This is a genomic window from Microbacterium sp. NPDC056234 (assembly GCF_042267585.1).
Taxonomy (GTDB): Bacteria; Actinomycetota; Actinomycetes; order Actinomycetales; family Microbacteriaceae; genus Microbacterium.
The window spans coordinates 280284-336119 of record NZ_JBHJTE010000002.1 but is presented as its reverse complement, the minus strand read 5'-3'; the positions used below and the strand labels follow the sequence as shown (position 1 = coordinate 336119).

Here is a 55836-nt window from a genome sequence, read left to right as displayed (position 1 = left end):
TCGTACCTCGGCCGCCGTCGTGACGCAGCGTGCGTCGTACTCGCGCAGAAGGCGATGACACCCGGCCGACGCCGCGGATGTGACCGGTCCAGGCACGGCTCCGAGTGGGCGTCCGAGGGAGGCTGCGTGCCCTGCGGTGTTCAGCGAACCGCTGCGCCACCCCGCCTCGACCACGACGGTCGCGTCGCCGAGGGCCGCGATCATCCGATTCCGGGCGCGTAAACCTAAGTCATGACAGTCAAATCCTGCGGAGATACAGCGCGGTCGGCTCCGCTCGATATTAAGAGGCATGAATCTTAGAGAAGCCGTCGCCGTGGTCCGTTCCCTCTCCTCCCTCCCGGAGCCGCGCCGGGTCCAGATGGTCAAGGAACTTCAGCACGCGCCGAGTACCGGACAGTGGAAGCGGATCGCAGAGGCCGCACAGGCCGAAGCCGAGCTAGTGCGAACCACAACGGAAGAACGTGCCGAAGCTGAGTACCAGGCACGATGGCTGGAAGCTCGACGCCGAGAAGCACAGGATGCCTCTAGGGAGCGACAGGAAGCCCGTAGAGCCGCTGTTGAGCGCACTCAGTCGCTACCACCGGCAAGGCCGGTAACAGTCTCCTGGACGACGCCACGGAAGCCGGAGATAGTTCGCGCTCCTAGTCGCCCTGAATTGCTCGAATCCACCATGAAGCCAAGAGGCGGACAGCCGAAGGATACGCATAACGTGGCGCGATGGAACAAAAAACAATGCAGGTGCGAGCTATGCCACTCCGATTACCTGGAATCCAGTCGCCGGAAGCGTATCCGAGCGCGCGAACGCCGACTACAGCAACAAGTTCCCGACCTTGAGACGGTAGCCCCAAAATCACGCGCTGACATTGGAAAAGTCGCGCCAAAGGTATGCCCAGACGATCACGCGCACCGAGCGGCCTGTTATGTGAGCCACAAGTGCCGATGTGAGAAGTGCCGCGCATGGAACAGCGCCAGGCAACGCAAGCGTACGGATTCGAAACAAAGCACCCCGAACCTATGCCCCACGAACCACGCGCACAACAGCACGTGTTACATAAAGCACGCGTGCAGGTGCGACACCTGTCGCGCGGGCAACACTGTACGAGTGCGCCGGTATCGCGGCATGGAACCCGAGAAGTAGAAATACTTTGGCCGAACTTTGTACGACTGTAGATCTTGGACGTATAAGTCCATAGCGGATGTCGGAAACCGTTCACGAGAGTGAGCCTGCCGGTTGCGTTTTCCATCTTCTTCCGCGCGGCAGGCTCACACTCCCTCCAACAAGGGAGAGCAGAGAAGATGGTGTTTGCGATGAGAGTAGAACTTGTAGGTTCACTGGATAACCTTGCTATGCAAGAACCTATTGACCAATCCACTATGCAACAACCTATTCATACCCCGTATGAATACAAGAAGAGTAAGACGTACAAGCTGAAGGTGCGAACACCTCTCGTGTCAGGTGGAAGGACGGGCAAGGATTCGAAGCTGAGTCCGGATAAGTCTGGGAGGGACAGAACCAGGCGAGAGAAGACGAAGGAATATCAGTCAAGACTGTTGTATCAACTCCTCTGCAAGGAAGGATTGGATTTCATGAACAGTCAAGTTCACCGCCGTCATCTGCCACGACCAACCTGGGATGAACTCTATGAGCATTTGGATGAGTGGACTGCCTCGGGAGGATTCAACGAGTGGACCGATGAAATCGGAATCTCGTGTGACTACGAGATAGCTACCGGCAACGTCGATGGCAGGGGCACCTTGTCATTTTCTAAAATCGATCGGTCTGTGCTCGCGGCTACAGATTTTGTCCTGGATGTCTGGGATGAGAGCTACCTGCCTAGGAAGCGGGAGCAGGGCAGGAAGGGCGGCATGGCATTCAGGAAGTGGGATTTGGCGGAGTACTTGGACACCTACGAGATGACAGCTAAGCAAGCCGCAGCGGCTCTGAACGTGTCCGTGCGTACTGTCTTCAACATGAGGAAGTACTTCCGCGACGTCTTCGACATGAATACGGGAGAAGTTTTCCATGACCTGAGTTTCTTGAAATAGCGCATGGTTGAATTCATCTCAAAAAGATTCACTTTAGGGGCCATAGTGAGAATGAATGTGTCACTATTGTTATAGAGAACGTGGACGCAAACTCATCTAGGTCGCGTTTTCTACCTCCGGGTAGGAGGTCAGTTTCATCTAAGTCCCTGACCTCCTACTCCCTTGAATTTACTGGGGAACAACATGGGTAGACACAGCACATGTGCAACGCATCCACAGCGTGCGCGTATCGACACAATGCTCGACGATGGCGTTCCATACGCTGTCATTGCTCGCACGGTGGGTAACACGAGTTTGGCGAGTGTGGGAAGATACGCCATTTCACGGAAATCGGAAGCGGCGAAGATCGTAGACGATGAACCCGGCATGACGGACGTTCTATCCCCCACGCGCGAGTATCCGTCGACTGTAGTCACGAGTACGGGCCACGATGCGTTCGCGGACATGGCGGTCCAAGGGACTGCCTTACTTGATCGAGTCATTGATAGTCACAGCCGAGCCGGACGGCGAAACGGCGCCGTTTTCGATACTTCGCACGTTCGTGAACGTGCCTTCGACCTCGCGGCGTCAGTGGCTCCCCTGCGTATCGCGAACGAGAACCATGACTACGGACTCAACCTTCGCGGGTTCCCCTTCGGGAGGATACCGAGCCTTCCGGCGACCGAAGAGATGCTAGCCAACCTGGCTATTCAGCGTTCTGGGACGCCGCTAACAGCGGAAGCTTTGGCCGAAGATATCAAGGAAGAAGCTGCGCGGCTTGAGGTGGGCCCGGGGCTGCTGATCGGCGATCATGATTTGTTCGGTGCTCTGTCGCGGGTGCTCCGTGATTATGGGGTGACAGCCGGTGCGGAGACGATGTCCGCGTCGTTTATCGCGGGGCTACTATGCGCTCATCTCGGAGTGACCGACTGGTATCAGGATCTCGATGAGTGGGGGCGCCGCAATTCTCGATTGACGTTCAGCTGTCCTTGCGCCGCGTAAAGCGGCAGCAGGCATCCCGGTTTCAGGCCGGTGCTAATGCAACTGCCGCTAATGACGGCGAGCATCGTAGGCCGACCGATCACCACCGGACCGCCGAGAACATCAAGAGGATTCGGCCACACAAGGTGAGAGTTCGGACCGTGGCCGTGATCGTGAAGTTGACAGGGTCGGCCGCCCCGAGCGAGCGCCGCTCTCTCGTGTGAGTCAGTGGTACCAGAAGCGCGTCATCTCGGCGTCAACGATCTCAGTGCAGGCGGCGTAGTACTGCTCCGCTCGTTCGACCATGGCTAAGACCTCCTTATAAGTGAAGGGTGGATTATCGATCACTTTCTGTACGATGGGGCTGTCGTACTGAATGTCCCTGAACTGACCGCTTGCCCATGGAAACGAAGGATCGGCGAAGAGGGCCCCGATGGCAAAGGGCTGAATCAGCGCAGCATCCTGATCAGCCCTTCTCCAGTCCGTCACGCTGGCTGTGATCTGATCTTCCACGAGGTGGTCAGAAATGGCGCCCAGCAGAAATCCGTCGAATTTCGGCGCAGCGCCATGCAATTCGGTCGCCGCCTTCACAAGCTCGTGCAAGTTCCGTAACTCGTCGCTGTCCAAGATCTCGGCCCAGCTACCGAGTGGTACGTCTTGGACCAACTCCCGCAATGCATCCGTTCGGCTCGCGAACTCTACGAGGGTCGGCCCCATGACTCGACGGTCCCAGGGGTCGAGAAGTTGAGCACCTACCCGCGGGCGCAGCGCTTCCCAACGCAATTCGATCTCGCGCCGTTCGCGCCGTCGCGCGGTGCGGGATTGCAAGTACGCGAGGATCACGCCAACCACAAGGCCAGTAAACAAACCGACGATGAGGTCCGGTATGAACGTGTCCCAGATGATCGTGAGACCGGACGCGGGAACAATGCTTGGGGTCGGTGAAGGCGACATGCGCGTAGCCTACTGGCGCGTCGGGAACGGCATCTCGGCTCGGGTTGGCAATCAACATCGCACCCGTCCCTCCGGATCGTCATTACTCCTCAGATCGGAATCGTCCGGTTTCGATAACGGCGAAGGTTTGGCCGACCTGCCAGTCGATCAACTGGAGCAGTTCGAACACGTCGAGTGCTTTCCCGCGGTGGCGGACAAGCAGTCTGAGGGGCAGCTCCGTGACCTCTGCCTCTTCGACCGGCGCAGGAAACGTCCACCTCACGATGGGGTCCCCATTCTCGACTGGGCGATCTGGCGCGAGCCACTCGGGTTCCATAACACCGGCGTCATCCCATCCCTCCTGATCTGCCGGACGATACCTGATGCTGTAACTCGTCATGTCAGCGGCAACAGCCTGAGCTTCTAGCGCGGCCTTGTGCTTATCTTCGATGTCGAGGTCGTGAAGTATCAGAGCGATACCGTCTTCGACAGCCTCGCCAGGCTTTACGTGAAAGGGCTGGACCATCGCCATTCGTTCGAGGATGAACCTTGGCGCACTCGACAGCTTGGTTCGAGCTTCCTTGTCGAACGCTTCGAGCGTCCGTTTCATCGGGAAGTAGATCTGCTTCTCATACTGCGGCTGCGGCGAGTTATCGTCGAGGTTCACCATGGCCCATGCGAGTGCGTCGAGGGCAGACCGATAGTTGTGGAGAATGTCACCGAACCGCAGCGACCATTCATGAACCGGGGGTGACGTCGCCAGCGAGGCATAGAACGTCACCACTCGCCGGTTGTTCGAATATTCCGCGCGGGTCTCCATCCCCAAGCCGATTCGCCACAGTTGGTAGTCCTGGACGAAACCGCTCGCGAGACGTGTCGCGTGGCCCCACTTCAACACTGGCCACAGCGAGTAATCGCGTCCGGCCCGAAGATTCCGATCTTCAGTCACTTCTACATCTTGGCGGCTGTGCACCACTCCAGGCATCCAACGCACGTTCTATTTTGGAAGTCTCGGTCCACGCGAGGTTGAGGTGCGGGATGGGTGCGCGTGACAAGCCAACGCGGCGAACGACCTGCGCGGCGCGAGAGCGGCCGCCTCGCAGTAGTCAAGCGAAGGCCTGTGACGGACGCCCTACGCTACGACGCGCCCACAGAATTGCCCACTTGACGCCATGCTAAAATTGATGTATAAGCACCCATTTATCGAAAGGCATCAACAATGGCCGTCATCCTTAAGTGCGTCCCCGCCGGTCACGTCTTCCGTGCTCGCTTGAGTTTCGGGGAGTCAACGTCCCTGACACACTGCCCCGACTGCGGAAAGGTCGTACCAACACGCAAGCCTTAGCCGTCCTAGCGCTCAGATTTGACGCCTGAGTGCCCAGATTTGGTTGCTCAGTGCCCAGATTTGACACCATAGGCATACGGCATGCCGTAAACTGCTGTAAAGGTTCCCCAGGAGCCGCCCAGAGTTACAGCTCTAGGCGACCCCCGCTCGGAGAGCCATCGCACTTCATCATGCGAACAGTTCAGGCCCCTTGTTACGAGTTGTTAGCCTCGGGGGCCTTTTCTGTGCAATTCACAGTCTACTTGCGCCGCCGGACCTCAATTCGGGTTGTGCGCGTGGCTAACGGGTTCAAGCACCGTTGCTGAATGGGCACAGTCGTCTTTATTGGTCGATTTGGATAGGAAGCCTGTCGTTTTGGCCGGGATTCCGGGCATCCGCTTCACAGTGAACTCTCAGCGTTTGATCCGCGTCGAACTGTGGATAACTGGGTGCAGGGCGGACCAGTGCCTAGCATGTCGTCATGATCCTTCCGCCTCTGCCCGATGATCTACCCTTCTCCGAAGGTGACGACATCGACGGCATGAGGCCAAGGTGCCCTGACTGTCTCGCGACGATGGAACCTCGACAGACGGCTCGCGGCGCGCGCTGGACCTGTCCGGAGTGTGGCGCGGTCAGGCTCAGCTGAGAAATAGGAAGTAGACGACCGCGAAAGCCACAGCCGCGAAAGCAAGGAAAGCGAGACTGCCCAACAGGCCGCGCATCTGGTTATCCCGCCGCACGATCACCGGGCACCGCGTACCAGGGCGATGCTTGGTTGTCGGGCACCTATCGCTGTACTGACACACGCCGTCCTCTTCCTCTTGGCTCACCTCAGGCTATCTGTCGCTTGAGAGTAATCTTCACGCGGTCGGTTCCACGTCCGGGGTGGATCACGATAGAGAACAGACCCTCAATCAGTTCTCTCTTCGCGCTCAAGGGCAGGTCGGCGTACGCGAGACTCGCGAGCATCCTCTGAGTGCGAGCCCCCGGTGGCTTGGCCGACCAGACCTCAGCGGCGCTCCTCATCGATGAGGCGATGTCGTTGAGTACCCGAGCTTGCACGCTACCGGCGGAATAGGCCTCTAGTTCGGCCTGTAGAGCCGTCTGACGCTCTTGTAGCGGCTTCAGGTGCGGGAGCAGCTGAGCCATCTTCAGGCCGTTAGAAAGGCCGCTGAGAACATCTTGAATGTCGGCCTCTGTCTGGACAAGATCAGCATTAATCGGTGTCGCGCTACGGCTTCCCGGCTCAATGTCAACGCTGAAGTCCGGGTCCAACAGTGTCTCGACGGCCTGAGTCATGATCAGCTTGTCAAATGTCGCTTCCTTGATGCTGATGTGCCGCGTAGGCACCTTCTGACAGACGTATGTGTTGCGGAACATCACTTTGGCACCGCAGACACCGCAGAGGGCGATGCCTGAGGCAACATGCTTGACCTGTCCGCCCTGATGATTGAAGCCACGGTAGATGGCGCTCTGTGATGTCAGGCGAGCTTGGACGGTCGTAAAGGTGTCCTCATCCACTAGTCGTGCAACGTGCTCGGCCGCAGGGTAAGTAGTGTCACCGCTCTTGAGGATGCCCATGTAGGCCGGGTTGGCAAGAGTCTCGCGGACCCGAGCGTTACGCCATCCAAGCTCGTTCGCTAGTGCGTTGACCGACTCCCCGCCGATGTAGCGGGCAAAGAGCATCCGGACGACTTCTGCCTCTTCTGGATGCTCCACAGTGTTGACTACGCGGCCTACAGACTTGTCGGCATCGAGATAGCCGAACCGGCGCTTCCCCAGGATCGGAAGACCGGCCTCACGGAGAGCCTGATTCTTGCTGTTGATCCGCAGAGCCGTGTTCTTGGATTCCCCGCGAGCTTGCTCGGAAAACAGGATGAGGCTCAGCCGGTGATTCTCTTGTGCCGTGTCCAGTCCGTCCTTCAGGAACCGGATGCGACCGCCGACCTTCTCAAGGTCGTCAAGGATCGTCCCGATGTGACCCGCTCCCCGGCGCGAGAGGCGGTCCAGCTTCCAGACCAAGAGAGTAGCTACTTCCTTGGCCTTGAGGGCAACTAGAGCCTGCTCGAAGTCTTTCCTGGCCTTGTTCTTGTAGGCGGATACGCCAGGATCGCGCCAGACCTTCCGGACCGTCATGCCCTCGGACTCAGCCCACGCGCGCAAGTCCTTCTCCTGCCGCTCCATGCCGTCCGTAGTGTGGTCAAAGATGCTCAGGCGCGTGTACAGGTCCACGGTTTCCATGCCCGCCATCATGGCAGAAGATTACGCGCGAGAAAGCGCCACTTGGTCGGCGATGTTCCGCATGGCACCTCGGCCACGACCGCGCCGGAGCGCACGATGTGCTCGAAGAGCTGATGGTGCCCCATCGGATACGCGCGGTCGATCCCGCCGGCGAGGAAGGCGACGGTCTTGCCGCCGACGCCCAGCGCAGCGCGATGCGCGGCTCCGTCGATCCCGTACGCCCCACCGGAGACGATGAGCGCGCCGCCGGTCGCGAGATCGCCGGCCAGATCGGCAGTGACCGATTCGCCGTACGAGCTGGCTGCGCGGGCTCCGACGAGGGCGACACTCGGCCGAGTGGCCAGGCAGTCGGGGTCGCCGCGAAGCCACAGCAGCACAGGCGCGTGCGCGCCGAGATCGTCGAGAGCCGTCGGCCAGCCCGGCGCGCCCGGCAGCATCAGACGAGCACCGATTTCGGAGGCAGCACCCAATGCATCTCGGATGTCGTCGATCCGCGCGCGGGGACGCCAGCGTGCCCTGGCCTGGCGGAGCAGCTTCGAGCCCCCTGCGCCGCCGAGCGCATCGATCGCTGCAGCCTCCGCACGAGGTCGCCGCACCTCATCCAGTGCCGCTGCGAGCGCATCAGGCGCGCCGAGCGCCGCGATGAGTGCGCCGGCCGTGCCGTCTCCCGGCTCGGCGATCACCGACCAGGTCGCGCGCGCGAGCACCTCGTCCGCGTCGGTGTCCGGCCGCAGGCGACCGACGCGTTCCCGCAGTTCGGTCTCTCTGCACAGCTTGTCCATCATGTGATCAGTCCTCTCTTCAGGAACAGGGCGCGTCCGATCTCCTCGCGACCGGGGCGATTCCGACCGGCGAGGTCGGCGATGGTCCAGGCGAGACGCAGCACCCGGTCGTATCCGCGCAAGGTGAGGACACCGCGTTCGAGCGCACGGTCCAACGACGCGCGATCCTCGGACGGCAGCCGATGCTTGCCCTGACGCAGCCAGGCACCGGAGATGTCGGCGTTCACGCGCCACGGGGTGCCCTGCCAGCGATGTGCTGCGCCGGCTCGAGCTTCGGCGACGCGCGCGCGAGCGATGTCCGACGTCAGTGCGGCGCGCTCGCCGGCCGTGGCTCGGGACGCGGCGACTCTGGCCACCTGCAGGTCGATGTCGATCCGGTCCCTGAGCGGGCCGGAGAGCCGACCGGCGTAGCGCCTGATCGCGATCGGAGGGCACGTGCACTCCGCCCCGCGGACGCCGTAGTTGCCACAGGGACAAGGGTTCATCGCGAGGATGAGCTGGAAGCGGGCGGGAAAACGGACGGTGAACCCGGCGCGCTGGATGTCGATCGTCCCGGATTCGAGCGGCTGTCGCAGCGAGTCCAGCGCCTGCCTGCTGAATTCCGCCGCCTCGTCGAGAAAGAGCAGACCACGGTGCGCACGCACGATCGCGCCGGGACGCGCGACCCGGGAGCCACCGCTCACCAGCGCGGTGGGAGACGCGCTGTGGTGCGGTGCCTCCAGCGGTGGCAGCCGGTTCAGCGCTGCAACGGGCAGTCCTGCCAAGGATCGGATCGATGCGACCTCAAGAGCCTCTTCGTCGTTGAGCTCGGGCAGAATGCCCGGCATTCGACGCGCCAGCATGGTCTTTCCCGCACCCGGTGGTCCGCTCAGCAGCAGGTGATGTCCTCCGGCGGCGGCGGTCAGCAGCGCGTCGACAGCGTCCTCCTGGCCGATCACGTCAGCGAGATCGACCGCGTCCGATTCTTCCTCCGCCACGGCCGACGCCCTGATCGGCTCGACGTCCGGCACTTCGACGTCGGCGCCATGCCACGCGGCGACCTCGGCGAGCGTGGTCGCCGCGCGCACCTCGATGTCCGCCACCAGACGCGCCTCCTCGGCGTTCGCATGCGGAACGACGACGTGCTCGAATCCCGCCCGTTGGGCGGCGAACACGGATGGCAGGACACCGGGAACGGGGCGCAGACGGCCGTCAAGGCCGAGTTCCCCGATGTGCACGGTGCGGGCGATCGAGGCCGCGTCGAGCGAACCGCTCGTCGCCAGCGCCGACACCGCGACGCCGAGATCGAACGCCGACCCCTGCTTCGGCAGGCTCGCCGGAGAAAGATTCACGGTCAGTCGCCGCGACGAGAGCTCGAGCCCGGCGTTCTTGCAGGCGTTGTGCACGCGCTGCGTCGCCTCCCCCAGTGATCGATCGGCGAGGCCGATGATGCGGAAGTCCGGCCGCTGATTCGACAGGTCCGCCTCGACCTCGACCATGTGACCATCGACGCCGGTGAGTGCGACCGCCCAGGTGCGCACCGCGCTCATCGCAGGTCCACCAGGTGCTCCAGCATCCCGCTGCGGGGGTCGGGGCCCACGATCCCGATCGCCTCGAGCCGAACGCGCGAGTGAACGGCTGCACCAGGGTGCGCCTCGATCCAGGCGTGCGCCAGGCGCCAGAGGCGGCGCACCTTGCGATCATCGAGCGCTTCGAACGGGTGGCCGAAGCGCAACGACGTGCGCGTCTTGACCTCGACGACGCACAGCAGACCGGTCGTCGCCGCGACGATGTCGACTTCACCGTCGGGACACCGCCAATTGCGGTCGAGCACCTCGTAGCCGCGCTCACTCAGGTACGCGGCCGCCCGCTGCTCCCCGACCCTGCCGAGCTCATCCTTCGCTGCCATGCCGACAGCGTGCCCGCTCGCGATGCCCTGCGTCCCCGCTGCCGCCCGCGAGATCTACGGAATCAGTGGACAGACCAGCTCAGCACCTGTGCTGTGCAGAGCGGGTCACTTGCCGTCGAGCGAGAGCTCTTCCGGCAGTTCGAACTCGCGGCGCTGGAGCTCCTCGACGTTGACGTCCTTGAACGTCAGCACTCGCACAGCCTTCACGAAGCGGTCGGCACGATAGATGTCCCAGACCCAGACGTCGGTCATCGAGATCTCGAAGTAGAAGTCGTGCTCGGTGTCGCGACGCACGACATTGACCTCGTTCGCGAGGTAGAAGCGGCGCTCGGTCTCGACGACGTACTGGAACTGGGAGACGACGTCCCGATACTCGCGGAACAGCGCGAGCTCGAGTTCGCGGTCGTAATCGTCGAAGGCTTCCTCATCCATGATGTGTCCATCCTACGAGGCCGCGCGCATCGGCGGCGCCGCCCCTCTGCGGGGAACGCGGTCGGAGGTTAGAACAGCGTCGGGGCATCGGCGATGGCCCAGGACGACCGATGCAGTGGCGACAGCCCGCGGTCCCGGATCGCGGCACGATGCTCCGCGCTGGCGTACCCCTTGTTACGGTCCCACTGATACGCCGGGTGCTCGTCGTGCAGCTCTGTCATCAGCGCATCGCGGGCGACCTTGGCGATCACCGAGGCCACCGAGACCGACGCGCAGTCCCGATCAGCCTTGATCACCGGCCGCACCTGAACCCGCGAGGGGTGCACGCGTGACACGTAGTCGTGATTGCCGTCCAGGATCACCAGCGCGCTCTCGGTGTCGACGCCCTGCTCGGCCACTGCCAGCAGCGCACGCGAGGCCGCAAGACCCAGCGCACGCATGATGCCGACTTCGTCGATCTCGGCCGCACTCGCCCACCCCAAGGCGGATGCCGGCACCCATGACGAGGCGCGCAACGCGACCTCAGGACGTCGCCGCTCCGTGATCAGCTTCGAATCCCGCAGTCCGTCCGGGACGCGTCGACGTGCACCCGCAGCATCCATCACCGCCGCGCCGACCGCGACGGGGCCCGCCAGCGCACCACGACCGACCTCGTCGAGCGCGATGATCAGCTCGTGCTCCTTGAGAAGCGAGCGCTCGAGCCGAAGAGTCGGGGCGACGATCGTCATCATTGCGGATCCGGCACTCCGTTGAAGACCTCGTGATGGCCGTCGATGGCACCGATCCGGTCCAACGGCCAGGTGGTCAGGAACGCCTTGCCCACGACGTTGTCCAGTGGGACGAAACCGCCGCTGGGCAGATCCTGATGCGCTCTGGCGTCCTGAGAACGGTCTCGGTTGTCGCCGAGCAGCCACAGCTGCCCCTCGGGCACGGTGACGTCGAAAGGCTCGTCGGACGCGAGGGTGTCTCCCTCCGGGAGGTTCAGGTAGGAGAGCTCATCGATCGGAGCATCGTTCACCGACACCTGTCCGAGCGAATTGCAGCACACCACGTGGTCGCCAGGCAGCCCGATGAGCCGCTTTACCAGGTGATCCTGCGAGTCCGATGCCGAAATGCCGATGAAGGTCAGCACACCGTCGACGAATCCGGCCAGGGGCGGCTGCGCCGGCTCCTGGATCGCCGGCGGAAGCCATCCGCCCGGATCCTTGAAGACGACGACGTCACCGCGCTCATAACCGGTCCAGCGAGGAGTGAGCTCGTCGACCAGGATGCGGTCGTTCACGAGAAGCGTCTGCTCCATCGATCCGGACGGGATGTAGAACGATCGGACGACGAACGTCTTCACCAGGAACGAGACCAGCGCCGCGATCACGACGATGATGAGCACGTCCCGGAGGAAGATCAGGAAGCCACGCCGCCGCTTCGGTTCCGGTGCCGGGGTGGACTCAGTCGTCATCGCATTCCTTCACGAGCTTCACGCCGGACGTCGGTACGGCTTTACAAGCGTTGCATATCCTGACCGAAAGAAAGCACCCCGGGACACGAGTGTCCCGGGGTGCTTTCGAAGAGGCGACGGATCAGTTGTCGCGCTTCTCCTTGATCTTGGCCTTCTTGCCACGCAGGTTGCGCAGGTAGTACAGCTTCGCGCGTCGCACGTCACCGCGGGTGACGACCTCGACGTGGTCGATCACCGGGGAGTGCACGGGGAAGGTGCGCTCGACGCCCACCTGGAAGCTGATCTTGCGGACCGTGAAGGTCTCGCGCACGCCATCGCCCTGGCGGCCGATGACGACGCCCTTGAAGATCTGGACGCGCGAGCGGTTGCCCTCGGTGATGTTCACGTGCACGTTGACCGTGTCACCGGGGCCGAAGTCGGGAATGTCCGAACGGAGCGAAGCCGCATCGACGGCGTCGAGGATCTGCATGATCGTCTACTCTCTGCAACCGCCACAGGTCGGGTGCATGCTGGAAGGAATACGTAAAGTGTGTGCAGAACGGAACGCTAAGCGTCCGCGGGCTCCCCTGAGGCAGAGCCGATCACGGCACAAGGACCTATTCTGCCATGAATGGCCGGTACTGCCAAAACGCGCTCAGCGCTCGGAATCCGGCTTCTCGCGGATCACGAACACCCCGGAGTCCCCCGTCTGCGGGTCGGTCGGTTCGTCGACGCCGCGCTTCTGCCACGACGTGGTGACGACCCGGATGCCTCCGGCCGTCCCGGCTTCTCTCCACAGCTGCCACAGCGACGACCAGATCAGGCCGATGCCCGCGATGATCGCGACGGTGAGCGCCGGCGCGAACCAGGACGGATAGAACCCGACGGCGATCGTCAGAGCATGCCAGAGACCGAACCCCGCCACGTCCCACCACGACACCGCCCGGCTGATGCGCACGGACGGTCGCGCCCGCACGAGCAGTGTCAGGATCAGCTGACCGACGAACACCGAGGGGATGCCGACGAAGAGGAACAGGAACGCCCAGCCTCCGCCGGAGAACACTCCCCAGCCGATCAGCAGCCACAGCGGCAACACGAAAGCGGCCGGAATCAGCCACCGGAAGAACGCCTCTCGCAACCACATACTGCGATGGTACGTGGCGGGCAGGGACCTCGGCGTGGTGTTCGCTGAGAGCGGGTGCAGCCGCGAGGTCGATCGATCCGGGAGAATGGACAGGACGAGAGGAACACCATGATCGAATTGCGCACTCCGGCCGAGATCGACGAGATGCGAGCCGCAGGGCGATTCGTCGCCGAGACCCTCGCCACCCTGCGCGCCGACACGAAGATCGGCACCAATCTGCTGGATATCGACCGCCGCGCGCACGACATGATCCGCACGTCGGGGGCAGAGTCCTGCTACATCGACTACGCGCCGTCGTTCGGCCGCGGTCCGTTCGGCAAGGTCATCTGCGCCTCCGTCAACGACGCCGTCCTGCATGGACTCCCCCACGACTACGTCCTCCGTGACGGCGATCTGGTGACGCTCGACTTCGCCGTCGCGGTCGACGGATGGGTGGCGGACTCCGCCGTGTCCTTCGTGGTCGGCACCGCACGGGATGAGGATCTCCGCCTGATCGACACGACCGAGCGTGCGCTGGACGCCGCGATCGCCGCAGCGACCGTCGGTAACCGCATCGGCGACATCTCGGCATCGATCGCCGAGATCGCATACGGCGAGGGCTACAGCATCAACACGGATTTCGGCGGCCACGGCGTCGGGCGCACCATGCACGGGGACCCGCACGTGGCCAACGACGGCCGGGCCGGTCGCGGCTTCCCGCTGCGTGCGGGTCTCGTCCTCGCGCTCGAGCCGTGGTTCCTCGCCACGACGGACGAACTGGTCACGGATGCCGACGGATGGACGCTGCGCAGCGCCGACGGCTCACGCGGCGCGCACTCCGAGCACACGATCGCCATCACGGAGGACGGACCGATCATCCTCACCGACCGTTCGTTCCTCGGCGTCGACTGACCGACGATTCGCGCTCGCACCGGCTGAGCGCCTTCCCCCTGCGCCGCTCGGCCCGCCGGTCGCAATGACGCAGGTGCAGCGACCACATCCTCACTCGGCGATTCCATCGGTCCGCAGGTCTCCCCTCGTCGGACGTGCTGTGCCATCCTGAGGGCATGATTCCGCGTGATCGTCATGTGCCGCAGCGGGCATATCTCGCCCGCTGCGGTCAGACTGCCTGGAATCTCGAGGGACGCCTGCAGGGTCGACGCGACTCGCCGCTCACCCCCGACGGCATCCGCCAAGCGGCATCCGCCGCCCGACGACTGGCGGGTTGCGGAATCCGCACGGTCTGCACCAGCCCGTTGGGCCGGGCCATGGCGACGGCTCTGATCATCGCGGAGGAGCTCGGCGCCGACGTCATCGAGGTGGCGGATCTCGCCGAGGTCGATCACGGTGAGATGGCCGGGATGACGTGGGCAGAGATCGAGACGGCCTTTCCCGGTGCTCGCGCCGAGCGTGCGGAGAACCGCTATGGCTGGGCCTTTCCCGGCGGGGAGAGTTATGCCCAGGCGCGGCTGCGCGCCCGACGGGCGTTGAGCGAATGCGGCTGGGGATCGGACGGCGCGCCTCTGCTCGTCTCGCACGAGATGATCGGACGCATGCTGCGCGCGGAGCTGCGGGGACTCGACGCGGCCAGGGCACTGTCCTTGCGGCATCCGCACGGCCTGGTGTTCGAGATCGAGGATGGCGTCGAGCGGGTCCTCTGAGCCTCAGCCGAGCAGATCGGGGCGGCGGGTCCGCGTGCGCTCCAACTGCTGATCGCGGCGCCAGCTCGCGATCGCGCCATGGTTCCCGCTCAGCAGCACAGGCGGAACCTCACGATCCCGCCACGAGGCGGGCTTCGTGTAAGACGGGTACTCGAGCAGACCGTCCTCGTGCGATTCCTCCACGAGACTCTCCGGGTTGCCGACGACGCCGGGGATGAGACGCCCGATCGCCTCGATCATCGCCATGACCGCGACCTCTCCCCCGTTGAGCACATAGTCGCCGAGGCTCACCAGACGCACCTCGCCGAGGTCCGCGGCATACTCGAACACCCGCTCGTCGATGCCCTCGTAGCGCCCACATCCGAAGATGAGGTGATCGCGGGTCGCCAGTTCCCGCGCGGTCGCCTGCGTGAACACCTCTCCCGCCGGCGACGGGAAGATGATCGTGGGTCGACTGTCCGGTCGAGAGCCGGCGAGTTCGTCGAGCGCGAGCGCCCACGGCTCCGGCTTCATGACCATCCCCGCGCCGCCGCCGTACGGGGTGTCGTCGACCGTGCGGTGCCGATCGCTCGTCCAATCGCGCAGATCGCGCACGTTCAGATCGATGATTCCGGCATCCTGCGCCTTGCCGAGCAGGGAGAGCGTCAGTCCGTCGAAGTACGACGGGAAGATCGAGACGACGTCGAAGCGCACGGGATCAGGATAGGCGGATCAGGATGCGTCGGCAGCAGGCTGCTCGTCGGGAGCCGCATCCGGAAGCTCCTCGAAGAGCCCGGCCGGAGGGGTGACGATGACTCGGCCCGCTTCGATGTCCACGGTGGGAACGATGGCTTCGACGAAGGGGACCATGATCTCCTCCGAGTCGGACCCGATCGGACGGACGATGAGCAGGTCCTGTGCCGGCATGTGGTCGATGCGCACGACGCGCCCGACGACCTGCTCGTCGCGCACGACGTCGAGTCCGGTGAGCTGGTGGTCGTACCAGGCGTTGTCCTCCGGCTCGACATCATCCTGGTCGATCCACAGGATGGCGCGCACGATGCCGTCGGCCGCGTCGCGATCGTCGATGTCATCGAAGAAGACGACGGGGTTGCCGTTCATCACCCGGTATTCGCGGACGGTGATCGTCTTGCCGTGCCACGGAGATGCCTCAGGCACCTGCAACGTGAACTCTGCCCCGGTGATGAACCGTGCTTCGGGGTTGTCGGTGTACAGCTCGAGCTTGAGTCCGCCCTTGAGCCCGTGCGCCTTGACCAGACGGCCGACGCGCAGTTGATTGCGCCCCTGGCCTTTGTCGCCCGCTGCCACGTCAGTCGTCCGCGACGTCGACGCGGACTCGACGTCCGTCGGCGAGGGCAGAGATCAGCGTACGCAGCGCTTTCGCGGTGCGACCGCCGCGCCCGATCACGCGTCCACGGTCATCGGGGTGCACGCGCACCTCGAGGAGATCGCCTCGCGGCGACGTGGATTCGGTGATGCGGACGTCGTCCGGGTGATCCACGATCCCCTTGACGACGTGTTCGAGCGCGGCGGCCAGCACGACGGATTACTCGGCGTCGGCGGCGGATGCCTCAGCGGCCTCCGCGTCGGCAGCGGCGGGAGCCTCCTCAGCGGGGGCCTCCTTCTTCTCCGCCTTCGGCTTGACGACCGACTTCTTGGACGCGTCGATCTCGAACGCGGCCTTGGGCTCGCGGACCTTGAGCGTGGACTTCGCGTCCTTGTCGCCCTTGAACTTGCCCCAGTCGCCCGTGATCTTCAGCAGGGCGGTGACCTGCTCGGTCGGCTGCGCGCCGACGGAGAGCCAGTACTGTGCACGCTCGGAGTCGACCTCGATGAACGAGGGCTCCTCGGTCGGGTGGTACTTGCCGATCTCCTCGATCACACGACCGTCGCGCTTGGTGCGCGAGTCGGCGACGACGATGCGGTAGTAAGGCGCGCGGATCTTGCCCAGGCGCTTGAGACGAATCTTGACAGCCACGATTCTCCTGAATTGTGTGGAAGGAAGTTTGAACCGATCGCCTGGAGAGTGGGGTGCACACCCGGCGGAAGCTCTGCGGGAGGACGTTCTCGCTGGATAGAGGGTCGAGCGAGTCGTCCGACCTTCTATTCTGCCAGATCAGTCCGCCACGCGCGAAACGTGTCGTGACTCCGCGCGTCGGTTCGCACGGGCGGCCGTGTCAGACTGTGCTCGTGACCGTCGCTTTCGCCGAATCCGCTCGCTCCACCGTGGGCTTGGAGTGGGAGATCATGCTCGCCGATCCGGATACCGGAGACCTGGTGGGGCGCGCTCCGGAGCTGCTCGGAGCGCTCGAGCAGGAGAGCGAGAGCGAGCGTCACACCGTGACCGGGGAACTGCTCACCAACACGATCGAGGTGACCAGTGGCGTGGGGAGCTCGGTCGCGCACGCGGTCGACGACATCGCTTCCGCGATCGCCGCGGTGCGCGCCGCGACAGATCCCGCCGGCATCGAGCTGCTCTCCGCCGGCAGTCACCCGTTCGCGCAGTGGTACGACCAGCGGGTCACCGACAAGACGCGCTACCACACGCTCATCGAGCGCACCCAGTGGTGGGGCCGCAACATGATGATCTGGGGCATCCACGTCCACGTGGGCGTCGAAGACCGCGACAAGGTGTTCCCCATCATCGGCGCTCTCTCCGGATATCTGCCGCACCTGCAGGCTCTGGCCGCATCGAGCCCGTTCTGGGCGGGCGAGCGCACCGGATACGCGTCGAACAGGGCACTGGTGTTCCAGCAGCTTCCCACTGCCGGTCTCCCGTGGCCGCTGCAGGACTGGGGCGAGTACGAGCACTACCTGGACGACATGGTCACGACCGGGGTCATGGCGGACGCGACCGAAGTCCGCTGGGACATCCGCCCGGCACCGCGCTGGGGAACCATCGAGGTGCGCGCCTGCGACGGCTTGTCCACGCTCGCCGAGCTCGCCTCGGTGGCCGCGCTCGTGCAGGTGCTCGTGGAGCATTTCTCCCGCCTGCTGGATGCCGGAGAGCGACTGCCGGTCATGCCGACGTGGTTCCACCGCGAGAACAAGTGGCGATCCGCGCGTTACGGGCTCGACGCGCGGCTGATCACCGACGCGCAGGGCACGCAGGTGCCGGTGCGCGAGCACATCTCCGCGCTCCTCGCCGATCTCGCCCCCGTCGCCGTGGATCTCGGGTGCGCGGCGGAGTTCGCCCGCACCGGATCGATCATCACGGGCGGCGCGAGCTATGAGCGCCAGCTCGCGGTCGCCGAGGCGTCCGGTGGGGATCTTCGCGAGGTCGTTCAGCACCTCATCCGCGAATTCCGCTCCGGCCCTGAGGGCTCGATCGCCTGAAGCGGTCGGCGGCGGGCGTCAGTCCTCGACCCAGTCGAAGGTGCGGGTGACCGCCTTGCGCCAGCGAGCCACACGACGCTCGCGCTCGGCTTCGTCGGCGCTCGGCTCGAATCGCGCATCCTCACGCCACATCCCTCGCAGCTCGTCGAGGTCCTTCCAGACGCCGACGGCGAGACCCGCGGCATAGGCCGCGCCGAGCGCGGTGGTCTCGATGATCGCCGGCCGGATGACCGGCACGCCGAGCACGTCCGCCTGCAGCTGCAGCAGCGTGGCGTTGGCGACCATCCCGCCATCCACGCGCAGCTCCGTCAGCGCCATTCCGGTGTCGGCGGCCACGGCATCCAGCACCTCCCGGGTCTGGAAGGCGACGGCCTCCAGCGCGGCCCTCGCGATGTGCCCCTTGTTCGCGAAGCGGGTCAGCCCCAGGATCGCACCGCGGGCATCCGGCCTCCAGTACGGCGCGAACAGGCCCGAGAACGCCGGAACGATGTACACCCCGCCGTTGTCCTCCACGGTGAGCGCGAGCTCTTCGACCTCGGGGGCGCGCGAGATGATGCCGAGGTTGTCACGGAGCCACTGCACGAGCGACCCGGTGACGGCGATCGATCCCTCCAGCGCATATCTCGGTGCGGCATCCCCGATCCGGTAGGCGACCGTGGTGATCAGTCCGTTGTCGCTGGCGACGATCTCCTCCCCCGTGCCGACGATCAGGAAGTTGCCCGTGCCGTAGGTGTTCTTCGACTCCCCCGCTTCGAAGGCGACCTGGCCGAACGTCGCCGCCTGCTGGTCGCCCAGGATCGCCGCGATCGGCACTCCGTCCAGGGCAGTGCCGACGGTCGTCCCGTAGGTCTCGGAAGACGAACGGATCTCGGGAAGCATCGAACGAGGGATGTCGAACGCGCCGAGCAGTTCGTCATCCCAATCGAGCGTGCGCAGGTCCATCAGCAGCGTGCGGCTCGCGTTCGTGACATCCGTCGCGTGCACCCCGCCGTCCGCGCCGCCCGTCAGATTCCACAGCAGCCACGAGTCCGGCGTGCCGAACAGCAGATCACCGGCCTCAGCACGTTCGCGCGCGCCCTCGACATTGCCGAGGATCCAGTGGAGCTTGGATGCCGAGAAGTACGTCGCCAGCGGCAACCCCGACGTCTCCGCGAAGCGGCGCACGCCACCGTCGGCGGCGAGAGCGTCGATGAGTGGCTGCGTACGGGTGTCCTGCCACACGATGGCGTTGTGCACCGGCTCGCCGGTGCGCCGATCCCACACGATCGCGGTCTCCCGCTGGTTGGTGATCCCGATGCCGGCGACATCGTCGGCCGACACCTTGGCCTGCTCGAGCGCGGTCCGGATCACGGACTGCGTGTTGCGCCAGATCTCCATCGCGTCGTGCTCCACCCAGCCCGCCTCCGGGAGGATCTGCTCGTGCTCGAGCTGTCCGCTCGCGACGATCCCCCCGCGCGCGTCGAAGACGATGGCGCGGGTGCTCGTGGTGCCCTGATCGATGGCGACGATATGCATGACGTTGTGCTCTCCCGCGTCGTGACGGCGATGTCCGTATCGACGACAGCCTAGGAGATGCGCGCGCGTGGCCGGGTGCACCGTGCACGAACGTGCATCACTCGTCCACCAGCCGCTCGGCCAGATGCTCGTCCAGGACCAGGTCGGTCACCAGCCGGGTCGCGATGGCGCCGCGCAGGCTCGGGAGTTTCTGGACACCGGAGACGACGCAGATCCTTCTGGCGACCCGGCCCAGGACGCCGAATCCCGGCCCTGTCGCGCGCGCGTTCAGCTCGATGTTCTGCCAGGTGCCGTCCTGCCGATAGAACACGGTCGCGATGTCACCGACCACGCCGTCCTCTCGAAGGCTGCGATAGTCATCGCGGCTCAGGTACCCCCCGATGTACACGCGGCTCGGCACCTCGGCGAACGGCGAGCCGAGCCCGAACAGGATGACGTCGGCGCGCGCCTGCAGATCGAGAACGCGGCGCATGCTGCGTTCTCGCCACATCGCCTCCTTCGTCCGAGGATCGTCGAAGAACGCCGGAACGGGGAACTGCTGGATGCCGGACCCGAACGCCTGCCCGAAGCGCTGCAGGATCTCGCTGGCGTAGTCGACGCCCGTGGTGAACGTGTTTCCTGCACCGTTGAGCTGCACCACCGTTGTGTTGTGCGTCTCCTTGCGGGGAAGGTGACGACTGATCGCATCCAGCGTCGATCCCCAGCCGATCCCGAGCGTCATGTTCGAGTCGAAGTACAGCGGCAGCAGCCGAGCAGCGCTCATCGCCACCCGTTCGAACCGCTCCACATCGGACAGGTTCTTCGGCGTGGGGACGACATGCGCAGCGATGCCGAACCGGGCGCGGATCGCCTCCTCCAGTCGCAGCTCCTGCCCCTGCGGCTGATGGATCTGGATCTCCACCAGGCCGGTCTCCCTCGCGTGACCGAGCAGGCGCGAGACGGAGGAACGCGAGGTGCCGAGCTCCCGTGCGATGGCATCCATCGTCATGTCCTGCAGGTAGTACATCTGTGCCGCCCGCAGCGCCGACGCCGCCCGCGGGTCGTTGAGTCCCTGCGTCGTCATCGCACCTCCTTGCACGTATGTGCACACCGCTTGCGCAGGTGTGCCGGTGCGCCAAGGATATAGCGAGAAGGCTCTGGGAGGAGACACGATGAGCGTCACACCACGCGAACGCGAAGACGTCACTGCTGCGCGCGAATCCGGCCGAGCGAGCGTCGTCGTCATCGGCGCAGGCATCAACGGCATCGCGACGTTCCGGGACCTGGCGATGCAGGGCGTCGATGTCCTTCTCGTCGAGCGCGCCGACTTCGCGAGCGGCGCCACCGCCGCATCCAGCCACATGATCCACGGCGGAATCCGGTACCTCGAGAACGGGGAGTTCCGGCTCGTCAAGGAGTCCGTGCAGGAACGCAACGGACTGCTCAAGATCGCTCCGCACTACGTCAAGCCGCTCGAGACGACGATCCCGATCTACTCGACGTTTTCGGGCATCCTTTCGGCTCCTCTGCGCTTTCTGTCGCACAGGCAGGGCAAGCCGACCGAGCGCGGCGCCTTCCTCATCAAGGCCGGCCTCACGCTCTACGACACGTTCTCCCGCGACGGCGGTACGGTTCCCCGACACCGCTTCCACGGGCGGAAGAAGTCGCTCGCGGCCCTGCCGAAGCTCGACCCCGAGATCAAGTACACCGCGACGTACTACGACGCGTCCGTGCACGACCCGGAACGGCTCGCGCTGGATGTCCTCCGCGACGGCGAGGACGCGCATGCGGGCGCCAGGGCCCTGAACTACGTGGAGGCTGTCGGTCTCGACACCGCCGGCGTTCTGCTGCGCGACCGCGAGACCGGCGACGAGTTCCGCGTCGCCGCCGATGTCGTCGTCAATGCCTCAGGCCCGTGGACGGACCTGACCAACGAGGCTCTCGGCACGACCACCGCGTTCATGGGCGGCACGAAGGGTTCGCACATCGTCCTCGACCATCCGGAACTGCTGGACGCCACCGGCGGCCGCGAGATCTTCTTCGAGCACTCCGACGGACGCATCGTGCTGATCTACCCGTTGAAGGATCGGGTCCTCGTCGGCACGACCGATCTCGAAGCCGATCCGCGCGAACCCGCACGCTGCACGGAAGAGGAAGTCGACTACTTCTTCGCTCTCATCGCGCATGTGTTCCCGACGATCTCCGTCGATCGATCGCAGATCGTCTACCGCTACTCCGGCATCCGTCCTCTTCCGCACCATGACGACACCGCGCCCGGATTCGTCTCGCGCGACTATCGGATCGAGCGCCGACAGGATGCCGGGATGCCGACGGTCCTCAGCCTGGTGGGCGGGAAGTGGACGACGTTCCGGGCGCTCGGCGAGACGCTCGGCGACCGTGTCCTGGCCGAGCTGGGGCTCGATCGCGTCACCAGTACGGTGGGCGTGCGGATCGGGGGCGGCATCGGCTACCCGAGAACTCCGCGACGCCGCATCGAGTGGCTGCGGCAGAACGTCGGCGACACCGAACGAGGGCGTGTGCTCTTCACCCGATATGGGACGAGGGCTGCCGCCGTCGCCGACTTCCTCGCGCTCGAGCAGGACGAGCCGCTGCTCGGCGACGCCCTGTCGACCCGCGAGCTCGCCTGGATGGTCGAGAACGAGAAGGTCCGCAACGTGGGCGACGTGGTGTTCCGCCGCACGAGTCTCGCATTCACCGGGGACGCCGATGCCGAAGCGATCCGAGTGATCGCCACTGCTCTGGCCCCGCTGCTGGACTGGGACACCGTGCGGACGGATGCCGAGATCGACGAGACGGTCGCCACCCTGCGCGAGGCGCACGGCGTGGATGTCGAAGCGGTCTCCGCGCGCTGAGCGCCGGGCTCAGCCCTTGCCGAACAGCTTCTGGATCTCGGCGAGGTCGGCCTCGCTGGGTGCGGCCTGACCGGCACCGCCCAGTCCGAAGCCGGAACCCGTCGCCGGGCCGACAGGTGCACCCGCGTTCTCGGCTGCGCGCTTGGCCGGGTTCCCCGAACGCGACGGGCCCTTGGACTTGCCCTTCTTGCCGCGCTTCGCCGAAGCGCCGGTGCGGCCCATGCCTGGAACCGGGCCCATACCGGGGATCTGCGGGGTGCCGCCTCGGGCGACCGTCTTCATCATCTTGGCGGCCTGTTCGAACCGCTGGACGAGCTGATTGACGTCGGTGACGGTCATGCCGGATCCACGGGCGATGCGCAACCGGCGCGAGCCGTTGAGGACTTTCGGGTTGCGGCGCTCCCCCGGTGTCATCGAGCGGATGATGGCCTCGGTGCGATCGATCTCGCGCTCGTCGAAGTCATCCAGCTGCTGCTTCATCTGACCCATACCCGGGAGCATCCCGAGCATCTTCTTCATCGAGCCCATCTTCTTCATCTGCTGAAGCTGGTCGAGGAAATCCTCGAGGGTGAAGGCCTCGTTCGCGAGCTTCTCGGCGACCTTCATCGCCTCTTCCTCGTCGAACGCCTGCTGCGCCTGCTCGATGAGGGTGAGGACGTCACCGAGATCGAGGATGCGGCTCGCCATGCGGTCGGGGTGGAACGCCTCGAGGTCGTCGAGCCCTTCACCGGTCGACGCGAAGATGATCGGACGTCCGGTCACGGATGCCACGGACAGCGCGGCGCCGCCTCGCGCGTCGCCGTCGAGCTTCGACAGCACCACTCCGGTGAAGTCGACGCCTTCCTGGAAGGCCTTGGCCGTGTTCACGGCGTCCTGACCGATCATCGCGTCGATGACGAACAGGACCTCGTCCGGGTTGGTCGCCTTGCGGATGTCGGCGGCCTGCTTCATCAGCTCGGTATCCACACCCAGGCGACCGGCGGTGTCGATGATGACGACGTCGTGAAGCTGGCGGCGTGCGTGCTCGACGCCGTCGCGGGCGACCTTGACCGGGTCGCCGATGCCGTTGCCCGGCTCGGGGGCGTATACGGTCGCGCCGGCCTGCTGAGCGACGACCTGAAGCTGGTTCACCGCATTCGGTCGCTGAAGGTCGGCCGCGACCAGGAGCGGGGTGTGCCCGTCCTTCTCGAGCATCTTCGCGAGCTTTCCGGCGAAGGTCGTCTTACCCGAACCCTGCAGACCGGCCAGCATGATGACCGTGGGCGGGGTCTTGGCGAACTCCAGGCGACGCTGCTCGCCCCCGAGGATGCCGACGAGTTCCTCGTTGACGATCTGCACGACCTGCTGCGCAGGGTTCAGCGCCTTATTGACCTCATCGCCGAGCGCGCGCTCGCGGACACGAGCGGTGAATTCCTTGACGACGACGAGTGCGACATCGGCGTCCAGCAGGGCGCGACGGATCTCGCGGACGGTGCCGTCGACGTCAGCGGCGGTGAGCTTTCCCTTCGTGCGCAGGTTGCGGAAGGTCTCGGTGAGCCGATCGGAGAGCGTGCCAAAGGTAGCCATGGTGCTCTCGATTCTACGCGAGCGGAACCTCCATGCTCAGCGCGGCCCGCAGGTGCTCTTTGGCACGCTGGTAGCGGCCTCGAGCAGTGGATGCCGGGATGCCGAGCATCTCAGCCGCATCCGTGAGGCTCATGCGATCCCAGTGCACCAGCCGGACGAGCTCTGCGAGATCGGGCTCGAGGCGGTCGATCGCGTCGCGGACCTCGGCTCCGGCGTCTGCGGCGGGCGACGTCGCATCCTCGCGGAGTTGCCCGCGGATGCGGTCGGCCAGCGTCCAGCGGCGCCGCTCCCCTCTGGCATGGTTCTGCAGCGTGCCGCGCGCGATGCCGAACAGCCACATCCTCGCCCGCTCAGGGTCGTCAGGCAGCTTGCGCACCTGGCGCCATGCGACCACCATCGTCTCGCCGAGCAGGTCAGGCGCATCATCCGGACCGACGCGGCGCGACAGGTAGCCGAGCAGGTCGGGTGCGGATGCTTCGAATGCGGCGATGAGTGCGGCGTCGGTGCTCACTGGACTGCGCACTTGACACCGCCGTCCGTGCTGAACTCCCATACGTTGTCGTCGAAGCCGGCCCTCGTGAGATGAGCGGTGAGCGCGGAGCCCACAGCCCGGCTCACGGCGAAGGCTTCGAGGTCGTCGGCGTCCGGTGCCCGGTCGGAGAATCGGGCATCGGTCAGCCATCCGTCTGCGCCGATCACGATCGTCATTCCCGACTCGCGCTGGTCTGCGAGGATCCGTTGCGCCTCGCTTCGCGCGGCACCGAGATCGAGACGCGCTCGGAGGTCGTCAGAGCGCAGCCATTGCGCCACCTCGTCGCGCACGGCGGCGGCGGCGTCCCGATCGGGGCTCGGGTCGTCGGGTTGTGCCGCGACGGGATCGACGACCAGCCGCACCTCGCACGCCCGTCCGCTCGGCACCTCGAAGGCGAAGGATGTATCGGGGTTCTGCAAGTGCTCCGGCCACGAGATGAGTCCTGCCGCGACGGCGGCTCCGCCGCCACCGAGGACGAGCGCGAGGACCGAGGCGGTCGCCGCGCCGGCCCTGACTCTGCGCCGGGGTCGGTCCGGTCGCTCCTGCGCCCTCGCATCGAGCACCATCGCCCGCACATCGCTCGACGCGATCGTCCGTACGGCCGGTGCCGAAGCATCCAGCAGGTCATCCAGCTTGTCCCTGGTCATGAGCTCCTCCTCGAAGCGGTGTCACTCATGACGTGTCCGGCAACGCGCGTTTCGTCCGCGCCGAGTTCAGATCGCCCAGGGAAGGTCGTGGATCGTGCCGAGCGCGTCCAGCAGCACGGTCTCCACAGAGACCTGCCCGGCGCCCTGTTCGGCCCACACCCGCAGCGAGGACAGCACGGCTGCGGCATGCGCGGCGCCGAGGATGTCCGCCCGGATCACATCGATGCCGGATGCGCGCGCCGCATCCGCGACAGCGGACGACAGTCGAGCGTGACGCAGGCCCGTCTCGCCGATCAGCTCATCGTCCAGACCCATCGCCTTCGCGTTGCGCAGCGCGAGTGCGAGCGGATCGGGTGCGAAGTCCCGCACGATCAGGAGCAGGATGCCGCGCACGGCGTCGCCGTCGGCATCCGGCCCGAGCGACCGGAGCCCGACGATCGCCTGATCGATGCGTTCGTCGATACCCGACCACAGCACGTCGCTCTTCGACGAGAAGTAGTTGAAGAAGCTCGAGCGGCTGACCCCGGCGCGCCGGGTGATGTCGGCGACGGAAGTCGCGTCGTACCCCTGCTCGAGGAAAAGCTCGCAGGCCGCCTCGGAGAGGGTCTCCCGAGACGAGGCGCGGGGGCGCCCTGCACGGCTGTCAGTGGTCACCTCTTCACCGTATCGCGTGCCGACTCGTGCCATCCTGCCCAATCGGGCGTATTGTTGGACCGCATCCAACAACTGATGAAGGACGAGCATGCTCGATATCCAGATCGCCGGACTCGACCCTGAGTTCATCCCCTATCTCGACGGCTGGGACCTGCAGCGGCGCATCCATGCCGATGTCGTCTCAGGATCGCGACCCGACACCCTGATCCTGCTGGAGCACGAAGCGGTCTACACCGCCGGCAAACGCACCGAACCGCAGGAGCGACCGCAGGACGGCACGCCCGTGGTCGACGTCGACCGGGGCGGCAAGATCACCTGGCACGGCCCGGGGCAGCTGGTCGGCTACCCGATCGTGCGTCTTCCGGAGCCGATGGATGTCGTGGCGCACGTGCGTCGGCTCGAGCGTCTGCTCATCGAGATCCTGCGCCCGCTCGGCGTCGACGGCTACCAGGTCGAGGGCCGCAGCGGGGTGTGGGTCAGGAGGCCCCTCAGCGAGGACAAGGTCGCCGCGATCGGAGTCCGAGTGCAGCAGGGCGTCACGATGCACGGCTTCGCCATCAACTGCGACAACACCCTGTCGGGATTCCGCGGCATCATCCCCTGCGGCATCACGGATGCCGGGGTCACGACGGTCAGCGAGGTGGTGGGGCGCGACGTCTCCCCCGGCGACATCGTCGAGCAGGTCGCGGCCGCATTCGACGCCGAGTACGCGGCGGTGCCCGCATGAGCGCCGCCGCACCGGACGGTCGCAAGCTCCTGCGTCTGGAGATCCGCAACGCCGAGACGCCGATCGAGCGCAAGCCGGAGTGGATCAAGACCAAGGCGAAGCTGGGGCCGGAATACCAGGCACTGCACGCGCTCGTGAAGGACGAGGGTCTGCACACGGTGTGCCAGGAGGCCGGTTGCCCCAACATCTTCGAGTGCTGGGAGGACAAGGAGGCGACGTTCCTCATCGGCGGCTCCCAGTGCACCCGGCGCTGCGACTTCTGCCAGATCGACACCGGCAAGCCGGACGCCTACGACACCGATGAGCCGCGTCGCGTCGCGGAGAGCGTGCGCCAGATGGGCCTTCGGTACGCCACGGTCACGAGTGTCGCCCGCGACGACCTGCCGGACACCGGGGCGTGGCTGAACGCCGAGACGGTGCGCAGGATCCACGAGCTGAACCCGAACACGGGCGTCGAGCTGCTCGCGAACGAGCACAATGCCGACCCGGCGTTCCTCGGCCAGATCTTCGACGCCCGCCCTGAGGTGTTCGCGCACAACGTCGAGACGGTGCCGCGGATCTTCAAGCGCATCCGCCCCGCGTTCCAGTACGAGCGCTCACTGAACGTGCTCACCCAGGGCCGGGATGCCGGACTCATCACGAAGTCCAACCTCATCCTCGGGATGGGCGAGGAGCCGGAGGAGGTCATCCAGGCGCTTCAGGACCTGCACGATGCAGGGTGCGACATCATCACGATCACGCAGTACCTGCGGCCGACGCCGCGGCACCTGCCGGTGGCTCGCTGGGTGAAGCCGGCGGAGTTCGTGGAGTTCAAGCAGGAGGCCGAGCGGATCGGGTTCCTCGGCGTGCTCGCCGGTCCACTGGTGCGCTCGTCGTACCGCGCGGGCCGGCTGTGGGCGCAGTCGATGGTGTCGAAGGGGCGCGAGATCCCCTCGCACCTCGCCCACATCGCCGAGAGTGCGGACCTGGGCTTCGCGCAGGCGGTGTGATCGCCGTTCCGAGATCAGGAAACCAGCCCGAGATCAGGAGGATTCGTCAGGATCCTCCTGATCTCGGTCAGCTCTGCTGATCTGGGGGCTAATCCGCGCTCATCACGGACTGCACGGTACCGTCGGAGGCCAGGTTCACCAGGAGCACGTCATCGGTGTCCTCCGCATCCAGCGCGTACTCGAGCACGGCGAACGGCTCAGAACCGCCGTGCTCGTCCGCGAGGATCGTCATGCTCATCAGCCGCAACGATCGGATGATGTCGACCGCGGCGTCGCCGGAGACGTCGACCAGGACCTCTTCGAGTTCATCGCCGTAGGCCTCCTGCTGCTGCAGGATGTACTCGGTCACCTCACTGGTGCGATCGTCGACCTCTGCGAGCATGCCGCGTCGTGCGGTGGCGTCGACATCCTCCAGTCCGGAGATGAGCGCGGCGGCGATGTCCAGCGCGTCGGGTGAGACGTCATCCTGGTCCGGCGCCGTGAGGTCGACGGTGACGGACTGGTCGCCGAACTCGACCGTCTCCGACCAGAAGATCGATCCGTCCGGCCCCGACGACAGGAGTCCGAAGTAGTCGTGTTCGATCGCCATACCGCTATGAAACCAGTCCCCGCGCGCTCGCGGTAGTCCCCATCACTGCCCCACCATCGCCTGGACGAAGGCGTGCGGTGTGAAGCCCGTCAGATCATCGATCCCCTCGCCCTGACCGAGCAGTTTCACGGGAATGCCGGTGCGCTCCTGGACCGCCAGGACGAACCCGGCCTTGGCCGATCCGTCGAGCTTCGTGATGACGAGTCCGGTGACGCCGGCGTGCTGCAGGAACGATTCCGCCTGCATGACGCCGTTCTGCCCCGTGGTCGCGTCGAGCACGAGCAGGACCTCGCTGATCGGCGCCTGCTTCTCGACGACGCGGCGGATCTTGCCGAGCTCGTCCATCAGGCCGCCCTTGGTGTGCAGACGCCCCGCGGTGTCGATGATCGCGATCTCGACGCCCTGGTTCTTGGCGTACTCCACCGTCTGGAAGGCGACGGAGGCCGGGTCCTGGCCTTCGTGCTGCGGGCGTACGATCGCGGCGCCTGCGCGCTGCGCCCACGTCGCGAGCTGATCGACCGCTGCCGCACGGAAGGTGTCGGCGGCCCCCACCACGACGCTGCGCTCGTACCGGCGCAGGAACTTCGTGAACTTGCCGATCGTGGTCGTCTTGCCGACGCCGTTGACTCCGACGACGAGCACGACCGCGGGGCGCTCGGTGAGCTTGAGCGTCGTGTCGAACTTCGCGAAATGCTCCTCGAGGGTCTCGCGCAGCATCCGCTGCAGGTCCTTGGGGTCGGTCGTGCGGTACTTCTCGACCTTCGCCTGCAGCTCCTCGACGACGCGCTCGGTGATCTCGGGGCCGAAGTCGGCGGTGATCAGCGCGGTCTCGAGGTCCTCCCACGTGGTCTCGTCGATCGTGGGTTTGACGAACATGCCGCGCAGTGCGCGACCGAGGGACCAGGACTTCTCCGCCATGCCTCCAGCCTACGGCCACGCTAAGATCACGGGATGCAGACACCGCTCGGCCGGCTCTACATCCATGGCGGTGGACGCCGAGGCGCGTCGGCCTGGCCGTCGCACGCGGATGCCGGGGGCGAGTTCGTGAGTTTCGACGAGAGGTCGTCGGTCCCCGCACAGGTCGAGCTGCTCGCCCGGCGACCGCGCGATTCGCTCGTCTTCGCCCATTCCATCGGCGCCGTGCCTGCCGTGCTCGCCGCACGTGTCATGCGACCGAAGGGTCTCGTACTCGTCGAGCCCGCGCTGTACGACATCGCCCGAGGAAGGCCGACGATCGAACGGCACGTCGGAATCGTCACGGAAGCACGCGCGCAGGCGGATGCCGGGAATCTGCGCGGATTCTGGGCGATCCTCCGCCCGCTCATGTTCGGCGGAGAATTCGACGCGGCCCGCTGGAACGACGAGCGTCCCCTTGCCGAGAGGTGGGCCGAGACGAATCTGCCGTGGGGCCACGGCGTGCGTGAGGACGTGCTCGACGGCATCCCGACCCTCGTCGTGACCGGCGGCTGGAACGACGAGTACGAGGTGATCGCCGGGCTGCTCGAGGAGCGCGGCGCACGGCACGTCGTCCTGCCTGGGGCCCAGCATCGCCCCCAGGACGTCGCGGGATTCGCGGCTCTCGTGGCCGAGTTCCAGACGACGCTGCACTGACCGCGTACCGAACCCCGGACGCCGCTCGCCGTCCGCGGCGTGTCGCAACCCGATGCCCCAGCGACTCGCCTGTGCCGCGCTGACCCGCCGGGGGTTCGGCACGGCAGAGCAGCGAGCGGGAGTCAGCTCGCGGCGGCTGCGCGGTCTCCGACGCGCTGCCCGACGACGGCCGAGACGCCGTCCTGGCGCATCGAGACGCCGTAGAGCGCGTCGGCGATCTCCATGGTGCGCTTCTGGTGCGTGATGACCAGCAGCTGCGAGCTCTCCCGCAACTGCTCGAACACCGTCAGCAGGCGACCGAGATTCGCGTCATCCAGCGCGGCCTCGACCTCGTCGAGGATGTAGAACGGGCTCGGACGCGCCTTGAAGATCGCGACGAGAAGGGCGACCGCCGCCAGCGATCGCTCGCCTCCCGACAGCAGCGACAGCCGCTCGATCTTCTTGCCGACCGGACGCACTGCGACCTCGATGCCGGTCGTGAGCATGTCGTCCGGATTCGTGAGCGAGATGCTCCCGGCTCCGCCGGGGAACAGCAGCGGGAACACCTCGGTGAACGCCTGCCTGGTGTCCTCGAACGCGCTCGCGAAGATCGTCTGCATGCGCTCGTCGAGATCCGCGATGATCGTCATGAGGTCCTGCCGCGTCCTGGTGAGATCAGCGAGCTGCTCGGTCAGGAAGGCGTGGCGCTGCTCGAGCGCGGCGAACTCCTCGAGCGCGAGCGGATTGACACGTCCGAGCTGCCCGAGCTTCCGCTCGGCCTCGCGAAGCCGTCGCTCCTGCACGCGCCGGTCGTATGGCACGCCGCTTCCCTCGCTCGCGTCCTCGGCATCCTCGGCGAGCGTCCCCGGCTCAGCACGCTCCGCAGGATCGCGAGGAACGAGCTGATCGGGACCATATTCCGCAACGAGAATATCTTCGTCGAGGGCGAGCTCACTGGCCACCCGATCCAGCAGGCTCGACAGGTGGAGCTTCTTCTCGTGGATCTGCAGCTCGAGGCCGTGCACGCTCTCCGTGAGGCCCGCGAGACGGTCGCGCAGGGTGTTCTCCTGGGCGCGCAGAGCCGTCAGTTCCTCGTTCTGCGCTGACCGCGCAGCCTCGGCCTCGGCGAGGGCCAGCCGCGCCTCGGCGACCGAGCGGTCCAGCGAATCGAGAATCCGCGGCAGTTCGGCCGCGACTCCGGAGGCCGCTTCGCGCTGCGCCCGTCGGATGACGGCACGACGTGCCGCCTCGGCCGCGGCATCGCGCTCCTGCTCGCGCTGACGTTCCAACGACGCGACGCGGGACTGCGCGGCGCGCACCCGCTCTCGCAGAGTCTCGATCTCGAGTCGCGCGGTGACCTCGCCCTCTCGGGCGGCCTCGAGCGCTTCGAGAAGTCCATCGCGCGCCGACGCATCCAGAACGGGCCGAGGTGCCGATTCGGCGGATTCGACCTCCGCCTTCGCCGAAGCCGCCTTCGTCTCGGCATCCGCGACCGCCGCCTGCGCCTGCGCGAGGCCTGCTTCAAGGCGCTCGCACTCGGCGATGGCCGACTCATGCTGCACGGTGACGCGGTTGATCTGCTCGGCGTACGTCGCGAGTGCGGCATCGTGCTCTCGGAGTGCCCGCAGCGTCTCCTTGGCGTGTCGACGGGTGCTCTCGACACGCTCGGTCGCGTCCTCGCGCGCGTCGCGCAGCGAGTCGACGATCACGCGGACCTCGTCCAGTCGTTCGGCCGCGGCATCCCGCTCGGCGGTCAGCTCCAGCCGTGATCGCTCGGAGCCGGAGCCTGCGCGCAATGTGTGGGCGGTGAGCACCTCGCCGGCGGAGGTCACGATGGTGGTCGTGGTGTCCGACATCGCATCCAGCGCCGCGCGAGCGGCCTTGGCCGCTGCAAGATCGTCGGCGATCACCACGTGCGCGAGGATGCCGAGCACGCCGGCGGGCGCTGTGACGACGTCGACGGCCGGAATGACGCCTGCGACACCGATCGTCGGGGAGCTCGGTCCCGTTGCTTCGGCGAGAACGAAATCGACCACGCCGCGGTCCGCGTCCTCGATCAGTACGGTGGCATGGTCGAGAGTGTCTACGAGCACGCCTTCGGCCAGCGGACCGAGCACTGCGGCGATCGCCGCTTCGAAGCCTGCCCGCACCTGCACGGCGTCTCCGACGAGGCCTCGAACGCCGAGCGCGCCGCTCTTCACGATCTCAGCCGCACCGCCTGAGAGCGACAATGCGCTCGTCAGCGCGGAGGTCTTGGCAGTGAGCGCATCGACCTCGCGCTCGGCCGCGTGCAGACGCTCGCGGAGCCCGTCTCGCTCGGTCTCCGCCGCGGTCGCTGCCGCTTGCGCCGACTCGTATGCAGCGGCGTGCTCGGCGGCAGTGCCCTCCGGCGCCTCGCCCTCTTCGAACGCCTCCAGCGCCTCGGCCGCCTCGCGTCGACGCGTGTGCGCGGCCTCCAACGCGTTCTCCTGACGCAGGACCGCGCCGCGCACGGCGGCCAGTGCTGATGCAGCGGCCTCGGCGTTTCCGCGGAGCCCGCTCACGCGCATGTCGTATTCGGACACCAGTGCGCTCTGCTCGGCGATGTCGACGTCGAGCGTGTCCAGCTCTGCGCGCGCCTGCATGACCTCGCGGCTCGCCACCGCGGCGGCATCCTGAGCATCGCCCAGGCCTTCGGAGATCCGCGTGATCTCATCCTTCGCGTCGTCGATCGTCGCCTGAGTGACCGTCACCGCGGTCACTGCGGCGTCGTCCTCTTCGGAACCGAGCAGCGCGAGACGCTGATTCGCGAGCGTGTACAGGCCGCGCATGCGTTCCTGCACCTGCTCCAGCCCGAAGGCCACACCGCGGGCCGCATCGACCGCCGCGGAGTTCTGGTCCGCCTCCAGGCGCGCGATCTCGGCTCTGACCTGATCGGCCTGATCGGTCAGCACGAGCCGCTCGGTGTGCCGTTCCTGCTCGGTCCGGGTGTGATCGGCCAGCGCTGTGCGCAGCGCCACGACGTCGTCGGCGAAGATCCGCGCCTTCGCGTCCCTGACCACAGCGGCGATGGTCTGCGCTTCGCGGGCGATCTCGGCCTGGCGGCCCAGTGGCTTGAGCTGCCTCCGGATCTCGCCCGCGAGGTCGCTCAGTCTGGTGAGATTCGCCTCCATGGCGTCGAGCTTGCGGAGCGTCTTCTCCTTGCGCCGCCGATGCTTGAGGATGCCGGCGGCTTCTTCGATGAACCCTCGGCGGTCCTCCGGCGATGCCTGCAGGACGGTGTCCAGGCGGCCCTGCCCGACGATCACGTGCATCTCGCGCCCGAGGCCGGAGTCGCTCAGGAGTTCCTGCACGTCCAGGAGTCGGCAGTTGGAGCCGTTGATCGCGTACTCGCTCGAACCGTTGCGGAACAGGGTGCGGCTGATGGTCACCTCGGCGTACTCGATCGGCAGCGCGCCATCGCTGTTGTCGATCGTGAGTTGAACCTCGGCGCGTCCGAGCGGGCCGCGCGTCGAAGTGCCGGCGAAGATGACATCCTCCATCTTGCCGCCACGCAGGGTCTTCGCCCCCTGCTCCCCCATCACCCACGCGAGCGCGTCGACGACGTTCGACTTGCCCGAACCGTTCGGTCCGACGATGCAGGTGACGCCCGGTTCGAACACGAAGGTCGTCGGCTGCGCGAACGATTTGAAGCCCTTGAGCGTCAGGCTCTTCAGATGCATGCGGGCACCAGTCGTCCGGGGAGAATCACGGCGGCTACGCTACCGGAATTCCGCGGCAGAACCGGCATCCCACACGGCAGAACCGCGTTTCGGCGAACGAGCGACACGCCGTCTTCCTGGGAAAATGCTTGACGCGTTTCAGGCTGTTCGCTAGCGTGTCTCTCCGGAACGCCATACGAAAGGAGGTTACCGATCATGATTCAGCTCATCGCACAGGCCACAGGCCTCGATACGCGCGCCTTCGGGGCGCCGCGTCCTGCGCATTCGGTAACCGTCTCCTTCGGCCTCCGCATCGCGCTCTCGTAGAACTGCAGCCTGAGATCTCCGGCCCCCACTGGGCCGTTCTCCGCCGCATTCCGCGCGCCACGGCCCTCTGACCTTTCGCGTCACGGCCGACTTCCTCCGCCGCAGCCGGGCATCTGCTTTCGCAGGTCTCCGGCTCACCGGCTTCCTCCGCCCTCCGTGCTCCGCCGGTTCGCCCCGGCGACTCCGGCGCCGCACTCGGGCATCTTCCATCACCATCACAACCATCACTGGAGTTCGAAGTGACCATCGCACAGCTGCACCGCAGCACCGCACACCCGCCCTGTACCGAGGATCGCGAGATCCTCCAGATTCCCGTCCCGATCGACCGCTCAGAGCTCGCTCTGGCCGACCGGCTGTCCCTGCGGATCGGTCTCTGGCTGCTCCTGCGGACCCAACGCCGCCGGGTTGTTCCGGCGGAGGTGGATGTGGCGTCGTTCTTCCCCGGCGCGCCCCACTTCACGCAGCGCGAAGCCCTGACCCTGCTCGCATTCGACCTGCAGCGCCAGCTGCGCTGATCGTAGGAGAACCGCAATGAGCATTCCGCTCACCGACACCGCGACGCTGCACCCGCTCGTGCTTCCGGCACGGGCGGGCGCAGCCCCCACCCCGGTGCTGCGCGAGTATGCCGCTGTGCGCAATGCCTCGATCCTCGAGAGCACCGGCAGGGATGACGACGCGCTCGAACCGGAAGCGCTGCTTCCGGTTCTCGCCAGCACTCCCGATCGCGTGCGCCGGCAGTGGTACATCGAGTCGGATGGGCGGATGGTCGGGTGCGCCGTCCTCGACATCTCCCAGGACGGCGAGAAGGACACCGCGCTGGTCACCGTCGCCGTGCTGCGCAAGGCTGCGGGCCGCGGCATCGGCCGCGCCGTGTATGCGCACCTCGAGACCGTCGCCCGTGAGGCCGGCGTCCGCCGGATGCTGCACTGGGCAGAGCATCATGAGGACGGATCGGATGCCGAACCACTGGCGTCTCCGACCGGCTTCGGTTCGGTCCCGGCCGACCGCTCGGCGCGTTTCCTCCTGCGAAACGGCTTCCGCCTCGAGCAGGTCGAGCGCGCGAGCGAGTTCCGCTGGACCGACGACAGTCTCCCCCACGTGACCGCGCTGCGCGATGAGGCGGCCCGCCATGCGCACGACTATCGAGTCGTGCGCTGGATGCTGCCGACGCCTGCAGAACATGTGGACGGCTACGCCTGGATGAAGTCCCGCATGTCCACCGACGTGCCTGAAGGCGAACTCGACATGCCGGAGGAGACGTGGGATGCCGCTCGTGTCGCCCAGCAGGACAGCCGGATCATCCGCAGAGGCTGGGCGCTGCAGGTCACCGCGGCGCAGCACATCCGCACCGGTGAGCTCTGCGCCTTCAACGAACTCGCGATCGGGTCGGACGCGGGAGCGACGACGCATCAGTACGACACGCTCGTCCTCGCCGAGCACCGCGGCCATCGTCTCGGAATGCTCGTGAAGACCGCCGGCCTGCTGGCCTGGCGCACGCAGTATCCGTCATCCGCACGGATCGTCACCTACAACGCGGAAGAGAACCGTCCGATGCTCTCGATCAACGAGGACATCGGCTTCACCGGCTTCGCCTACGAGGGCGCTTGGAAGAAGGAACTGACATGAACGACACCCTCCAGCTCGAACAGCTCGCCCTCCCGGCGACGCCGGACTCCGACGACGCGTCCGACTTCCGCGCTCTCGTCGAGCTGAACAACACCGTCTGCCGCAACGATGCCGGCACCGACGATCTCGCGCAGACTCCGGCCGAGCTCCTGGCGGGCCTGCGCGACACCGCCGATGCAGTGCAGCGCATCTTCATCATCCGCGAGGCAGGGGCTCTGGTCGGCGCCATCACCGTCGGCCACGCGACGGCCGAGCCCACGAGCAGCCAGATCGACCTCATGGTGCTCCCGGAGAACTGGGGCCGAGGGATCGAGGACGCTCTGCTCGCGCGCGCGGAGGAGGAGACCAGGATTCTGGGGCGCAAAGTCATGCAGACCTGGACGCTTCACCCCGGGCATGCCGAGGGGCCGACGATCACGCCGGCAACAGGATGGGGCGTCGTGGCCGACACTGCGCTCTCGCGGCTGCTGTCGAATTCCGGTTTCACCCTCGAGCAGGTCGAGCGCAACAGCGCGTTCGATCTGCAGGGGTCGATGAACGGTGTTCGTACCGCCTTCGAGGCGTCGCGCGTCGCTGCCGGATCCGACTACCGGCTCGTGGAGTGGACCATCCCCACTCCGCCTGAGCTGAAGGAAGGCTACGCCTGGGCGCTGTCGCGCATGTCTACGGACGTCCCGGCCGGTGCGTTGGAGATCGATGAGGAGATCTGGGACGCCGCACGCGTCGAGCGCCGCGAAGCGCGCCTGATCGAGGGCGGTCAGACGATGTCCGTCGCCGCGGCCCTGCATGTGCCCACGGGTCGACTTGCTGCGTTCAACGAGCTCGTGATCGATGCCGACCGCACCGCTGTCACGCATCAGTACTGCACGCTGGTGCTGCAGGAGCACCGTGGTCACAGCCTGGGCATGCTGGTGAAGTGCGCGAACCTGCTGCGCTGGCGCGATGTCGCCCCTGATTCGCCGCGGGTATCGACCTTCAACGCCGAGGAGAACCGACGAATGCTCGACATCAACGAACAGATCGGATTCACCCCGGTGTCGTACGCCGGAGCATGGCAGAAGAAGCTGGTCTGAGTGGGCTCGCCGACTGTGCGGATCATCCTTCGGGATGATCCGCACAGTCGGAACTGCATCGCGGGACCGATGTGCCGAGCGTCGCGTGCGACGAGGCTGAAGGTATGAATGCTCCTGTCCTCACCGCTCAAGCCCTGCAGAAGACCTTCGGCGCCACGCGCGCTCTCGCCGGCGTCGATCTCATGGTCGCCCGTGGCGAATCCGTCGCGATCATGGGTGCGTCCGGTTCGGGCAAGACGACGCTGCTGCACGTACTCGCCGGGATCACCGCTCCCGATGCGGGACGCGTCACTTTCACTACCGCATCCGGAATCGCACTGGAGGTGACCGGCCTCGGAGAATCCGAGCGCTCGCGCCTGCGCCGTGAGTCGTTCGGGTTCGTCTTCCAGCAGGGACTGCTGATCCCCGAGCTCACGGCGATCGAGAACGTCGCGCTCGCCCTCATGATCAACGGCACGCCCAGGCGCCCGGCCGAGGAGCACGCCGCCGGCTGGCTGGCCGCTCTGGGCCTGGCAGGCATGGAGCAGCGCCGTATCGGTGAGCTGTCCGGTGGACAGGCGCAACGCGTGGCGATCGCGCGGGCGCAGGTCACGGGCGCCGAGGTCGTCTTCGCCGATGAGCCGACGGGAGCACTGGACTCGCAGACGTCCTCCGAAGTCATGGACGCTCTGCTGTGGTCCACCACGGGTCAGGGGCGAACCCTCGTCGTCGTGACCCACGATTCGTCCGTCGCGCAGCGGTGCTCGCGCGTCGTGCACGTACGCGACGGTCGGATCATCCCGACGGAGGTGGCGGCATGAACCCGCGCGTGCTCGCCCTGCTGCTTCGCCCTGCACCTCGAGCGGGGGCGGTCATCGCGCTGCCCGTCGTCGCGTTCGGCATCGTCACGGCGCTGGTGCTCACTGTCACCGGCGGCGCGCAGACCTTCTGGACCTGGACGGACCCGGACGGCGTCGTCTATCAAGCACTCGCGGCGATCGCGCTCGTACTGCTCGTCGTCCCGCTCGCGGGTCTCGGCGGCGCGGCCGCTCGCCTGTCCGCGCGACGACGCGACGAGCGCTTGTCGACGCTGAGGCTGCTCGGTGTGTCCCCGACCGGGGTCACCGTCGCAACGGTCATCGAATCCGTCATGCTGGCCGCGGTCGGCGCCGCGGCCGGCGTCCTCGGCTACCTGGCTCTCTCCCCCGCGATCGGGCTCATCCCGTTCCGCGGCGAGCCGCTCGGCTGGACCGGCGTCCTGCTGCCTGCCGGCACCATCGCCCTGGTCGTCCTCGGCGTGCTGCTGCTCGCCGCGATCAGCGCCGTCGTCGGACTTCGTCGCGTGGTCATCTCGCCTCTCGGCGTACGGATGCGCACGGACGTCCCCAAAGCGCACTGGATGCGTGCGGTCGGTGGCGTGCTCATCGTGGCCGCGGCATTCGTCGCCATGCAGATCTTCCCTGGCCTCGGCGGAATCCTCGTGACGATCGTCGTGGTGGCCGGACTGTTCGCTGTGGGGCTGGCAGTACTGAACCTGATCGGGCCGTGGGCGGTCGCGGTGCAGGCTCGGCGACAGCTGCGGCGGGCGGAGAGCGCCGACCGGCTGCTGTCTGCTCGGCTCGTGCTCGAATCGCCCAAGACGGCGTGGCGTCAGGTCAGCGGCATCGCGATGGCGAGCTTCATGGCCGTGTTCGCCGGCAGCGGTGTCGCCGTCATGGACACCATGAGCGCCTCGTCGAATCCCGCGGACCTCGCCCTGGTCGTCGACATCCGCACCGGGTTGATCATCACACTCATCGGATCGTTCCTCATGGTCGCGGCATCCGTCGGCGTCAATCAGGCCGCCGAGATCCTCGACCAACGAGACCTCCATCGGAGCCTGCACCGACTCGGGATGCCGGTACAGACGCTCGACACCGCGCGTCGGCGTGCTGTGATGTCTCCCCTGCTGCTGACGACACTCGGATCTGCGCTGTGCGCGGCCGTGCTGATCTTCCCCCTGATCGGGATCGCTCTGATCGTCGCGCCGCTGTCACTCGCCACGATCGCGGTCGTCATCGCCGTCGGGATTACCCTGGTGTGGGCGAGCACCCGTGTGACGCGTCCGGTTCTGGAACGGAGCTTCGTCGAGGCATGAGCGAACTTCTTCCGCTCCGTCCCCGATGGATCCGCTCGGTCGGTCGGTGCTGAGCGCCCGTGGGGTCGCGGTGGAGTAGAGCGGTCAGATCGCGGCACGCCGGCGCTGGCACCGTGGGCAGTAGTGACTGGACCGGTTCATGAACGCCTCCCGGCGGATGTCGCCGCCGCACCGAGGACAGGGCTTCCCGCCGCGTCCATACGCGTTCAGCGAGTGGGCGAAGTAGCCCGCCTGCCCGTTGACGTTCACGTACTGCGCGTCGAAGCTCGTGCCGCCCTCGGCGAGAGCCTTCTCGAGAACGATCCTCACCTCGCCGAGCAGGCGACGCACCGACGGGACGGACAGCGCGCGCCCCTCGGTCTCCGGGTGGACTCGCGCAGCCCACAGCGACTCATCGGCGTAGATGTTGCCGATACCGCTGATCAGCGTCTGGTCCAACAGGATCCGCTTGATCGCGCTCGACCGGCGGCGCACCGCGGCGATGAAGAAGGCATCGTCGAACGCCGGATCGATCGCGTCCCGTGCGATGTGACGGACCTGGCTCGGAACGAGATCGTCGCCGTCGGGAACGAGCGCGTCGACCGCGAGTGAGCCGAACGTCCGCTGGTCCGCGAACACGACCGCCACTTCTCCATGCTGCGGGTGATGGATGCCGAGGCGGATCCGCTCGTGCCGCTCGGCCGGAGCATCTGGCGCGCGCAGCAGCATCTGTCCGCTCATGCCGAGGTGCGCCGTCAGGGCGCGATCGGCACCGACCAACGGCATCCAGAGGAATTTGCCACGGCGTTCGGCTCCGGCGATCTCGGCGCCTTCGAGAAGGCCGGCGAAATCGGCGGCGCCGGCGGGATGCCGCGTGAGCGCCCGTTCGTCGAAGACGACGACCGAACTGACGGTCGCGCCGATCACGGCCGGCGCGAGGCCGGCACGGACGACCTCGACTTCAGGAAGCTCAGGCACGGTCGCTGAGCACCCGCCACGCGGTCAGCGCAGCAGCCATCTCGGCGGTCTTCTTGCTCGTCCCGTCACCGGTGGTCGTCACATCGCCGACGACGACGGTCGCCGTGAAGCGACGGTCGTGATCGGGACCGTCCGACTGCACCGAGTACAGCGGCGGCGGCGAGCCGACGCGAGCGGCGAGCTCCTGCAGGCTCGTCTTCGGATCCATCGCGGCGCCGTAGCGCTCAGGGTCCGCCAGCAACGGCTCGATGAGCCGCAGAACGAGATCCGTCGCTGCGTCCGGTCCTGCGGACAGATACGTGGCGCCGATGACTGCCTCGGTCGTGTCCGCGAGGATGGAGTCCTTGTCGCGCCCGCCGGTCTGCTCTTCCCCGCGACCGAGCAGGATGAACTCGCCCAGCCCGATGCCGCGCGCGACTTCGGCCAGAGCGACGGTCGAGACGACGCTCGCGCGCCGCTTCGCCAGCTGCCCCTCGTCCAGATCCGGGTGCGTGGTGAACAGCATCACCGTGACAGCCTGACCGAGCACGGAGTCGCCCAGGAACTCCAGGCGCTCGTTGTGCGGGATGCCGCCGTGCTCGTACGCGTAGGAACGGTGGGTCAGCGCCAACGCCAGAAGCTCAGGGTCGATACCGACCCTGAGCTTGGCGATGAGAGGCGCTGTCCCACCGGGGACATCCGTCACGATCGTGAGACCGTGATTCAGACGTCTGCGACCTTGCGGCCCTTGTACTCGAGGAACAGCTCGGTGCCCTGCGAGTCGGTGACGACCTTCGCCTGGTGCGGGCGGCTGTAGACGGTCTTACCGTTCTCAACGGTCTTGACGAGCGCGATGGGCGCCGCCTTCCACTGCGCGCGACGCGAGCGGGTGTTGGAACGGGAAACCTTGCGCTTCGGGGGGTTACCGGCCATGGCTAACTCTCTTCTGTATTCTCGGGCGCGCGGGTGTCTTCCGCACTCCCCTGGTCTGCGATCTGTTGGAGCGCACTCCATCGAGGATCGATGGGAGCGGCAGTCTCTGCCCCGGTGCTCTCGGCCAGTCGCTCACCCGTGATCGGGTCAAGACCCGGGCAATCCGGCTGACACACCGGCTGAAATGGAAGCGACAGAACCGCCGCATCCCTGACCAGAGTTTCAAGATCCACGTGGTCGTCTTGAACCTCGTAGTCAGTTTCTTCCTCACCAGGATACGCGAAAAGCTCCTGGAACTCGACTTCGACAGGCGCAGAGATGTCTGTGAGGCATCGGCCGCACACGCCGACGTACGTTCCGTCCGCCGTTCCGGACACGAGGATGCCCTCGTGAACCGACTCCAGACGCACGTCCAGCTCGAGGTCGGAACCGGCCTGGAGCGACACGATCCCCTCACCCCACTGCTCGCGCAGCGGCACCATGAAGGCATGCTCGCGCATCTCCCCCGGGTGTCGGACGATGTCGCGGACGGGCAGCACAAAGGGTCCGTTCAGTCGGGATTTCACTCTTCGAGTCTAACGGCTCAGATGCCGCGCGCTCCGGTGTCGAGGAACTCGGCGACCACGCGCGGTACGAATGGCGACACATCACCGCCGAGGCCGGCCACCTGACGCACCAGTGAACTCGAGACGAGAGCATGAGAGGGGTCGGGCAGCAGGAAGACCGTCTCGATGTCAGCGAGGTGCCGGTTCACGATCGCCATGGGGGTCTCGTAGGCGACATCGATCTGCGATCGGATGCCCTTGACGAGCACTCCAGCACCCACATCGCGCGCGTAGTCCACGAGCAGTCCCATGCTCCAGGCGCCGACGACGATGTCCCCGGACATGCCTTCGTCGGCGATCGACTGCTCGAGCAGACTCACTCGCTGAGCGATCGGCAGCATCGCCTCCTTGCCCGGGTTGTGCACCACGAGCACATGGAGTTCGTCGTACAGCTTCGCCGCGCGACGGATGACATCGAGATGACCCAGGGTCGGCGGGTCGAAGGAACCCGGGACGACAGCGATCCGGCTGCTCATGCTTCCAGCCTAGGCCACCACGGGACGGGGTCAGTTCTTCGCGAGAGCGGCACGATCCTCGGCGCTCACACGACGTGCGATCGCCGCGTGCAACCCCGGATGACGGTCCAGCAGCGGGTCGGCGTCGAGAATGTCTTCGGCGAGCCGGCGAGCCCGAGCGATCAGGGCGGTGTCCTTCACCACACGCAGCAGTTTCAACGACGACCGGATGCCGGACTGCGTCGACCCGAGAACATCGCCCTCACCGCGCAACTCGAGATCGACCTCGGCCAGAGCGAAGCCGTCCAGCGTCGCCGCGACCGCCTCGACCCTGTCACGCGCGAGAGTGCCCTCTTCGGCTTCCGTCACGAGCAGACACAGCCCTGGAACGCCGCCGCGACCGACGCGTCCGCGGAGCTGGTGCAGCTGGGAGACGCCGAAACGATCGGCGTCGAGAATGATCATGGTCGACGCATTAGGCACATCGACGCCGACCTCGATCACGGTCGTCGCGATCAGAACGTCGATCTCACCGCGGGCGAATGCCTGCATCACGGCATCCTTCTCGTCCGCCGGCATGCGCCCATGCAGAACCGCGCGACGCAGTGCCGAGATCCTCGGGTGCGTCGCGAGCGCCTCATCCAACTGGACCACGCCCCAGCGCGGTCCGGCCGCGCCCTCGGGCGCCAGCGGCTGATCGCCGACCTCTGCGGTCTTGGCTGCCGTGTCGATGGCCGCGCACACGACGAAGACCTGACGCCCCTGAGCGACCTCCTCCGCCGCGCGTTCGAACACCCGCGCGAACCATCCCGGATGCTCGGCGAGCGGCGCCACGAAGGTCTCGATCCCCGCGCGCCCTGCGGGCATCGTGCGGATGATCGAGGTGTCCAGATCTCCGAAGACCGTCATCGCGACCGTGCGCGGGATCGGCGTCGCCGTCAGGACCAGCGCGTGCGGGCTGGAACCCTTGGCACGCAGTGCCTCGCGCTGCTCGACACCGAAGCGGTGCTGCTCATCGACGACGACGAGGCCGAGATCGGCGAACGTGGTCTTCTCCCCCAGCAGCGCGTGCGTGCCCACCACGATCAGCGCCTGGCCGCTGGCGACCCGCAGCGCCGCTTTGCGCCGTGCCGGCGCTGACATCTGCCCGGTCAGCAGGGTCGGCATGACCAGCGGCGCCAGCTCGGGCCCCAGCATCTTGGTGATCGAGCGCAGATGCTGCCCGGCGAGCACTTCCGTGGGGGCGATCAGTGCTGCCTGTCCGCCGGATTCTGCGACCTGCAGCATGGCGCGCAGCGCCACGAGCGTCTTGCCCGAGCCGACCTCGCCCTGCACGAGGCGGTTCATCGGCCAGTCGCCGATGAGATCCTTCGCGACCTGATCGCCGACCGTGTGCTGGTCCGCGGTGAGTTCGTAAGGGAGCGCAGCGTCGAATCGCTCCAGCAGGCCGCCGGTTCCGGCGGGTCGGCGGGTGGCGCTGAGCATCCGTACGAACGCGCGCTGCTGCAGCAACGCGGTCTGCAGCACGATGGCCTCGTGCATCCGCAGCGTCCGCACGGCCGGGTCGATGTCGTTGCGGGTCTCCGGACGGTGCACCTGCACGAGGGCCGTTCGCGCGTCGAGGAGCCCCTCCGCTGCGCGGACGTCCGCCGTCAGCGGATCGGGGATGTCCGTGAGTTCGGGTAGCACGCGCTCCATGTGCTTCTGCAGCGTCATGCTGGCCACGGTCGCCGTCGCCGGGTAGATCGGGATGGGCCTGGTCGAGCGGATGTCCGCACGCTTGCGAGCCTCGAGCTCGTCGTCGAACAGCTCGTAGTCGGGATGCGCGAGCTGCATCGTCTCGCGATAGAAGCCGACCTTGCCGGAGAAGATCCCCCGGCGCCCCGGCTCCAGCTGACCTTTGCGCCAATCCGCCTGCTGCTTGTTCTTCGCGAAGAACGTCAGGTTCACCTGCCCGACCCCGTCGCTGATGGTCACCTCGACCATCGCGCCGGACCGATTGCGCATGACGCGCACACTGGATGAGACGATCTGCGCGACGATCGTGACCATCTCGCCGGGCGGGAGATCGAGAATCGGCGTGAGCTCACCCGGATCCGCGTACCGTCGAGGGTAATGCGAGACGAGATCGCCCACCGTCACCATGCCGAATGCGCGTTCCAGCGGCTTCGCCGCCTTGTCGCCGAGCGCCAGAGTCAGCGGCGCGTCGAGACTCAAGGACATGGCATCGAGTCTAGAAGGGGCCGGGGACGTCAGCACCACGCCGCAGCCGCACGACGGCGGTGTCATAGGGTGAACGGGTGACCAGGATCATCGCGGGAGAAGCCGGCGGCACGCGACTCACCGTCCCGGCCAGCGGCACCAGGCCCACCAGCGACCGTGTACGCGAGTCGCTGTTCGGGGCGCTGGAGTCCTCGGACGCGATCGAGGGCGCACGCGTGCTCGATCTCTACGCCGGCTCGGGTGCGCTCGGTCTGGAAGCACTCAGTCGCGGGGCGGCATCCGTCGATCTGGTCGAGCTCTCGAAGGGGGCGGCCGGGGTTATCCGCCGCAACGCCCAAGCGGTCTCGCGCGTGACAGAGCGACCGTCGCGGGTGCATCATCTCGGCGTGCATGCCTACCTAATGCGCGCTGCCGGTCCGTTCGATCTCGTGTTCTCCGACCCGCCGTACGACATCGACGACGCGGCCATGACCGCCGATCTGACGGCACTCGCTCCCCTGCTGTCGGCGGACGCGCTCGTCGTCATCGAACGCGCCAGGCGCTCCACGCCGCCCGCCCTCGACGCCGCGGGTCTCGAGGAGGTCCGCACCCGGACATACGGCGACACCACCCTGTGGTGGGCTCAGCCGGCCGCGGAATCCCAGTCGCGATAAGGATCCCATCCGGCGACATCGACGGGCGCCCCGTCGCACACCAGACCGTCCTGCCCGCGTTCGCGCACGACGCCGATCACGCGGAAACCGGGCGCGAGCCGATCGGGCGGGAACGTCGCGAGCAGAGCATGGTCCTCTCCGCCTGCCAGCGCGCGCACCGGATCGGGGCCGAGCCGATCGCTGTGCAGGTCGAGCGTGACCCCCGAGGCATCCGCCATGCGTCCGGCATCCAGAGCGAGACCGTCGGAGACGTCCATCATGGCCGTCGCACCCGCCGTGGCCGCCACCGGGCCGAGCCCGATCGGCGGGCGGGGGCGCAGTTGCGCCGCGACAGCATCCGTCTCTCCTGCAGCGAGCCGTGAGCGGTCGACGGGCACAGGAGTCTCGCCGTCCCGGAAGCGGCCGAACAGCACTGCGAGCCCGTGTGCCGCGTGACCCAGTTCTCCGGCCACGGCGACCACGTCGCCGGGCCGTGCACCGGAGCGCGTGACAGCGGCGTGGCCCTCCAGGTCTCCGAGCGCTGTCACGGCGATCGTGAGCACATCCGAGGTGGTCAGGTCTCCTCCCACGACAGCGCAGCCGGGAGACAGCGCGTCGCACGCCTCACGGAAACCGTCCGCGAGACGCTCGACGAACGACAACCGCATCTCGCGCGGCACCGCCAGCGCCACCAGCAGCGCCGTCGGACGCGCTCCCATCGCTGCGATATCCGCCAGGTTGACCGCGGCGGCCTTCCATCCGAGGTCGTAGCCGCTGGACCACGCAAGACGGAAATCGGGGCCGTGCACGAGCGTGTCGGTGGTCACGACGACGGAGCCGCTCGGCGCGGCGACCACGGCCGCGTCGTCGCCGGGACCGAGGATCGTATGACTCGCCGGCGGTGTCCGCGTCAGGATCGCCCGCAGGATCTGCCCCTCGGAGAGGTCGGACAGGCGGGGATCATCGTCGGCTGAACGGGAGGGCATGCTGTCAAAGGTAGCCTGGAAGCATGCGTTCCCGTCTCGCCGTCTCCGCTGTTCTGCTGCTCGGAACGGCACTCCTCGGTGGATGCTCGACCACGGTCCACATGGAGCCCGCCGCCGACGCGAACAACCCGCTGTGCGCCGATGTCGTCGTCAGCCTGCAGAACACGAGCACGCTCGCCGGACAGGACCGGCGTTGGACGGATGCGCAGGCGACCGCCGCGTGGGGCGAGGAGAGTTCGGCGATCCTGCTGACCTGCGGCCTGGACAAGCCGGCGCCGACCGCTGAACTGCAGTGCGTCACGCTCGAAGGCGTCGACTGGCTCGTCGACGCCTCCGAGACCCCGTACGTGCGCCTGACGACCTACGGGCGCGAGCCGGCCGTCCAGATGTACATCGACACCGGAGTGGTCAGCTCGAACGACGTGATCAGCAACCGCGGCATCGTCGGCGCGATCACCTCGATCCCCGCAGACGGCAACTGCACGTCTCCCGACGAGCTTCCGCAGGACTACGACCCGGATGCCGGGAACTGACGCTCCTCAGTCGGACAGTCCCGCCTCGATCAGCTCCGTGATCAGCTCGGTGTAGCTGAGCCCTGAGGCGATCCAGCACTTCGGGAACATCGAGATCGGCGTGAACCCGGGCATCGTGTTCAGCTCGTTCACGACGAGCTCGCCCGCCGACGTCACGAAGAAGTCCACGCGGGCGAGGCCCTTCCCGTCCACAGCTTCGAAGGCCCGCACGGCGGCATCCTGCAGCTGTGCGATCAACGCGTCGTCGACGTCTGCGGGGCAGACGATCTCGACCCCGTCGCCGCCGAGGTATTTGCCCTCGAAGTCGTAGAAGCTGCGCGAGGTGAGCACGACCTCGCCGGGCAGCGAGGCCCTCGGACGAGCTCCCTGCCTCCCGGCCAGGACACCGACCTCGATCTCGCGGCCTTCGACACGGGACTCCACGAGCACCTTGTCGTCCTCGGCGAAGGCGACGCTCAGGGCGGCATCCAGCCCTGAGCCGTCGTCGACCCGAGAGACGCCGACGCTCGATCCGGCGCTGGCCGGCTTGACGAAGACGACCGGTCCCAACGCGGCGACCTGTGCGCGAACAGTGTCGGGGTCGGCGGCCCACTGCGCACTGCGGACCGTGATCCCCGGGGAGACGGGGATGCCCGCGGCGGTGAGCGCCAGCTTGGTGAAGTGCTTGTCGAGGCAGATCGCGGAATCGAGGATGCCGCAGCCCGCGTACGGCACATCGATCACGTCGAAGAAGCCCTGGATGGCGCCGTCCTCGCCGTGCAGTCCGTGCAGCAGGGGCAGCACCACATCGATCTCGCCCAGCTCGGCCACGTCTCCATCGGCGTGCACGACGCGCAGCGTGCGGTCGCCGTCGGGCTCCGGCCACCGCACCCGACTGCCGTTGTCGACGACTTCCGGGAGTTTCTCCGCATCGAGCGCGAACTTGTCCGGATCGTCGGCCTCGAGGACGAAGGCGCCCTCGCGCGTGATCCCGACCGGGATCACGTCATAGCTGTCGCGGTCAATCGCGCGCAGGACCCCGCCCGCCGTCGCGGAGCTGATCGAGTGCTCGCTGGAACGCCCGCCGAAGAGCACCACCACCGTCTGCTTTGCCATGATTGGTCCTCTCCCCCTGCGGGGTGTCGTCGTCGGTGGTCAGGTGCGGCGCGATGTCGCGCGGGTTCATGGTGCCGTCCAGCACCATCTTCACCTGCTGCACGATGGGCATCTCCACATCGGCCTCGTGCGCGAGCTGCAGGATGGGCGCCACGGACGCCAGCCCCTCCGCGGTCTGCTGCATCTGCGCGACCACGTCCTGGAATCCATAGCCCTGCCCCAGCAGTCGCCCGGCGGTGTTGTTGCGGCTCAGTGGCGACTGGCACGTCGCGATCAGATCGCCGAGGCCGGCGAGACCCTGCAGCGTCTCGGGTTGCGCGCCGTAGGCGACGGCGAAGTCGGTCATCTCGACCAGGCCCCGCGTGATGATCGACGCTTTCGTGTTCTCGCCGTACCCCACACCGTCCACGATGCCGATCGCGACCGCGATCAGGTTCTTGAGCACGCCGCCGAACTCCGTGCCGATGACGTCGGTGTTCACGAAGGTGCGGAAGTACGTGTTGCGCGCGGCGCGCGCGACGGTCTCGGCGGTCTCCTGGCTGACAGAGGAGATCACGGCCGCCGTCGGCTGCTCTCGAGCGATCTCCAGTGCCAGGTTCGGGCCGGACGCGACGGCGATGCGAGCGGGGTCGCATTCGAGCTCGTGCTCGATCACCTGACTCATCCGCTGGCCGGTGCCGCGCTCGACACCTTTCATGAGACTGACGATCGGAGCGGAACTCGACTCGATCAGCGGCCGGAGCGTCTTCAGGTTCTCGCGGAGCGTCTGGCTCGGCACCGAGAGGTAGATCTGATCGGCGCCGTCGAGTGCCCTGGCCAGGTCATGCGTCGCGTCGAGCGTTCGCGGCAGATTGATCCCGGGCAGATAGCGCGAATTGCGCTTCGCCTCGGCGATCTCGTGAGCGAGTTCGGGCCGGCGAGCCCACATCGTGACCCTGGCGCCGCCGTCGGCGAGGATCTTCCCGAAGGTGGTTCCCCAGCTTCCGGCGCCGACGACGACGACCCGGGGGCCGGTGTCGGCGGTGGTTCGTCTAGGAGTCAAGGCGACCGGTCTCCTTCTGCCCGTGATCGGTCGGATTCCAGCGCTGCGCCGGCGCCTTCTCGCTCCTGACCTGCTCGAGGAGAGCGGTGATCGCGTCCATGAGCCGCGTCGTGGCCTCGTTCAGCGCCGCGGTGTCGCCGGACCGGCCCTTGAGATCCGACAGGTCGATCGGGTCACCGATGATGACCTGGACCGGTTTGCGGGGCGGCCAGAGCTTCAGGCCCTTCTGGTACCGCCCCATGATCTCCTGAGTACCCCACTGGGCCATCGGGATGAGCGGGATGTCACCGGCCAGCGCCAGGCGCACAGCGCCGGACTTGCCGCGCATCGGCCACAGATCGGGGTCGCGCGTCAGAGTTCCTTCGGGGTACACGATGACCCCGCGACCGTGTTCGACGAGATCCTTCGCCTGCGCCATCGTCTGCTTCGCCGCGGCGCCAGATGCGGTCCTGGCGACCGGGATCATGCCGGTGGCGCGCAGCGCGGCACCGACGACCGGGACCCGGAACAGGCTCTCCTTCGCCATGAAGCGCGGCGCGCGACCGATCTTCCACACGGCGACGGCGACGACGAGAGGGTCGAACTCCGAGTAGTGGTTCGGCGCGAGCACGAACGCACCGTCCCGCGGCAGCTTCTCCTTCCCGACGAAGGTCATCTTCGTCAGGTAGGACATGAACGGAAGGACGACGGCGGCGAGCAGCCACCAGACGCTCGGGCGGGACTTCTCGGGTGACCGGGAGCCCATGGTGCTCACCGGACGACGTCGAAGTCGGCGCCGAGGGCGTCGAGCTTGTCCAGGAACTTCTCGTAGCCGCGGCTGAGGATGTCCACTCCGGAGACCTGCGACTGCCCCTGGGCGGTGAGCGCGGCGATCACGTGGCTGTAGCCGCCTCGGAGGTCGGGCACGACGATGTCGGCGCCGTGCAGCGGCGTCGGCCCCGTGATGACGGCAGCCTGCTCGAGCTCGCGGCGCGGGACGCGACGCGGTCCGTTCTGCAGACCGTGCGGGTGCACGACGATGTCGGCGCCCATCTTCACCAGCGCCTGAGTGAAGCCGAAGCGGTTCTCGTAGACCGTCTCGTGCACGATGGAGCGGCCCTCGGCCTGCGTGAGCGCGACGATGAGCGGCTGCTGCCAGTCCGTCATGAACCCGGGGTGCACGTCCGTCTCGACGATGACCGGCTGGAGGTCTCCGCCGCGGCGGAACAGGATGCCGTCCTCCTGGATGTCGAACCAGCCACCTGCCTTGCGGAACACGTTGAGGAACGTCAGCATCTCCTGCTGCTTCGCACCGCCGACGAAGATCTCGCCGTCGGTCGCCAGCGCAGCGGATGCCCAGGACGCGGCCTCGTTGCGGTCGAAGATCGAGCGGTGGTCGTACCCGCGCAGCGTGTCGACGCCCTCGATGAGGATGACGCGGTTCGGCTCGTAGGAGATGATCGCGCCCATCTTCTGCAGCACGGCGATCAGATCCATGATCTCCGGCTCGATGGCCGCGTTGCGAAGCTCCGTGATGCCCTGTGCCCGGACGGCGGTCAGCAGCACCTGCTCGGTCGCCCCGACGCTCGGGTACGGCAGGTGGATGCTCGCGCCGTGCAGGCGCTGGGGCGCGGACAGGCGGATGCCGCTGGGCAGCTTCTCGACGACGGCGCCGAACTTGCGGAGCGCGTCGAGGTGGAAGTCGATCGGACGGTCGCCGATGCGGCAACCGCCGAGGTCGGGGATGAAGGCCTGGCCGAGGCGGTGAAGCAGCGGACCGCAGAAGAGAATCGGAATCCGCGAGGCGCCGGCGTGCGCGTCGATCTCCTCCATGTGCGCGGTCTCGACGCCGCTGGGGTCGAAGATCAGCGTGCCTGGTTCGTCGCCCTCTTCGACGCGGACGCCGTGGACCTCGAGCAGCGAGCGCACGACGGCGACGTCGCTGAGATCGGGCACGTCGCGCAGCGTGCTGGCGGTCTCGCCGAGCAGCGTCGCGACCATCGCCTTGGTGGCGAGGTTCTTCGCGCCCTTCACATCGACGCGTCCCCGGAGCGGTTGTCCTCCGCGGATGGCGATGACATCTCCGCTCAGTGCGGGGACGCCGTCCTGGAGTACGTCGCGCAGGGGTGTCGTCATTCGGGGCCTCACTTCATTTCCACGGATCACGGCACGTGCCGTCGGGGCGGATGCCCCTGGCTCACGGTCCCGTTCAGAGAACGGGTAGTGTCCGTGGCCGCCACGATTCGCGGCGGGCCTCGAACTGCGCGATCTTGTCTTCGTTGCGCAGTGTGAGCCCGATGTCATCGAGCCCTTCGAGGAGCCGCCATCTAGTGTAATCGTCGACGCCGATGGTGGCCTGGAAGCCGCCGATCGTGGCGGTGCGCGCCTCGAGGTCGACCGTGATGGAGCGGCCGGGCTCCTCATCGATCAGGGTCCAGATCTTCTCCAGATCCTCCTCGGAGATGGTCGCGGCGAGGAGGCCCTGCTTGCCCGAGTTGCCGCGGAAGATGTCCGCGAACCGAGGGCTCAGCACCACGGTGAAGCCGAAATCGCGCAGCGCCCACACCGCGTGCTCACGGCTGGATCCTGTGCCGAAGTCAGGACCGGCCACCAGCACGGATGCCCCGTGGAACGGCTTCTGGTTGAGCACGAACTCCGGGTCCTGGCGCCATGCGTGAAAAAGCGCGTCGTCGAAGCCGGTCTTGGTGACGCGCTTGAGGAACACCGCGGGGATGATCTGGTCGGTGTCGACGTTCGAGCGCTTCAGCGGAGCGGCGATGCCCGTGTGTGTGGTGAACTTCTCCATGGTCAGGCTCCGATCAGCTCGTCGGCGGGTGCGAGATCGCTCGGGCTGGAAAGCGTGCCGCGCACGGCCGTGGCCGCCGCGACCAGCGGCGAGACGAGGTGCGTCCGGCCGCCCTTGCCCTGTCGTCCTTCGAAGTTGCGGTTGGAGGTCGAGGCGCAGCGCTCCCCCGGTGCCAGCTGGTCCGGGTTCATGCCGAGGCACATCGAGCAGCCCGCGAATCGCCATTCGGCGCCGAAGTCGATGAAGATCTTGTCGAGGCCTTCGGCCTCGGCCTCCAGCCGCACGCGCGCGGAGCCGGGGACGACCATCACACGGACGCCTTCGGCCTTCTTGCGCCCCTTCACGATGGACGCGAAGGCACGCAGGTCCTCGATGCGGCTGTTGGTGCAGGACCCCATGAACACGGCATCCACCGGGACGTCCTTGAGCGGGGTGCCGGGGGTGAGCGCCATGTACTCGAGAGCGCGCTCGGCGGCGGCGCGCTCGTTCGGGTCGACGATCTCGGCCGGGTCGGGAACGGATGCCGAAAGGGAGCTGCCCTGACCAGGGTTCGTGCCCCAGGTGACGAAAGGCTCGAGTTCGTTGGCGTCGATGAATACCTCGGCGTCGAAGGCTGCGCCTTCGTCGGTGGGAAGCGTGCGCCAGTAGGCGACGGCTTCCTCCCAGTCCTGGCCCTGCGGCGCATGCGGTTTGTCCTTGACGTACGCGAACGTCGTCTCGTCCGGCGCGACCATGCCCGCACGGGCGCCGGCCTCGATCGACATGTTGCAGATCGTCATGCGCCCCTCCATGGAGAGGGCGCGGATCGCGCTGCCGCGGAATTCCAGAACGTACCCCTGGCCGCCGCCGGTGCCGATCTTGGCGATGACGGCGAGGATGATGTCCTTGGCGCTCACCCCGGGCTTCAGTTCGCCCTCGACCGTGATCGCCATGGTCTTGAAGGGCTTGAGCGGCAGGGTCTGCGTCGCCATGACGTGCTCGACCTCACTGGTGCCGATGCCGAAGGCCATGGCACCGAACGCGCCGTGCGTCGAGGTGTGCGAGTCGCCGCACACGACCGTGATCCCGGGCATCGTCAGGCCCAGCTGCGGACCGACGACGTGCACGATGCCCTGCTCCGCGTCACCGAGGGAATGGATGCGGACGCCGAACTCCTCGGCGTTGCGACGCAGCGTCTCGATCTGCGTCCGGCTGGTGAGGTCGGCGATCGGCTTGTCGATGTCGAGCGTCGGGGTGTTGTGGTCCTCGGTCGCGATCGTCAGGTCGAGCCGGCGCAGCGGCCGTCCCTCGGTGCGCAGACCGTCGAAGGCCTGCGGGCTGGTGACCTCGTGGACCAGGTGCAGGTCGATGTAGATGAGGTCCGGTTCGCCGTTCTCGCCCTTGACGACGAGGTGGTCATCCCAGACCTTCTCGGCGAGCGTGCGCGGGCGGACGGGAATGTCTGATGCGTCGATGGTCATGCGTCTTTCGTCTCCGGGATTCGCAGGGCGGCCCACGCTGGACACCGCGACGAGAAAGGCCTAGAACGAGGTCTCGTCGCGGCTGCTAAGAAGAAGAACCACCCGCCGCATGTCGGTCAGCTTACACCGATGCGGCGGGTGGTTCGGGTCCTGTGACGCCGGGTCAGTGGGTCGGCGGCTCGGGGTGCAGTTCCTCGGGCGCACGGCGCTTCTCGTTCGCGGATGCGATAAGACTCGCGATCGTGGCGACGCCCATCGAGGCGACGATCACGGTGAGGGACAGCCAGATCGGGATGTCCGGCGCCCACTCGATGTGCTCGCCGCCGTTGATGAACGGCAGCTCGTTGACGTGCATCGCGTGCAGGATCAGCTTGATGCCGATGAAGCCGAGGATGACGGCGATGCCGTAGTGAAGGTAGCGCAGCCGGTCGAGCAGGTCACCGAGGAGGAAGTAGAGCTGGCGCAGACCCATGAGCGCGAAGATGTTCGCGGTGAACACCAGGAAGCTGTTCTGGGTGATGCTGAAGATCGCCGGGATCGAGTCGATCGCGAACATCAGGTCGGTGACGCCGATCGCGACGAAGACGATGATCATCGGCGTCCACATCCGCTTGCCGTCGACAGTAGTGCGCAGCCTGCCCTCGTCGTACTCCTCGCTGATGTCGATGCGACGGCGCAGCACGCGCACGATGAAGTTCTCGCGCTTGGCCTCGCCCTCGTGGTCGCCCTCCGGCATGGCCTGGCGGATCGCGGTCCAGATGAGGAAGGCGCCGAACAGGTAGAAGATCGGCGAGAAGTTCTCGATGATCGCGACGCCGGCCAGGATGAAGATGCCGCGCAGGACGAGCGCGATGATGATGCCGACCATCAGCACCTGCTGCTGCAGACGCCTCGGGACCGCGAACTGCGCCATGATCAGCACGAACACGAAGAGATTGTCGATCGACAGGCTGTACTCCAGCGCCCAGCCGGTGAGGAACTCGCCGGCGTACTGACCTCCGGCGATGAAGTAGAGCAGGCCGGCGAAGATCACGGCCAGGCCGACGTAGAAGGCCACCCAGAGGGAGGACTCCTTCGTCGAGGGGATGTGCGGACGCAGCCGCACCAGAAGAAGGTCACCGATGAGGATGAGGGTCAGGACCACCAGCGAGGTGACCTCGAACCAGACGGGGATTTCCAAGGGCGCACGGCACCTTTCGAGAGGGGACGGAAACGGACCGAAAGTCTCTCCCACGCACCAGGTGCGCCGCGCCCCCGGAGCAACGCTGTCGGTGCTCGTGATGACGAGGGCGCGAGGACGGGATACTCCCTCTCGCAGGTATTCATCGTAGCGGAGGTTCCTGTGCCCGATCGGACGTGATGAAATAGTGGCCGTGACCTCTCAGATCGACACGACGACCGACCCGCTCGAGACCACACCGCGCAATGGGTGGGCACGCGCCATCGCGTCGCTGATCTTCGTCAGCCGCTGGTTGCAGGCCCCGCTCTATCTCGGCCTGATCATCGCCCAGGTTGTCTACGTCGTGGTGTTCATGGTGGAGCTGTGGCATCTCATCGCCGATGACGTCTTCGGCGACATCACGCACATCAATGAGGCGACGATCATGCTGAGTGTTCTCGGCCTCATCGACGTCGTCATGATCGCCAACCTGCTGATCATGGTGATCATCGGCGGGTACGAGACGTTCGTGTCCCGCATCAACACCGAAGGCCACCCCGACCAGCCGGAATGGCTGTCGCATGTCAACGCGAACGTCCTCAAGGTCAAGCTCGCGATGGCGATCATCGGCATCTCCTCGATCCACCTGCTCAAGACCTTCATCGCCGTGGGGAACATGGACGCAGACGGTGTCAAGGAGAGCGAGGTGGATGGTCTCGGCAATTACACCCCGACCGGAGTGCTGTGGCAGGTCATCATCCACATGGTCTTCATCGTGTCGGCACTCGCGCTCGCGTGGATCGACCGGATGTCACAGCAAACTGCGATCGCCGCGCATCACGAGGCCGCTCACTGATCACCGATCGTTTCTGAGACGATGAGGCATCCTTCAACACTTCCGGGGTGAGAGACACCGAACGGAGCAGGATGCCTGAGCGATCGGAAGACCAGGAATGGGCGGCCAGGGCCGCGGCGGGTGACGAGAGCGCCTTCCGCGCGATCTACCGCGCGCATGTCCGTCCGGTCTACTGGATCGCGCACGGCATCCTCGGCTCGGTCGTGGATGCCGAGGATGTGACTCAGGAGACGTTCGTCGTCGCCTGGCGCAAGCTTCCGAAGCTCGAGCTCGTGGGAGATTCGATCCTGCCGTGGTTGGCGACGATCTGCCGGTTCCAGGCGGCCAATCGTCTGCGCCGTCGGATCCGCGACCGCGAGCACACGGCCGAGACGCCTGATGAGACGATCGCCGACACCGTCAACGTCGAGGATCAGATCATCTCGGCGGAACTGGCCGAGCGCATCGCGGCCGAGATCGGCACGCTCGGGGAGCTCGACCGCGAGATCTTCCGGCTGTGCGCATCCGAGGGCTACGCCTACCAGGCCGCTGCCGATGAGCTCGGCGTCAGCCATGCGGTCGTCCGCAACCGTCTCTCCCGAGTGCGCACGCAACTGCGGGGCGCCGTCAAGGAAGTGAGAGACGCATGAACGAGCAGAGCACTGCTCTTCCAGAGCTGTCCGACGAGGCCGTGGCCCGCATCGAGGACGCGGTGTTCGACCGGATCGCCGACGAACCCGCGAGAGCCGTCCCCGCATCCGCGCGGACACGGCAGCGCCGTCGGCGCTGGCTGACGGGTGCGGGTATCGCCGCAGCCTTCGCGCTCGGCATCCTGATCACGCCCCCGATCCTGAGCGCCGTGATGAGCACGTCGACGACCGCGGATATCAGCACGGACGAGAGCTCCACCGGTGGCGGCGCGGTGCCCGAGATGTCCGCCGAGTCTGCCACCACCGCAGACGACGGAGCCGTGCAGGAGGACGTCGGGCCCGTCGACACGGACCTTCAGCAGGAGGCCTCCGCCGACCGTGAGATCATCGCATTCGCGTCCGCGACGGTCGAGGTCGGCGATGTCCCGGCCGCCGTCAGCGTCATCGGGGACGTCGCCGAGGAGCACGGCGGGTATGTGGAGAGCACGAGCATCTCGAAGGCGTCCGCGAAGGATGCCTCGCTGCCCGCCCCGCCGGACGGCGGATACGGGTGGATCAGCATCCGTGTGCCCTCCGAGGACCTCTCTGCGGTGATCGTTGAGCTCGGCGACGCCGGCGAGGTCGTCTCGTCGTCCGTCGCGAAGCAGGACGTCACCTCGACCGCGATCGATCTGCGTGCCAGGGTCGACGCGCTCGAAGCATCCGTCGCCCGGCTGACCGAGTTGATGTCGCAGTCGGGGTCGGTGTCGGAGCTGATCGAGGCAGAGGTCGCTCTGACCGACCGGCAGGCGGAGTTGGAGTCGTATCAGCAGCAGTTGGCGGCACTCGAGGATCAGGTCGCGATGTCGTCCCTGCAGATCGAG

The 55836-nt window shown here is 66.6% G+C and carries 57 protein-coding genes and 1 pseudogene (2 of these 58 running past the window's edge); 19 read left to right on the top strand and 39 right to left on the bottom strand.

Annotated features, from left to right (window positions below; genetic code table 11):
* Positions 1–213, bottom strand: a pseudogene (locus ACFCYE_RS07465) (DNA-processing protein DprA) (its annotated part extends 237 nt beyond the left edge of the window); the annotation flags it as partial.
* A gap of 1083 nt (positions 214–1296) precedes the next feature.
* On the opposite strand from ACFCYE_RS07465, the gene ACFCYE_RS07460 reads away from it, so the two are divergent.
* Positions 1297–2046, top strand: a complete 750-nt coding sequence (locus tag ACFCYE_RS07460) for a hypothetical protein (RefSeq protein WP_376177636.1) — start codon at positions 1297–1299, stop codon at positions 2044–2046.
* Positions 2047–2283: 237 nt separating this feature from the next.
* The gene (locus ACFCYE_RS07455; protein WP_376177635.1) at positions 2284–3027 is read left to right on the top strand and encodes a hypothetical protein; all 744 of its coding nucleotides are present in this window, start codon (positions 2284–2286) and stop codon (positions 3025–3027) included.
* 204 nt (positions 3028–3231) lie between these two features.
* On the opposite strand, the gene ACFCYE_RS07450 is transcribed toward ACFCYE_RS07455, so the two are convergent.
* The 11 genes from ACFCYE_RS07450 to ACFCYE_RS07400 form a co-directional block, all read right to left on the bottom strand.
* Positions 3232–3960 (bottom strand): hypothetical protein, encoded by a 729-nt coding sequence (locus ACFCYE_RS07450; protein WP_376177633.1) that lies wholly within the window; start codon positions 3958–3960, stop codon positions 3232–3234.
* A gap of 82 nt (positions 3961–4042) precedes the next feature.
* A complete protein-coding gene (locus ACFCYE_RS07445) occupies positions 4043–4924 on the bottom strand; it encodes a hypothetical protein (protein WP_376177631.1) in 882 nt (293 codons plus the stop codon).
* 1170 nt (positions 4925–6094) lie between these two features.
* Positions 6095–7504, bottom strand: coding sequence for a recombinase family protein (locus ACFCYE_RS07440; RefSeq protein WP_376177629.1), 1410 nt, complete (start codon positions 7502–7504; stop codon positions 6095–6097).
* 8 nt (positions 7505–7512) lie between these two features.
* Positions 7513–8289 (bottom strand): DNA-processing protein DprA, encoded by a 777-nt coding sequence (locus ACFCYE_RS07435; protein ID WP_376177628.1) that lies wholly within the window; start codon positions 8287–8289, stop codon positions 7513–7515.
* Positions 8286–9815, bottom strand: a complete 1530-nt coding sequence (locus tag ACFCYE_RS07430; protein ID WP_376177626.1) for a YifB family Mg chelatase-like AAA ATPase — start codon at positions 9813–9815, stop codon at positions 8286–8288. Before ACFCYE_RS07430 ends, ACFCYE_RS07435 begins: the two co-directional genes overlap by 4 nt.
* Entirely contained in the window at positions 9812–10174 is a 363-nt protein-coding gene (locus ACFCYE_RS07425) for a YraN family protein (RefSeq protein WP_376177624.1), read from the bottom strand. The genes ACFCYE_RS07430 and ACFCYE_RS07425 overlap by 4 nt, the downstream gene beginning before the upstream one ends.
* A 105-nt stretch (positions 10175–10279) precedes the next feature.
* Positions 10280–10606, bottom strand: a complete 327-nt coding sequence (locus tag ACFCYE_RS07420; RefSeq protein WP_264157670.1) for a DUF2469 domain-containing protein — start codon at positions 10604–10606, stop codon at positions 10280–10282.
* 68 nt (positions 10607–10674) lie between these two features.
* The gene (locus tag ACFCYE_RS07415; protein ID WP_376178146.1) at positions 10675–11334 is read right to left on the bottom strand and encodes a ribonuclease HII; all 660 of its coding nucleotides are present in this window, start codon (positions 11332–11334) and stop codon (positions 10675–10677) included.
* Positions 11334–12062 carry a signal peptidase I gene (gene lepB, locus ACFCYE_RS07410; RefSeq protein ID WP_376177622.1) on the bottom strand — a complete coding sequence of 243 codons (729 nt, stop codon included), beginning with the start codon at positions 12060–12062 and terminating at the stop codon, positions 11334–11336. The genes ACFCYE_RS07415 and lepB overlap by 1 nt, the downstream gene beginning before the upstream one ends.
* 121 nt (positions 12063–12183) lie before the next feature.
* Entirely contained in the window at positions 12184–12531 is a 348-nt protein-coding gene (gene rplS / locus ACFCYE_RS07405; RefSeq protein WP_376177620.1) for a 50S ribosomal protein L19, read from the bottom strand.
* A gap of 165 nt (positions 12532–12696) precedes the next feature.
* Positions 12697–13185: an MFS transporter permease gene (locus ACFCYE_RS07400; RefSeq protein ID WP_376177618.1), complete on the bottom strand. Its 489-nt coding sequence runs from the start codon at positions 13183–13185 to the stop codon at positions 12697–12699.
* Positions 13186–13293: 108 nt separating this feature from the next.
* On the opposite strand from ACFCYE_RS07400, the gene map reads away from it, so the two are divergent.
* Positions 13294–14076, top strand: a complete 783-nt coding sequence (gene map / locus ACFCYE_RS07395; RefSeq protein ID WP_376177617.1) for a type I methionyl aminopeptidase — start codon at positions 13294–13296, stop codon at positions 14074–14076.
* A gap of 155 nt (positions 14077–14231) precedes the next feature.
* Positions 14232–14825 (top strand): histidine phosphatase family protein, encoded by a 594-nt coding sequence (locus ACFCYE_RS07390; protein ID WP_376177616.1) that lies wholly within the window; start codon positions 14232–14234, stop codon positions 14823–14825.
* 3 nt (positions 14826–14828) lie between these two features.
* Here the strand turns inward: ACFCYE_RS07390 and trmD are convergent, their stop codons facing one another.
* Genes trmD through rpsP form a run of 4 tightly spaced genes read right to left on the bottom strand, consistent with a single transcriptional unit; the run spans position 14829 to position 16803 of the window.
* Positions 14829–15518 (bottom strand): tRNA (guanosine(37)-N1)-methyltransferase TrmD, encoded by a 690-nt coding sequence (trmD, locus tag ACFCYE_RS07385; RefSeq protein ID WP_376177615.1) that lies wholly within the window; start codon positions 15516–15518, stop codon positions 14829–14831.
* An 18-nt stretch (positions 15519–15536) separates the two neighbouring features.
* Complete coding sequence (rimM, locus tag ACFCYE_RS07380; RefSeq protein WP_376177613.1) at positions 15537–16133, bottom strand: ribosome maturation factor RimM; 597 nt, start codon at positions 16131–16133, stop codon at positions 15537–15539.
* 1 nt (position 16134) lies between these two features.
* Positions 16135–16365, bottom strand: a complete 231-nt coding sequence (locus tag ACFCYE_RS07375) for an RNA-binding protein (protein ID WP_264157661.1) — start codon at positions 16363–16365, stop codon at positions 16135–16137.
* 6 nt (positions 16366–16371) lie between these two features.
* Entirely contained in the window at positions 16372–16803 is a 432-nt protein-coding gene (gene rpsP, locus ACFCYE_RS07370) for a 30S ribosomal protein S16 (RefSeq protein WP_376177611.1), read from the bottom strand.
* 212 nt (positions 16804–17015) lie between these two features.
* On the opposite strand from rpsP, the gene ACFCYE_RS07365 reads away from it, so the two are divergent.
* A complete protein-coding gene (locus ACFCYE_RS07365; RefSeq protein ID WP_376177610.1) occupies positions 17016–18161 on the top strand; it encodes a glutamate--cysteine ligase in 1146 nt (381 codons plus the stop codon).
* A gap of 18 nt (positions 18162–18179) precedes the next feature.
* Here the strand turns inward: ACFCYE_RS07365 and glpK are convergent, their stop codons facing one another.
* Both glpK and ACFCYE_RS07355 read right to left on the bottom strand, forming a co-directional pair.
* On the bottom strand, positions 18180–19676 hold the full coding sequence (gene glpK / locus ACFCYE_RS07360) for a glycerol kinase GlpK (RefSeq protein WP_376177608.1): 1497 nt from the start codon (positions 19674–19676) through the stop codon (positions 18180–18182).
* A gap of 97 nt (positions 19677–19773) precedes the next feature.
* Complete coding sequence (locus ACFCYE_RS07355; RefSeq protein ID WP_376177607.1) at positions 19774–20739, bottom strand: sugar-binding transcriptional regulator; 966 nt, start codon at positions 20737–20739, stop codon at positions 19774–19776.
* An 88-nt stretch (positions 20740–20827) separates the two neighbouring features.
* On the opposite strand from ACFCYE_RS07355, the gene ACFCYE_RS07350 reads away from it, so the two are divergent.
* Complete coding sequence (locus ACFCYE_RS07350; protein ID WP_376177606.1) at positions 20828–22528, top strand: FAD-dependent oxidoreductase; 1701 nt, start codon at positions 20828–20830, stop codon at positions 22526–22528.
* 9 nt (positions 22529–22537) lie between these two features.
* Here the strand turns inward: ACFCYE_RS07350 and ffh are convergent, their stop codons facing one another.
* The 4 genes from ffh to ACFCYE_RS07330 form a co-directional block, all read right to left on the bottom strand.
* On the bottom strand, positions 22538–24094 hold the full coding sequence (ffh, locus tag ACFCYE_RS07345) for a signal recognition particle protein (protein ID WP_376177605.1): 1557 nt from the start codon (positions 24092–24094) through the stop codon (positions 22538–22540).
* Positions 24095–24107: 13 nt separating this feature from the next.
* A complete protein-coding gene (locus ACFCYE_RS07340) occupies positions 24108–24605 on the bottom strand; it encodes an RNA polymerase sigma factor (RefSeq protein ID WP_376177604.1) in 498 nt (165 codons plus the stop codon).
* Positions 24602–25273: a hypothetical protein gene (locus ACFCYE_RS07335; RefSeq protein ID WP_376177602.1), complete on the bottom strand. Its 672-nt coding sequence runs from the start codon at positions 25271–25273 to the stop codon at positions 24602–24604. Before ACFCYE_RS07335 ends, ACFCYE_RS07340 begins: the two co-directional genes overlap by 4 nt.
* A 66-nt stretch (positions 25274–25339) precedes the next feature.
* A complete protein-coding gene (locus ACFCYE_RS07330; RefSeq protein WP_376177600.1) occupies positions 25340–25927 on the bottom strand; it encodes a TetR/AcrR family transcriptional regulator in 588 nt (195 codons plus the stop codon).
* Between the two features lie 88 nt (positions 25928–26015).
* On the opposite strand from ACFCYE_RS07330, the gene lipB reads away from it, so the two are divergent.
* Both lipB and lipA read left to right on the top strand, forming a co-directional pair.
* Positions 26016–26654 (top strand): lipoyl(octanoyl) transferase LipB, encoded by a 639-nt coding sequence (gene lipB / locus ACFCYE_RS07325; protein ID WP_376177598.1) that lies wholly within the window; start codon positions 26016–26018, stop codon positions 26652–26654.
* Positions 26651–27643 carry a lipoyl synthase gene (gene lipA / locus ACFCYE_RS07320; RefSeq protein ID WP_376177596.1) on the top strand — a complete coding sequence of 331 codons (993 nt, stop codon included), beginning with the start codon at positions 26651–26653 and terminating at the stop codon, positions 27641–27643. Before lipB ends, lipA begins: the two co-directional genes overlap by 4 nt.
* Positions 27644–27731: 88 nt before the next feature.
* Here lipA and ACFCYE_RS07315 read toward each other — a convergent pair whose 3' ends face one another.
* Complete coding sequence (locus ACFCYE_RS07315) at positions 27732–28232, bottom strand: DUF2004 domain-containing protein (RefSeq protein ID WP_376177595.1); 501 nt, start codon at positions 28230–28232, stop codon at positions 27732–27734.
* A 42-nt stretch (positions 28233–28274) separates the two neighbouring features.
* The gene (gene ftsY / locus ACFCYE_RS07310) at positions 28275–29150 is read right to left on the bottom strand and encodes a signal recognition particle-docking protein FtsY (RefSeq protein WP_376177593.1); all 876 of its coding nucleotides are present in this window, start codon (positions 29148–29150) and stop codon (positions 28275–28277) included.
* A gap of 33 nt (positions 29151–29183) precedes the next feature.
* On the opposite strand from ftsY, the gene ACFCYE_RS07305 reads away from it, so the two are divergent.
* A complete protein-coding gene (locus tag ACFCYE_RS07305; protein WP_376177591.1) occupies positions 29184–29843 on the top strand; it encodes an alpha/beta hydrolase in 660 nt (219 codons plus the stop codon).
* Between the two features lie 122 nt (positions 29844–29965).
* Here the strand turns inward: ACFCYE_RS07305 and smc are convergent, their stop codons facing one another.
* Positions 29966–33523: a chromosome segregation protein SMC gene (smc, locus tag ACFCYE_RS07300; protein WP_376177589.1), complete on the bottom strand. Its 3558-nt coding sequence runs from the start codon at positions 33521–33523 to the stop codon at positions 29966–29968.
* A gap of 545 nt (positions 33524–34068) precedes the next feature.
* Here smc and ACFCYE_RS07295 point away from each other — a divergent pair.
* The 5 genes from ACFCYE_RS07295 (at position 34069) to ACFCYE_RS07275 (ending at position 38644) form a co-directional block, all read left to right on the top strand.
* Entirely contained in the window at positions 34069–34344 is a 276-nt protein-coding gene (locus ACFCYE_RS07295; protein WP_376177587.1) for a hypothetical protein, read from the top strand.
* A gap of 16 nt (positions 34345–34360) precedes the next feature.
* Positions 34361–35455, top strand: coding sequence for a GNAT family N-acetyltransferase (locus ACFCYE_RS07290; RefSeq protein ID WP_376177585.1), 1095 nt, complete (start codon positions 34361–34363; stop codon positions 35453–35455).
* A complete protein-coding gene (locus ACFCYE_RS07285; RefSeq protein WP_376177583.1) occupies positions 35452–36528 on the top strand; it encodes a GNAT family N-acetyltransferase in 1077 nt (358 codons plus the stop codon). The genes ACFCYE_RS07290 and ACFCYE_RS07285 overlap by 4 nt, the downstream gene beginning before the upstream one ends.
* Positions 36529–36632: 104 nt before the next feature.
* Positions 36633–37328 (top strand): ABC transporter ATP-binding protein, encoded by a 696-nt coding sequence (locus ACFCYE_RS07280; RefSeq protein WP_376177581.1) that lies wholly within the window; start codon positions 36633–36635, stop codon positions 37326–37328.
* Entirely contained in the window at positions 37325–38644 is a 1320-nt protein-coding gene (locus tag ACFCYE_RS07275; protein WP_376177580.1) for a permease, read from the top strand. Before ACFCYE_RS07280 ends, ACFCYE_RS07275 begins: the two co-directional genes overlap by 4 nt.
* Positions 38645–38728: 84 nt before the next feature.
* Here ACFCYE_RS07275 and mutM read toward each other — a convergent pair whose 3' ends face one another.
* The 6 genes from mutM to ACFCYE_RS07245 form a co-directional block, all read right to left on the bottom strand.
* Positions 38729–39601 (bottom strand): bifunctional DNA-formamidopyrimidine glycosylase/DNA-(apurinic or apyrimidinic site) lyase, encoded by an 873-nt coding sequence (gene mutM, locus ACFCYE_RS07270; protein WP_376177578.1) that lies wholly within the window; start codon positions 39599–39601, stop codon positions 38729–38731.
* The gene (gene rnc / locus ACFCYE_RS07265; protein WP_376177577.1) at positions 39594–40286 is read right to left on the bottom strand and encodes a ribonuclease III; all 693 of its coding nucleotides are present in this window, start codon (positions 40284–40286) and stop codon (positions 39594–39596) included. Before rnc ends, mutM begins: the two co-directional genes overlap by 8 nt.
* 17 nt (positions 40287–40303) lie before the next feature.
* Positions 40304–40513, bottom strand: coding sequence for a 50S ribosomal protein L32 (rpmF, locus tag ACFCYE_RS07260; RefSeq protein ID WP_042541694.1), 210 nt, complete (start codon positions 40511–40513; stop codon positions 40304–40306).
* 2 nt (positions 40514–40515) lie between these two features.
* The gene (locus ACFCYE_RS07255) at positions 40516–41013 is read right to left on the bottom strand and encodes a DUF177 domain-containing protein (protein ID WP_376178144.1); all 498 of its coding nucleotides are present in this window, start codon (positions 41011–41013) and stop codon (positions 40516–40518) included.
* 83 nt (positions 41014–41096) lie between these two features.
* The gene (gene coaD / locus ACFCYE_RS07250) at positions 41097–41594 is read right to left on the bottom strand and encodes a pantetheine-phosphate adenylyltransferase (RefSeq protein WP_376177574.1); all 498 of its coding nucleotides are present in this window, start codon (positions 41592–41594) and stop codon (positions 41097–41099) included.
* A gap of 30 nt (positions 41595–41624) precedes the next feature.
* Positions 41625–43796 carry an ATP-dependent DNA helicase RecG gene (locus tag ACFCYE_RS07245; RefSeq protein WP_376177573.1) on the bottom strand — a complete coding sequence of 724 codons (2172 nt, stop codon included), beginning with the start codon at positions 43794–43796 and terminating at the stop codon, positions 41625–41627.
* 77 nt (positions 43797–43873) lie between these two features.
* On the opposite strand from ACFCYE_RS07245, the gene rsmD reads away from it, so the two are divergent.
* Entirely contained in the window at positions 43874–44449 is a 576-nt protein-coding gene (gene rsmD, locus ACFCYE_RS07240; RefSeq protein WP_376177571.1) for a 16S rRNA (guanine(966)-N(2))-methyltransferase RsmD, read from the top strand.
* On the opposite strand, the gene thiL is transcribed toward rsmD, so the two are convergent.
* Positions 44419–45414, bottom strand: coding sequence for a thiamine-phosphate kinase (gene thiL / locus ACFCYE_RS07235; RefSeq protein WP_376177570.1), 996 nt, complete (start codon positions 45412–45414; stop codon positions 44419–44421). The two genes, rsmD and thiL, sit on opposite strands and share 31 nt — an antisense overlap.
* Positions 45415–45437: 23 nt before the next feature.
* On the opposite strand from thiL, the gene ACFCYE_RS07230 reads away from it, so the two are divergent.
* Positions 45438–45947, top strand: a complete 510-nt coding sequence (locus tag ACFCYE_RS07230) for a DUF3515 family protein (protein ID WP_376177569.1) — start codon at positions 45438–45440, stop codon at positions 45945–45947.
* A 6-nt stretch (positions 45948–45953) separates the two neighbouring features.
* Here ACFCYE_RS07230 and ACFCYE_RS07225 read toward each other — a convergent pair whose 3' ends face one another.
* The 7 genes from ACFCYE_RS07225 to ACFCYE_RS07195 form a co-directional block, all read right to left on the bottom strand.
* Positions 45954–47042 carry a D-alanine--D-alanine ligase family protein gene (locus tag ACFCYE_RS07225; protein ID WP_376177567.1) on the bottom strand — a complete coding sequence of 363 codons (1089 nt, stop codon included), beginning with the start codon at positions 47040–47042 and terminating at the stop codon, positions 45954–45956.
* On the bottom strand, positions 46948–48084 hold the full coding sequence (locus tag ACFCYE_RS07220) for an NAD(P)H-dependent glycerol-3-phosphate dehydrogenase (protein ID WP_376177566.1): 1137 nt from the start codon (positions 48082–48084) through the stop codon (positions 46948–46950). Before ACFCYE_RS07220 ends, ACFCYE_RS07225 begins: the two co-directional genes overlap by 95 nt.
* On the bottom strand, positions 48074–48829 hold the full coding sequence (locus ACFCYE_RS07215; protein ID WP_376178143.1) for a lysophospholipid acyltransferase family protein: 756 nt from the start codon (positions 48827–48829) through the stop codon (positions 48074–48076). Before ACFCYE_RS07215 ends, ACFCYE_RS07220 begins: the two co-directional genes overlap by 11 nt.
* A gap of 5 nt (positions 48830–48834) precedes the next feature.
* Positions 48835–50199 (bottom strand): UDP-N-acetylglucosamine 1-carboxyvinyltransferase, encoded by a 1365-nt coding sequence (gene murA, locus ACFCYE_RS07210; protein WP_376177565.1) that lies wholly within the window; start codon positions 50197–50199, stop codon positions 48835–48837.
* Between the two features lie 73 nt (positions 50200–50272).
* Complete coding sequence (leuD, locus tag ACFCYE_RS07205; RefSeq protein ID WP_376177564.1) at positions 50273–50869, bottom strand: 3-isopropylmalate dehydratase small subunit; 597 nt, start codon at positions 50867–50869, stop codon at positions 50273–50275.
* 2 nt (positions 50870–50871) lie between these two features.
* Positions 50872–52329, bottom strand: a complete 1458-nt coding sequence (gene leuC, locus ACFCYE_RS07200) for a 3-isopropylmalate dehydratase large subunit (RefSeq protein ID WP_376177562.1) — start codon at positions 52327–52329, stop codon at positions 50872–50874.
* 163 nt (positions 52330–52492) lie between these two features.
* On the bottom strand, positions 52493–53509 hold the full coding sequence (locus ACFCYE_RS07195) for a TerC family protein (RefSeq protein ID WP_376177560.1): 1017 nt from the start codon (positions 53507–53509) through the stop codon (positions 52493–52495).
* Between the two features lie 193 nt (positions 53510–53702).
* Here ACFCYE_RS07195 and ACFCYE_RS07190 point away from each other — a divergent pair, with 193 nt between their 5' ends.
* The 3 genes from ACFCYE_RS07190 to ACFCYE_RS07180 form a co-directional block, all read left to right on the top strand.
* Positions 53703–54344: a TIGR00645 family protein gene (locus ACFCYE_RS07190; protein WP_376177558.1), complete on the top strand. Its 642-nt coding sequence runs from the start codon at positions 53703–53705 to the stop codon at positions 54342–54344.
* Positions 54345–54415: 71 nt separating this feature from the next.
* Positions 54416–54973, top strand: a complete 558-nt coding sequence (locus ACFCYE_RS07185; RefSeq protein ID WP_376177556.1) for an RNA polymerase sigma factor — start codon at positions 54416–54418, stop codon at positions 54971–54973.
* Positions 54970–55836, top strand: the 5' portion of a protein-coding gene (locus tag ACFCYE_RS07180; protein WP_376177555.1) for a DUF4349 domain-containing protein. The gene runs 222 nt beyond the window's last position; only the first 867 of its 1089 coding nucleotides appear in the window; the start codon lies at positions 54970–54972; the stop codon falls past the right edge of the window. Before ACFCYE_RS07185 ends, ACFCYE_RS07180 begins: the two co-directional genes overlap by 4 nt.

Coding starts and splice junctions, on each gene's coding strand:
- ACFCYE_RS07255 (WP_376178144.1), bottom strand. CDS start 41,013: ATGCGCGAGCATGCCTTCATGGTGCCGCTGCGCGAGCAGTGGGGTGAG.
- ACFCYE_RS07275 (WP_376177580.1), top strand. CDS start 37,325: ATGAACCCGCGCGTGCTCGCCCTGCTGCTTCGCCCTGCACCTCGAGCG.
- ACFCYE_RS07305 (WP_376177591.1), top strand. CDS start 29,184: ATGCAGACACCGCTCGGCCGGCTCTACATCCATGGCGGTGGACGCCGA.
- rplS (WP_376177620.1), bottom strand. CDS start 12,531: ATGCAGATCCTCGACGCCGTCGATGCGGCTTCGCTCCGTTCGGACATT.
- lepB (WP_376177622.1), bottom strand. CDS start 12,062: ATGACGACTGAGTCCACCCCGGCACCGGAACCGAAGCGGCGGCGTGGC.
- ACFCYE_RS07355 (WP_376177607.1), bottom strand. CDS start 20,739: ATGACGACGCAGGGACTCAACGACCCGCGGGCGGCGTCGGCGCTGCGG.
- murA (WP_376177565.1), bottom strand. CDS start 50,199: ATGACGACACCCCTGCGCGACGTACTCCAGGACGGCGTCCCCGCACTG.
- ACFCYE_RS07290 (WP_376177585.1), top strand. CDS start 34,361: ATGAGCATTCCGCTCACCGACACCGCGACGCTGCACCCGCTCGTGCTT.
- ACFCYE_RS07350 (WP_376177606.1), top strand. CDS start 20,828: ATGAGCGTCACACCACGCGAACGCGAAGACGTCACTGCTGCGCGCGAA.
- ACFCYE_RS07315 (WP_376177595.1), bottom strand. CDS start 28,232: ATGGCGATCGAACACGACTACTTCGGACTCCTGTCGTCGGGGCCGGAC.
- smc (WP_376177589.1), bottom strand. CDS start 33,523: ATGCATCTGAAGAGCCTGACGCTCAAGGGCTTCAAATCGTTCGCGCAG.
- leuD (WP_376177564.1), bottom strand. CDS start 50,869: ATGGAGAAGTTCACCACACACACGGGCATCGCCGCTCCGCTGAAGCGC.
- ACFCYE_RS07400 (WP_376177618.1), bottom strand. CDS start 13,185: ATGTGGTTGCGAGAGGCGTTCTTCCGGTGGCTGATTCCGGCCGCTTTC.
- coaD (WP_376177574.1), bottom strand. CDS start 41,594: ATGAGCAGCCGGATCGCTGTCGTCCCGGGTTCCTTCGACCCGCCGACC.
- ACFCYE_RS07335 (WP_376177602.1), bottom strand. CDS start 25,273: ATGACCAGGGACAAGCTGGATGACCTGCTGGATGCTTCGGCACCGGCC.
- ACFCYE_RS07415 (WP_376178146.1), bottom strand. CDS start 11,334: ATGACGATCGTCGCCCCGACTCTTCGGCTCGAGCGCTCGCTTCTCAAG.
- leuC (WP_376177562.1), bottom strand. CDS start 52,329: ATGACCATCGACGCATCAGACATTCCCGTCCGCCCGCGCACGCTCGCC.
- ACFCYE_RS07420 (WP_264157670.1), bottom strand. CDS start 10,606: ATGGATGAGGAAGCCTTCGACGATTACGACCGCGAACTCGAGCTCGCG.
- ACFCYE_RS07225 (WP_376177567.1), bottom strand. CDS start 47,042: ATGGCAAAGCAGACGGTGGTGGTGCTCTTCGGCGGGCGTTCCAGCGAG.
- glpK (WP_376177608.1), bottom strand. CDS start 19,676: ATGCATATCGTCGCCATCGATCAGGGCACCACGAGCACCCGCGCCATC.
- ACFCYE_RS07460 (WP_376177636.1), top strand. CDS start 1,297: ATGGTGTTTGCGATGAGAGTAGAACTTGTAGGTTCACTGGATAACCTT.
- ACFCYE_RS07435 (WP_376177628.1), bottom strand. CDS start 8,289: ATGATGGACAAGCTGTGCAGAGAGACCGAACTGCGGGAACGCGTCGGT.
- lipB (WP_376177598.1), top strand. CDS start 26,016: ATGCTCGATATCCAGATCGCCGGACTCGACCCTGAGTTCATCCCCTAT.
- ACFCYE_RS07285 (WP_376177583.1), top strand. CDS start 35,452: ATGAACGACACCCTCCAGCTCGAACAGCTCGCCCTCCCGGCGACGCCG.
- ACFCYE_RS07450 (WP_376177633.1), bottom strand. CDS start 3,960: ATGTCGCCTTCACCGACCCCAAGCATTGTTCCCGCGTCCGGTCTCACG.
- ACFCYE_RS07230 (WP_376177569.1), top strand. CDS start 45,438: ATGCGTTCCCGTCTCGCCGTCTCCGCTGTTCTGCTGCTCGGAACGGCA.
- ACFCYE_RS07245 (WP_376177573.1), bottom strand. CDS start 43,796: ATGTCCTTGAGTCTCGACGCGCCGCTGACTCTGGCGCTCGGCGACAAG.
- map (WP_376177617.1), top strand. CDS start 13,294: ATGATCGAATTGCGCACTCCGGCCGAGATCGACGAGATGCGAGCCGCA.
- ACFCYE_RS07430 (WP_376177626.1), bottom strand. CDS start 9,815: ATGAGCGCGGTGCGCACCTGGGCGGTCGCACTCACCGGCGTCGATGGT.
- ffh (WP_376177605.1), bottom strand. CDS start 24,094: ATGGCTACCTTTGGCACGCTCTCCGATCGGCTCACCGAGACCTTCCGC.
- ACFCYE_RS07390 (WP_376177616.1), top strand. CDS start 14,232: ATGATTCCGCGTGATCGTCATGTGCCGCAGCGGGCATATCTCGCCCGC.
- ACFCYE_RS07215 (WP_376178143.1), bottom strand. CDS start 48,829: ATGGGCTCCCGGTCACCCGAGAAGTCCCGCCCGAGCGTCTGGTGGCTG.
- ftsY (WP_376177593.1), bottom strand. CDS start 29,150: ATGGCGGAGAAGTCCTGGTCCCTCGGTCGCGCACTGCGCGGCATGTTC.
- ACFCYE_RS07185 (WP_376177556.1), top strand. CDS start 54,416: ATGCCTGAGCGATCGGAAGACCAGGAATGGGCGGCCAGGGCCGCGGCG.
- ACFCYE_RS07280 (WP_376177581.1), top strand. CDS start 36,633: ATGAATGCTCCTGTCCTCACCGCTCAAGCCCTGCAGAAGACCTTCGGC.
- ACFCYE_RS07440 (WP_376177629.1), bottom strand. CDS start 7,504: ATGGAAACCGTGGACCTGTACACGCGCCTGAGCATCTTTGACCACACT.
- ACFCYE_RS07455 (WP_376177635.1), top strand. CDS start 2,284: ATGCTCGACGATGGCGTTCCATACGCTGTCATTGCTCGCACGGTGGGT.
- ACFCYE_RS07445 (WP_376177631.1), bottom strand. CDS start 4,924: ATGCCTGGAGTGGTGCACAGCCGCCAAGATGTAGAAGTGACTGAAGAT.
- thiL (WP_376177570.1), bottom strand. CDS start 45,414: ATGCCCTCCCGTTCAGCCGACGATGATCCCCGCCTGTCCGACCTCTCC.
- ACFCYE_RS07425 (WP_376177624.1), bottom strand. CDS start 10,174: ATGGCAGCGAAGGATGAGCTCGGCAGGGTCGGGGAGCAGCGGGCGGCC.
- lipA (WP_376177596.1), top strand. CDS start 26,651: ATGAGCGCCGCCGCACCGGACGGTCGCAAGCTCCTGCGTCTGGAGATC.
- rpmF (WP_042541694.1), bottom strand. CDS start 40,513: ATGGCCGGTAACCCCCCGAAGCGCAAGGTTTCCCGTTCCAACACCCGC.